The organism is Stappia sp. (assembly GCF_048261845.1).
Classification (GTDB): domain Bacteria; phylum Pseudomonadota; class Alphaproteobacteria; order Rhizobiales; family Stappiaceae; genus Stappia.
Genome location: NZ_JBLXFR010000034.1, coordinates 1 through 43,613 on the forward strand (window position 1 = coordinate 1; position 43,613 = coordinate 43,613).

General features: G+C 64.7%; 43 protein-coding genes. 13 read left to right on the forward strand and 30 right to left on the reverse strand.

Going from position 1 to position 43,613, the window contains the following annotated elements:
• From ACN0T5_RS14050 to guaB, 3 genes are all read left to right on the forward strand, one after another.
• On the forward strand, positions 1-958 hold a 958-nt coding region (locus ACN0T5_RS14050), incomplete at its 5' end, for a Ppx/GppA phosphatase family protein (protein WP_417769231.1).
• Positions 955-1,659 (forward strand): RlmE family RNA methyltransferase, encoded by a 705-nt coding sequence (locus ACN0T5_RS14055; RefSeq protein WP_417769232.1) that lies wholly within the window; start codon positions 955-957, stop codon positions 1,657-1,659. The genes ACN0T5_RS14050 and ACN0T5_RS14055, both read left to right, overlap by 4 nt.
• 172 nt (positions 1,660-1,831) lie before the next feature.
• On the forward strand, positions 1,832-3,334 hold the full coding sequence (guaB, locus tag ACN0T5_RS14060; RefSeq protein WP_417769233.1) for an IMP dehydrogenase: 1,503 nt from the start codon (positions 1,832-1,834) through the stop codon (positions 3,332-3,334).
• Here the strand turns inward: guaB and ACN0T5_RS14065 are convergent.
• Positions 3,316-4,296 carry a LysR substrate-binding domain-containing protein gene (locus tag ACN0T5_RS14065; RefSeq protein WP_417769234.1) on the reverse strand — a complete coding sequence of 327 codons (981 nt, stop codon included), beginning with the start codon at positions 4,294-4,296 and terminating at the stop codon, positions 3,316-3,318. The two genes, guaB and ACN0T5_RS14065, sit on opposite strands and share 19 nt — an antisense overlap.
• Before the next feature lie 54 nt (positions 4,297-4,350).
• On the opposite strand from ACN0T5_RS14065, the gene ACN0T5_RS14070 reads away from it, so the two are divergent.
• The gene (locus ACN0T5_RS14070) at positions 4,351-5,055 is read left to right on the forward strand and encodes an SDR family oxidoreductase (protein ID WP_417769235.1); all 705 of its coding nucleotides are present in this window, start codon (positions 4,351-4,353) and stop codon (positions 5,053-5,055) included.
• On the forward strand, positions 5,045-5,329 hold the full coding sequence (locus tag ACN0T5_RS14075; RefSeq protein ID WP_417769236.1) for a DUF6552 family protein: 285 nt from the start codon (positions 5,045-5,047) through the stop codon (positions 5,327-5,329). Before ACN0T5_RS14070 ends, ACN0T5_RS14075 begins: the two co-directional genes overlap by 11 nt.
• Before the next feature lie 49 nt (positions 5,330-5,378).
• On the opposite strand, the gene ACN0T5_RS14080 is transcribed toward ACN0T5_RS14075, so the two are convergent.
• The gene (locus tag ACN0T5_RS14080) at positions 5,379-5,663 is read right to left on the reverse strand and encodes a hypothetical protein (protein ID WP_417769237.1); all 285 of its coding nucleotides are present in this window, start codon (positions 5,661-5,663) and stop codon (positions 5,379-5,381) included.
• Between the two features lie 313 nt (positions 5,664-5,976).
• Here ACN0T5_RS14080 and ACN0T5_RS14085 point away from each other — a divergent pair, with 313 nt between their 5' ends.
• Positions 5,977-7,275, forward strand: a complete 1,299-nt coding sequence (locus tag ACN0T5_RS14085; protein ID WP_417769238.1) for an RsmB/NOP family class I SAM-dependent RNA methyltransferase — start codon at positions 5,977-5,979, stop codon at positions 7,273-7,275.
• A 4-nt stretch (positions 7,276-7,279) separates the two neighbouring features.
• On the opposite strand, the gene ACN0T5_RS14090 is transcribed toward ACN0T5_RS14085, so the two are convergent.
• Both ACN0T5_RS14090 and ACN0T5_RS14095 read right to left on the reverse strand, forming a co-directional pair.
• Positions 7,280-8,164 (reverse strand): NAD-dependent epimerase/dehydratase family protein, encoded by an 885-nt coding sequence (locus ACN0T5_RS14090; protein ID WP_417769239.1) that lies wholly within the window; start codon positions 8,162-8,164, stop codon positions 7,280-7,282.
• Between the two features lie 15 nt (positions 8,165-8,179).
• Positions 8,180-9,400 carry a tetratricopeptide repeat protein gene (locus tag ACN0T5_RS14095; RefSeq protein WP_417769240.1) on the reverse strand — a complete coding sequence of 407 codons (1,221 nt, stop codon included), beginning with the start codon at positions 9,398-9,400 and terminating at the stop codon, positions 8,180-8,182.
• 249 nt (positions 9,401-9,649) lie between these two features.
• On the opposite strand from ACN0T5_RS14095, the gene guaA reads away from it, so the two are divergent.
• On the forward strand, positions 9,650-11,215 hold the full coding sequence (guaA, locus tag ACN0T5_RS14100) for a glutamine-hydrolyzing GMP synthase (RefSeq protein WP_417769241.1): 1,566 nt from the start codon (positions 9,650-9,652) through the stop codon (positions 11,213-11,215).
• A gap of 419 nt (positions 11,216-11,634) precedes the next feature.
• Here guaA and ACN0T5_RS14105 read toward each other — a convergent pair whose 3' ends face one another.
• From ACN0T5_RS14105 to ACN0T5_RS14120, 4 genes are read right to left on the reverse strand one after another with little or no spacing between them, the layout of a single operon-like run.
• The gene (locus tag ACN0T5_RS14105; RefSeq protein ID WP_417769242.1) at positions 11,635-12,120 is read right to left on the reverse strand and encodes a nucleoside deaminase; all 486 of its coding nucleotides are present in this window, start codon (positions 12,118-12,120) and stop codon (positions 11,635-11,637) included.
• Positions 12,120-12,494, reverse strand: a complete 375-nt coding sequence (locus ACN0T5_RS14110) for a DMT family transporter (RefSeq protein WP_417769243.1) — start codon at positions 12,492-12,494, stop codon at positions 12,120-12,122. The genes ACN0T5_RS14105 and ACN0T5_RS14110 overlap by 1 nt, the downstream gene beginning before the upstream one ends.
• Before the next feature lie 54 nt (positions 12,495-12,548).
• Positions 12,549-12,869 carry a DMT family transporter gene (locus tag ACN0T5_RS14115; RefSeq protein ID WP_417769244.1) on the reverse strand — a complete coding sequence of 107 codons (321 nt, stop codon included), beginning with the start codon at positions 12,867-12,869 and terminating at the stop codon, positions 12,549-12,551.
• Between the two features lie 29 nt (positions 12,870-12,898).
• A complete protein-coding gene (locus ACN0T5_RS14120; RefSeq protein WP_417769245.1) occupies positions 12,899-13,567 on the reverse strand; it encodes a DsbA family oxidoreductase in 669 nt (222 codons plus the stop codon).
• A gap of 134 nt (positions 13,568-13,701) precedes the next feature.
• Here ACN0T5_RS14120 and ACN0T5_RS14125 point away from each other — a divergent pair, with 134 nt between their 5' ends.
• Positions 13,702-14,616, forward strand: coding sequence for a LysR substrate-binding domain-containing protein (locus ACN0T5_RS14125; RefSeq protein ID WP_417769246.1), 915 nt, complete (start codon positions 13,702-13,704; stop codon positions 14,614-14,616).
• On the opposite strand, the gene ACN0T5_RS14130 is transcribed toward ACN0T5_RS14125, so the two are convergent.
• The gene (locus ACN0T5_RS14130; RefSeq protein WP_417769247.1) at positions 14,609-15,235 is read right to left on the reverse strand and encodes a helix-turn-helix transcriptional regulator; all 627 of its coding nucleotides are present in this window, start codon (positions 15,233-15,235) and stop codon (positions 14,609-14,611) included. The two genes, ACN0T5_RS14125 and ACN0T5_RS14130, sit on opposite strands and share 8 nt — an antisense overlap.
• 123 nt (positions 15,236-15,358) lie before the next feature.
• On the opposite strand from ACN0T5_RS14130, the gene ACN0T5_RS14135 reads away from it, so the two are divergent.
• The 3 genes from ACN0T5_RS14135 to ACN0T5_RS14145 all read left to right on the forward strand — a co-directional run bounded on the left by ACN0T5_RS14135 (position 15,359) and on the right by ACN0T5_RS14145 (position 18,340).
• Entirely contained in the window at positions 15,359-15,745 is a 387-nt protein-coding gene (locus ACN0T5_RS14135) for a RidA family protein (protein ID WP_417769248.1), read from the forward strand.
• Positions 15,746-15,749: 4 nt separating this feature from the next.
• Complete coding sequence (locus tag ACN0T5_RS14140; protein WP_417769249.1) at positions 15,750-16,886, forward strand: threonine synthase; 1,137 nt, start codon at positions 15,750-15,752, stop codon at positions 16,884-16,886.
• A 155-nt stretch (positions 16,887-17,041) separates the two neighbouring features.
• A complete protein-coding gene (locus ACN0T5_RS14145) occupies positions 17,042-18,340 on the forward strand; it encodes a dicarboxylate/amino acid:cation symporter (protein ID WP_417769250.1) in 1,299 nt (432 codons plus the stop codon).
• Positions 18,341-18,574: 234 nt separating this feature from the next.
• On the opposite strand, the gene ACN0T5_RS14150 is transcribed toward ACN0T5_RS14145, so the two are convergent.
• From ACN0T5_RS14150 to ACN0T5_RS14170, 5 genes are all read right to left on the reverse strand, one after another.
• On the reverse strand, positions 18,575-20,215 hold the full coding sequence (locus tag ACN0T5_RS14150) for an AMP-binding protein (protein WP_417769251.1): 1,641 nt from the start codon (positions 20,213-20,215) through the stop codon (positions 18,575-18,577).
• Entirely contained in the window at positions 20,212-21,024 is an 813-nt protein-coding gene (locus tag ACN0T5_RS14155) for an enoyl-CoA hydratase/isomerase family protein (RefSeq protein WP_417769252.1), read from the reverse strand. The genes ACN0T5_RS14150 and ACN0T5_RS14155 overlap by 4 nt, the downstream gene beginning before the upstream one ends.
• A gap of 3 nt (positions 21,025-21,027) precedes the next feature.
• Entirely contained in the window at positions 21,028-22,749 is a 1,722-nt protein-coding gene (locus ACN0T5_RS14160; protein ID WP_417769253.1) for an ABC transporter permease subunit, read from the reverse strand.
• A complete protein-coding gene (locus ACN0T5_RS14165) occupies positions 22,746-23,810 on the reverse strand; it encodes an ABC transporter ATP-binding protein (protein WP_417769254.1) in 1,065 nt (354 codons plus the stop codon). Before ACN0T5_RS14165 ends, ACN0T5_RS14160 begins: the two co-directional genes overlap by 4 nt.
• A gap of 75 nt (positions 23,811-23,885) precedes the next feature.
• Positions 23,886-24,944 carry an ABC transporter substrate-binding protein gene (locus tag ACN0T5_RS14170; RefSeq protein ID WP_417769255.1) on the reverse strand — a complete coding sequence of 353 codons (1,059 nt, stop codon included), beginning with the start codon at positions 24,942-24,944 and terminating at the stop codon, positions 23,886-23,888.
• 127 nt (positions 24,945-25,071) lie between these two features.
• On the opposite strand from ACN0T5_RS14170, the gene ACN0T5_RS14175 reads away from it, so the two are divergent.
• Entirely contained in the window at positions 25,072-25,785 is a 714-nt protein-coding gene (locus ACN0T5_RS14175) for a TetR/AcrR family transcriptional regulator (protein WP_417769256.1), read from the forward strand.
• A gap of 311 nt (positions 25,786-26,096) precedes the next feature.
• Here the strand turns inward: ACN0T5_RS14175 and ACN0T5_RS14180 are convergent, their stop codons facing one another.
• From ACN0T5_RS14180 to ACN0T5_RS14215, 8 genes are all read right to left on the reverse strand, one after another.
• A complete protein-coding gene (locus ACN0T5_RS14180; protein ID WP_417769273.1) occupies positions 26,097-27,020 on the reverse strand; it encodes a branched-chain amino acid ABC transporter permease in 924 nt (307 codons plus the stop codon).
• 59 nt (positions 27,021-27,079) lie between these two features.
• Positions 27,080-27,967 (reverse strand): branched-chain amino acid ABC transporter permease, encoded by an 888-nt coding sequence (locus ACN0T5_RS14185; protein ID WP_417769257.1) that lies wholly within the window; start codon positions 27,965-27,967, stop codon positions 27,080-27,082.
• Positions 27,968-27,971: 4 nt separating this feature from the next.
• Entirely contained in the window at positions 27,972-28,715 is a 744-nt protein-coding gene (locus ACN0T5_RS14190; RefSeq protein ID WP_417769258.1) for an ABC transporter ATP-binding protein, read from the reverse strand.
• Complete coding sequence (locus ACN0T5_RS14195; RefSeq protein WP_417769259.1) at positions 28,708-29,466, reverse strand: ABC transporter ATP-binding protein; 759 nt, start codon at positions 29,464-29,466, stop codon at positions 28,708-28,710. Before ACN0T5_RS14195 ends, ACN0T5_RS14190 begins: the two co-directional genes overlap by 8 nt.
• 1 nt (position 29,467) lies before the next feature.
• On the reverse strand, positions 29,468-30,847 hold the full coding sequence (locus ACN0T5_RS14200) for an aspartate aminotransferase family protein (RefSeq protein ID WP_417769260.1): 1,380 nt from the start codon (positions 30,845-30,847) through the stop codon (positions 29,468-29,470).
• A 13-nt stretch (positions 30,848-30,860) separates the two neighbouring features.
• Positions 30,861-31,907: a phosphotriesterase family protein gene (locus tag ACN0T5_RS14205; RefSeq protein WP_417769261.1), complete on the reverse strand. Its 1,047-nt coding sequence runs from the start codon at positions 31,905-31,907 to the stop codon at positions 30,861-30,863.
• On the reverse strand, positions 31,904-32,545 hold the full coding sequence (locus tag ACN0T5_RS14210) for a DJ-1/PfpI family protein (RefSeq protein ID WP_417769262.1): 642 nt from the start codon (positions 32,543-32,545) through the stop codon (positions 31,904-31,906). Before ACN0T5_RS14210 ends, ACN0T5_RS14205 begins: the two co-directional genes overlap by 4 nt.
• 84 nt (positions 32,546-32,629) lie before the next feature.
• Positions 32,630-33,865 (reverse strand): ABC transporter substrate-binding protein, encoded by a 1,236-nt coding sequence (locus ACN0T5_RS14215; protein ID WP_417769263.1) that lies wholly within the window; start codon positions 33,863-33,865, stop codon positions 32,630-32,632.
• Between the two features lie 89 nt (positions 33,866-33,954).
• On the opposite strand from ACN0T5_RS14215, the gene ACN0T5_RS14220 reads away from it, so the two are divergent.
• Positions 33,955-34,692, forward strand: coding sequence for a TetR/AcrR family transcriptional regulator (locus ACN0T5_RS14220; protein WP_417769264.1), 738 nt, complete (start codon positions 33,955-33,957; stop codon positions 34,690-34,692).
• 226 nt (positions 34,693-34,918) lie between these two features.
• Here the strand turns inward: ACN0T5_RS14220 and ACN0T5_RS14225 are convergent, their stop codons facing one another.
• The 8 genes from ACN0T5_RS14225 to ACN0T5_RS14260 all read right to left on the reverse strand — a co-directional run.
• Complete coding sequence (locus ACN0T5_RS14225) at positions 34,919-35,857, reverse strand: NAD(P)H-dependent flavin oxidoreductase (protein ID WP_417769265.1); 939 nt, start codon at positions 35,855-35,857, stop codon at positions 34,919-34,921.
• 49 nt (positions 35,858-35,906) lie between these two features.
• Complete coding sequence (locus ACN0T5_RS14230; protein ID WP_417769266.1) at positions 35,907-36,701, reverse strand: enoyl-CoA hydratase/isomerase family protein; 795 nt, start codon at positions 36,699-36,701, stop codon at positions 35,907-35,909.
• The gene (locus ACN0T5_RS14235; RefSeq protein WP_417769267.1) at positions 36,698-38,080 is read right to left on the reverse strand and encodes an enoyl-CoA hydratase-related protein; all 1,383 of its coding nucleotides are present in this window, start codon (positions 38,078-38,080) and stop codon (positions 36,698-36,700) included. Before ACN0T5_RS14235 ends, ACN0T5_RS14230 begins: the two co-directional genes overlap by 4 nt.
• Positions 38,081-38,089: 9 nt before the next feature.
• Entirely contained in the window at positions 38,090-39,298 is a 1,209-nt protein-coding gene (locus ACN0T5_RS14240; RefSeq protein WP_417769268.1) for an acetyl-CoA C-acetyltransferase, read from the reverse strand.
• Between the two features lie 45 nt (positions 39,299-39,343).
• Entirely contained in the window at positions 39,344-41,149 is a 1,806-nt protein-coding gene (locus ACN0T5_RS14245; RefSeq protein WP_417769269.1) for an AMP-dependent synthetase/ligase, read from the reverse strand.
• A gap of 12 nt (positions 41,150-41,161) precedes the next feature.
• Positions 41,162-41,971 (reverse strand): ABC transporter ATP-binding protein, encoded by an 810-nt coding sequence (locus tag ACN0T5_RS14250; protein WP_417769270.1) that lies wholly within the window; start codon positions 41,969-41,971, stop codon positions 41,162-41,164.
• Between the two features lie 5 nt (positions 41,972-41,976).
• On the reverse strand, positions 41,977-43,146 hold the full coding sequence (locus ACN0T5_RS14255) for an ABC transporter substrate-binding protein (protein WP_417769271.1): 1,170 nt from the start codon (positions 43,144-43,146) through the stop codon (positions 41,977-41,979).
• A gap of 35 nt (positions 43,147-43,181) precedes the next feature.
• The coding region (locus tag ACN0T5_RS14260) for a branched-chain amino acid ABC transporter permease (RefSeq protein ID WP_417769272.1) at positions 43,182-43,613 on the reverse strand (432 nt) is incomplete at its 5' end.

Genomic DNA, 43,613 nt, shown 5'->3' on the forward strand with positions numbered 1-43,613 from the left:
CGGCTTGCGCGTCGTTGCCGACAATCCGCGGATCGTGCGGCTCGGCGAGGGGCTTGGCCCTGCCCACCGGCTGGGCGAGGCGGCGATGGACCGGGCGCTGGAGGCGCTCGTCTGCTGCCGCGACAAGATGCGCGACCGCGGCGTCGAGCGTGCCCGGCTGATCGCAACGGAAGCCTGCCGCGCGGCGGAAAACGGCCCGCAATTCATCGAGCGGGTACGGCAGGAGACCGGCATGTCGCTGGAGATCGCCTCGCGCGAGACCGAGGCGCGCCTGGCGGTTGCCGGATGCGCCTCACTGGTTGATCCGGACGCCAACGGCGTCGTGCTGTTCGATATCGGCGGCGGCTCGTCGGAGATCGTCTGGCTGGATCTGCGCAACCGTTGCGGGGCGCGCGGCGTCGCACTGACCCGGTTCATCCGGGCCTGGATCTCGCTGCCCGTCGGCGTGGTCAACCTTGCCGAGCGCCATGGCGGACGGCATGTCACCTCAGACACGTTCGAGGCGATGGTCGATGATGCCCGCGGGCATCTGGAGGCGTTTTCGCTCGGGCGCGAGCTCAGCGCCGCCATCTGCGACGGAAAGGTCCACATGCTCGGCACCTCCGGCACGGTGACAACCCTGGCCGGGGTGCATTTCGGCCTGAAGCGCTATGACCGTCGCCGCATCGACGGCGTCTGGATGGACGACGAAGACGTCACGGCAATGATTGAGCGGCTGCGCGCGATGCCCTATGAGGAGCGCGTCGGCAATCCGTGCATCGGCGCGGACCGGGCCGACCTGGTGCTTGCCGGCTGCGCGATCCTGGAATCGATCCGCCGTCGCTGGCCCTGCCAGCGGTTGCGCGTCGCCGACAGGGGGTTGCGCGAAGGCATTCTCATGGAACTGATGGCCGCCGACAATGTCTGGCGCCGCAACGCACCGCACCGCCATCGGTCGCGGTCAAGGAAACAGCAATGAGCACATCGGGCCGCGGCCGCGGCGATCGTGGCATGTTCGAACGGGTCAAGACAGCCCGGCGGCGGAGCAATTCCTCCACCCGCTGGCTGCAGCGCCAGCTGAACGACCCTTATGTCCGCCGCGCAAAGATCGACGGCTACCGTTCGCGCGCCGCCTACAAGATCCTCGAGATCGACGACAAGCACAACCTGCTGAAGCCGGGCTTGCGGATCGTCGACCTTGGCGCGGCGCCCGGTGGCTGGTGCCAGGTGGCGGCGGCGAGGACCGGCTCGACGGACGCGGATCCGCGCATCGTCGGCATCGATTATCTCGAGGTGGAGCCGTTGCCCGGCGTGACGCTGCTGCTCAAGGATTTCCTCGACGACGATGCGCCCGATGCGCTGCGCGCCGCGCTTGGCGGACACATGCCCGACCTGGTGCTTTCCGACATGGCGGCCCCGACCACCGGACATCGCCAGACCGATCATCTGCGGACCACCCATCTGTTCGAGGTGGCGGCACTGTTCGCCAGCGAGAATCTGGCGCCTGGCGGGGCCTTTCTGTCCAAGGTGTTCCGGGGCGGCACCGAGAACGAACTGCTTGCCGGCTTGAAGCGCGACTACCAGTCGGTGCAACACATCAAACCGCCGGCCAGCCGCAAGGAAAGCCCGGAACTCTATGTGCTTGCCAAGGGTTTTCGCGGCAGGCGGGGCGGTGATTAGACCGGTCAGGGCACTGCCGGACGCGGAATAGCTGCGGAGCGCGGTGCGAAGCCGCTTCCCTTCCTGTCATGCCCGTGTTAATGACCCGCGCCAACTTCTCCCATTCGCGACCGTCCGCCGGCCCCTCCTGGCCGGGTGAGGGAGCATCCTTTCCTGAAAGGGGAATTGGCCAATGCCCGCATTCTACGAGTCCATCCACGGTGCGGAAGCGCTGACCTTCGACGACGTCCTGCTGATGCCGGGTCATTCGGAGGTGCTGCCGGCCGAAACGGACCTGCGCACCCGTGTCACGCGCGGCCTGGAACTGAATTTTCCGATTCTCTCCAGCGCCATGGACACCGTCACCGAAGGCAAGCTGGCGATCGCCATGGCACAGGCCGGCGGTATCGGTGTCATCCACCGCAACCTGACCATGGATCAGCAGGCGGAGCAGGTTCGCCAGGTGAAGAAGTTCGAATCCGGCATGGTCGTCAACCCGCTGGTCATCGGCCCGGATGCGACGCTGCAGGATGCGCTCGACCTGATGCAGCGGTTCGGCATTTCCGGCGTGCCGGTGGTCGAGAACGGCGGTTCGGGCGGCCAGCTTGTCGGCCGTCTTGTCGGCATCCTCACCAACCGGGACGTGCGGTTTGCGTCCGACCCGAGCCAGAGGGTCGCCGAGCTGATGACCCGCGAGGGGCTGATCACCGTGCGCGACACGGTCAATCAGGCCGAAGCCAAGAAGCTGCTGCATGCCCATCGCATCGAGAAGCTGGTGGTTGTCGACGACCAGCAGAACTGCATCGGCCTTGTCACCGTGAAGGACATGGAAAAGGCGCAGCTCAACCCGAACGCCTCCAAGGACGATCAGGGCCGCTTGCGCGTTGCGGCGGCGACGACCGTCGGACCGGAAGGGTTCGAGCGGGCCGAGCGCCTCATTGACGCCGGTGTCGACCTGCTTGTCGTCGATACCGCGCATGGTCATTCCGAGCGTGTGCTGGAGATGGTGCGCCGGGTGAAGACCCAGTCGAATTCGGTGCAGGTGCTGGCCGGCAATGTTGCCACCGCCGACGGGACGCGGGCGCTGATCGATGCCGGCGCCGATGCGGTCAAGGTCGGTATCGGACCGGGATCGATCTGCACGACGCGGATTGTCGCCGGCGTCGGCGTGCCGCAGCTCACGGCGATCATGGAAGCCTGTTCGGTCGCCGACAAGGACGGGGTGCCGATCGTCGCCGATGGCGGCATCAAGTATTCGGGCGATCTTGCCAAGGCGCTTGCCGGCGGTGCATCGGCGGCGATGATCGGCTCGCTCCTGGCCGGCACGGACGAAAGCCCGGGCGAGGTCTATCTGCACCAGGGCCGGTCCTACAAGTCCTACCGGGGCATGGGTTCGGTCGGGGCGATGGCGCGCGGCTCGGCCGACCGCTATTTCCAGGCCGAGGTGCGTGATGCGCTGAAGCTGGTGCCGGAGGGCATCGAGGGGCAGGTGCCCTACAAGGGACCGCTTGCCAGCGTGCTGCACCAGCTCGGCGGCGGCCTGCGGGCGGCGATGGGCTATGTCGGAGCCCGCTCGATCACCGATTTCCAGGACAAGGCACGGTTCGTGAGGATCTCGGGAGCGGCACTGCGCGAGAGCCATGCCCATGACGTCACGATCACCCGCGAGAGCCCGAACTACCCCTCCAACATCTGATCTTCACAAGCGCCGCCGGCCTGATCGCCGGCGGCGCTCGTCGTCAGCAGCCAATCCATGACGGCTGTGACGGCCGGCCGACGCTGCCGTGCTCGCACTGCCAGCAGGTGAAAGTCGCGGTCACCGCGCAACGATCCCTCCAGCACCCGTACCAGCCGTCCCGCGGCCAGATCGCCTTCCACCAGAAAACGGCTGGCCAGTGCGACGCCTTGCCCGGCAAGGGCGGCATCGATGCTGAGAGATGTCTGGCTGAGGCTCGTTCGCCGGCCTGTTCGGGGAAAATCAGCGTCCAGGACCGCCCGCCAGAACACGGGCCACAGGTTGTGTGTGTCCTGAAGGAGCGGCAGGAGCGCCAGTCTGTCGCTTGTCAGGGGGAGATCGTCTCTGCCAACCAGGGCAGGAGCGGCGACGGCAATGATTTCCTGGGCGAACAGGAGACGGGCGTCGATGTTGGCCCCGAAGGGGGCGCGGGCCTGACGAATGGCCAGGTCGATGCCGTCGGCATGGAAGCTCAGCAGGCTCTCGGTTGCCAGCACGCGCAGGTCGATGTCCGGGTGGGCCTGTGCAAGGTGCGGCAGGTTCGGTATCAGCCATTTGGCGGCGAAAGTCGGCGTGACGCTGATCGTCACCCGCGACGGCTCGGGTTTCACGCGTGCCGTTGCCTCAAGCAGCAGGGCGAAGGCCCGTCCGACCTGCTCGTGATAGGCCCGGCCAATCGCGGTAAAGGACACTCCTCGCGGACCGCGCTCGAAAAGCCGAAGGCCAAGATGCGCCTCCAGCCCGCGCACCTGTTGTGCAATCGCTCCCTGGGTAACGCCAAGCTCGGCCGCGGCGGCCGCGAAATTCAGGTGGCGTCCGGCGACATCGAAGGCCCGCAGACCGTTGAGCGGTGGCAGTCCGGTTGTGCGAGGCAATAGAAAACCTATCTTCTCAAGGCAGGGGAACTGGTTCGATTCCGCCAAGTGTCGCCCGTAAGTTGACGCCTGACATCACTCCTTGTGAAGAAGGGTATCAACATGACTGCAGAAAAAGTAGCCCTGATAACGGCTGGCGGAAGCGGTATGGGGGCGGACGCGGCGCGGCGCCTCGCCCGTGACGGGTTTCGGGTCGCTGTCCTGTCCTCTTCCGGCAAGGGCGAGGCTCTCGGCGCGGAACTTGGCGGTTTCGGGGTAACGGGATCGAATCTCGACGATGCGGCTATCCAGCAGCTGGTGGATGGCGCGGTCGAGCGTTGGGGGCGCGTAGATGTGCTGGTGAACTCCGCAGGTCACGGCCCGAAGGGCGACGTTCTCGAGCTCTCCGACGAGCAATGGCACGCGGGCATGGAGGTTTATCTGCTCAACGTCGTGCGGCCGGCCCGGATCGTGACGCCTTTGATGCAGGCGCAAGGGAGCGGCTCGATCATCAACATTTCGACCTTCGCCGCATTCGAACCGGACCCGTTGTTCCCGACATCGGGTGTTTTCAGGGCGGGGCTTGCGGCCTTCTCGAAGCTCTATGCCGATAGATATGCGCGCGACAACATTCGCATCAACAACATCCTGCCGGGTTTCATCGACAGCCTGCCGGAGGCGGAGGAGCGCCGCGCACGTATCCCGATGGGGCGCTACGGACGGGCCGAAGAGGTTTCGTCCCTGGTCTCGTGGTTGGCCTCGGACGAGGCGGGCTACATGACCGGTCAGAATCTCGTGATCGACGGGGGATTGACCCGTGGCATCTGATGCAATCCGCGCGATTGCGGGTGACAGCGCCGTCTCCGCGCTCAAGTGGTCGGCATCAATCATCCAGATCGCCGGCTACGCGGCGACGGCTTTCGGCTGGGCTCCGTGGAACCTGTTTTTCTTTCTGGCCGGGGTCACGGGGTGGTTTGTGGTCGGTGTGCTTTGGAACGACAGGGCACTCATGCTGATCCATGTTGTCGCGTTTGCGGTCCTCATCGCGGGCATGCAGGACGGCCAGGACGTTGGACCGGCCGGGGTCTCGGGAGGGCCATGAGCGACTGTTCCTCGCCGCCCATGGCTCTACGGAGGGTCCGTATCCGAATTCAGCCTGCGGCGATGGTCGGCACGCGCCGGCGTCCGCGCCTGCGGTTGCCCTTTTGCTCTTGCGTCATCTCGAGCAGGCGGTGCGCGCAGGCGACCAGTATTTCCGGCGATTCCCCTCCCAGGTCTTGCGCGGCATAGGCGAAATAGGCTTTCCAAGCCTCTATTTCCTTTGCCGGGTCCATGGTCGTAGCTGTTTGCGTGTGGTTTCCGTTTTTCTGCATGACCTCCACCTCCGATTCTAAAGATGAGACGCTGGTGAACGTTATAGAAGCGTTATTCTTCATCTAGGGAAAGACACGTGTCGGTTGAATATAAGTTGTGTATTGTAAATAATACTTACATACACCTACTTTGGGTTGACTTTTCGTGCAATCACTACGCGAGAATACCTGATGTAATTGACATGGGTCATTTTCGGGCGGGCGTTGGCAAGCGACGACGGATCGGATAAAGCAGCCGGAGACAGGCTCTTCCGCAGGCGCGGTATGCGCCCGCCTGCCACCAGTGCGCGAACCCCGTGAGCAGTCCGGCTGCCTCGTCGAGTGCTGGCCGGTCGGGCCGGGTGACCCCAGCGGGCATGAACATTCGAGGACAAATATGAAGGACGGAGGCCGACTGGCCGCTGCAATCGAGATTCTGGGCGAGGTGGAAAGCGCCCGCCGTCCGGTGCAGGACGCGCTTCGTGACTGGGGGCGGGGGCACCGTTTCGCCGGGTCCGGCGATCGCCTTGTCATCGCCAATCTGGTGTTCGACGCGCTGCGCCGGCGGTTGTCGCTTGCCGCGCTGATGGGCGAGGACAGTCCACGCTCGTTGGTGCTGGCCACTTATGTGCGGATCTGGGGGCTCGGTCTTGACGGGCTTGCCGCGGCGCTGGACGGGGACCGCTTCGCTCCGCCGCCGCCCAGCGAGGAAGAGGCCGCCAAGCTCACCGCGGCGGAGCCGGCCGACATGGCCCCGCAGGTCGCCGCCGACATTCCCGACTGGCTCTGGCCGCAGTTCGAGGCGGCGTTCGGCGAGGACAGCGTTGTCGAGGGGCGGGCGCTCGCCGCGCGTGCGCCGATCGACCTGCGTGTCAACTTGTTGAAGGGAGACCGGGAGCGGATGCTGCGCAAGCTGTCCCACCTGACGCTGCACGAAACGGCAGTGTCGCCGGTGGGGCTGCGCATAGAGCCGCCGCAGGGCAAGGACCGGGCGCCGCATGTGCAGGCGGAAGAGGGGTTCCGCAAGGGCTGGTTCGAGCTACAGGACGAAGCGAGCCAGGTCGCGGCTCTCGTTGCCGCCTCTGTGGAACCGGCGCAGGTGCTCGACTATTGCGCCGGCGGCGGGGGCAAGACGCTGGCGCTGGCCGGCGCCATGGGCAACCGAGGCCAGATCTACGCCCATGACGCCAGCAAGTTGCGGCTTGCGCCGATCTTCGAGCGGCTGCAGCGCGCCGGTGCCCGCAATATCCAGGTGCGCGATCCCGAGACCACGGGGCTGGACGATCTCGAAGGGCGCATGGACCTCGTTTTCGTCGACGTGCCCTGTTCAGGCACCGGTGTCTGGCGAAGACGCCCGGATTCCAAGTGGCGGATCACGCCCAATGCGCTTGCCGCCCGCACCCGCGAGCAACGCGAGGTGTTCGACGCCGCAAGCCGCTTCGTGCGCCCTGGCGGCCACCTCCTCTATGCGACCTGTTCGCTGCTGCCTTGCGAGAATGCGGATCAGGTCAGTGCCTTCCTCGAAACGCATGAGGCGTTCGAGGTGGTGCCGCTGGAGCCGCGCTGGAGCGCACTGTTCGGCGAGAACGCCCCGCGTCCGCGTTTCGATGCGGCCGGTCTTGCCACGCTCAGTCCGGCACGGACCGCCACGGACGGGTTCTTCATCGCGCTGCTGCGGCGACGCGAGGACGGCTGAGGCCCTACTCGGCCCGATTACTGGCGGGACCGAAGGGGGGAAGAACCTCTAGGCTGCGCCGGTCGAGTTGCGCGAGCACTTCGGCGGGACCGAAACGGGGCTGCCAGCCGAGCCCGGAAGTGGCGGTGGTATAGATCCGGTCCACGGTCTTCGGCAGCGGCCATCCGCGAAGCTGGAACGCGCGCACGAGTTCCGGTGCGCGTTCGCGCAGGACGGGTTCCGGCGCGGATGCCAGCATTTCGCAATCGGATGGAAGAAACGGCGTCGATGCCGTGACGATGTGGCGCTGGAAGTACGGTCCCCCGTTTGTCAGTGCCGCCACATGCGCGTCGGCGACGTCACGGATGTCGATGCCCCGATGCAGGCGATAGGCGGCCATCACGTTGGCCGCCTCGGGAAAGCTGCGCGACATTCGCAACACGCGCAAGGCAAGGTCCGGCCCCGCCATCGTCTCAAGCATTTCCTCCGCCGCCAGCTTGGTGTGGTGGTAGACGGTTTTCGGCTGCGGCATGGTCGTCTCGTCGATCCAGGTGCAGCATCCCGGAGCGACCGCGTGACCATAAAGGGCCGTCGTGCTGGTGAAGACCAGCCGCCGGACCCCGAGCTCCCGGGCGATTTCCGCGACCAGCCGCGTCGCCTCGACGTTGACGCGGAAGAATTCCTCCTCCGGGACGGTGCCGACATGGGGCGCGTGCAACGCGGCGGTGTGAATCACGGCATCGGCGCCCCGCATGGCTGACCGCAGCAACGCCGCGTTGCCAATGTCGCCCGCGATTGCGGTGGTGGAAAAGGGCGAGCGGTCGATGCCGATGACGTCCTGCGTACCTGCGAGAGCCGCGAAGATGGCGCGGCCCACCCGTCCGGAACTGCCTGTCAGAGCGACGCGCAAGGCCGTTCGTCTGCTTCAGATGCCGGGGAAAAGCGGCAGGTTCTCCGCTTCCTCCCGGCGGCCGTCGTCCGGGCCATCATGCGCGGCCTCCCGCGGCTCCTGCCCTGCGTCCAGATCTGCATTGCCGGCCGGTTCGGCGGAGATATCCCGGGCGGCAAGGCCTCCGTTGGCCGCCGCCTGCTGTCGTTCGGTGAGCAGTCTTTCCGTTCGCTCGGCCGCGTCCTGTGCCCGTTGCATCGCCTGCTGCTCCAACTGCGGGACCAGCATGTCGAGGTCGCGCCAGACGCTTGCTGCCACCTTGTCGCGACTGCCGGCGGCCATCAGCACGCTTCGGGCCTGCAGGCCTGCGCCGGCGGCTGCCAGCGCGGTTCCAAGCGCATTGCCCGCCGCCCTGTTTTCCCCGTCCAGTTCCCATGCGGCGCGCGCATGGGAGAGGGCCCCGGCAAGATCGCCCGACTTGCGGCAGGCGTGGCTCAGCTGAATGCTGTGAACGGCGTTGCCCGGTTCGCTCTCCTGCGCGGCGGCGAAGGCCTCGATCGCCTCGGCCCAGTGCTCGGCGGCAAGGTGGATCGTTCCGGCAAGCGCCAGGATGGATGCATCGGCGGGCGCGCGGGCTGCGGCGCGTTCGACGGCCTCGCGGGCTTCGTCCAGCCGGCCCTGGCGATAGAGAATGTCAGCCAGTCCCTTCAGCGCGGGCACATAGCCGGCGTCCAGCCGCAGCGCGTGGCGGTATTGGGCGATGGCGCCGGCGACATTGCCGAGGGGGCCTTGCGCATCGGCGTCGAGGGTCAGGGCGGCGGCGCTTTCGGGCATGGCCTTGAGCAGCCGACGGGCATGCGGGGCGGCCTCGGCATGGCGCGTCAGGCGGTTGAGGATCGTCGCCAGGCCGAAGAGCGCGTTGCGGTTGTCCGGATCTTCCTCCAGCACCTGCTGGAACGTTTCGCTCGCCTGTTCGTCACGTCCCATCAGCAGGAAGGCATTGCCGAGATTGGCGCGCGCGGCGCGGTGTTCGGGCTGCGAGAAGGCCACCTGGCGCAACAGCGTCACGGCCTCTTCCAGGTCGCCCTTGCGCATCAGGGCGGTGCCGGCCCGGTAGCGCGCCTCGAGATCCTCGGGATCGCGGGCGATCAGGGTACGGTAGATGTCGAGCGCGCCGGCGAAATCGCCGGCAGCCTCGCGTGTCGCCGCTGCGAGCAGGGCGTCGGAGGCTTCGGGCGGCGAGAGAAATGACGCCATGGATCTGCTGGCTCCTGGGCCGCTCTGGCGCCTGTGTCAGGGATGCGCGGGCGATTCTTCGTCCGCGGCGACTCAGGCTGCCTCTTGAGAAAAAGCGTAGGGTGCTTCGTCCTTGCGGTCAAAGTCCCGGTGCGGTCCGGGAAGCTTATCCGCAGCCGTCCGGCGAGATTGCGGCACGCAGGCGGATATCCCGCACGGATTACGCAGATTCCTGTTCAAAACACGGGCCGCTTTGGGTATTAGCTGCCCATGACCGACCAGCTCCTCATCATCGATTTCGGCTCGCAGGTAACCCAGCTCATCGCGCGGCGTCTGCGCGAGCTGAATGTCTACTGCGAGATTCACCCCTTCCAGAACGTCACCGACGCGTTTCTCGCCGAGTTCCGGCCGAAGGCGGTGATCTTCTCCGGCGGACCCGACAGCGTCACCCGGGCGGGCTCCCCGCGCCCGCCGGCTTCCGTCTACGAACTCGGCGTGCCGATCCTGGGCATCTGCTACGGCCAGCAGGTGATGATGCAGGACCTGGGCGGCAAGGTCGACGGCGGCAAGATTTCCGGCGGCGGCGGCACGGCGGAATTCGGCCGGGCCTTCGTGACCCCGTCGGAGAGCCGCATTCCGATCCTTGACGGCTGGTTCGAAGGCGGCCGCGAGCAGGTCTGGATGAGCCACGGAGACCATGTCAGCCGGCTGGCTCCGGGGTTCGAGGTGCTCGGCACATCGCCCAATGCTCCCTTTGCAATCACCGCCGACCTGTCGCGCAATTTCTACGCGGTGCAGTTCCATCCCGAAGTGCACCACACGCCGAACGGCCGCAAGCTTTACGAGAATTTCGTCAGGCTTGCCGGGTTCACCGGCGACTGGACGATGGGGGCCTATCGCGAGGAGGCGATCCGCAAGATCCGCGAGCAGGTCGGCGACAAGAAGGTCATCTGTGGCCTGTCCGGCGGCGTCGACAGCTCGGTTGCCGCCGTTCTCATCCACGAGGCGATCGGCGACCAGCTCACCTGCGTCTTTGTCGATCACGGTCTCCTGCGCCTCAACGAGGCGGACGAGGTCGTCACCATGTTCCGCGACCACTACAACATCCGCCTGATCCATGCCGACGAACAGGATCTGTTCCTTGGCGCGCTGGAAGGGATCTCCGACCCGGAGGTCAAGCGCAAGACCATCGGCCGGCTGTTCATCGACGTCTTCCAGAAGCATGCCAACACGATCGAGGGAGCCGAGTTCCTCGCGCAAGGCACGCTCTATCCCGACGTGATCGAGAGCGTCAGCTTCTCCGGCGGCCCGTCGGTGACGATCAAGAGCCACCACAATGTCGGCGGCCTGCCGGAAAAGATGGGACTGAAGCTGGTCGAGCCCTTGCGCGAGCTGTTCAAGGACGAGGTGAGGGCGCTCGGACGCGAGCTCGGCCTGCCGGCGAGCTTCATCGGCCGCCATCCGTTTCCCGGGCCGGGCCTTGCCATCCGCTGCCCGGGCGAGATCACCCGCGCCAAGCTCGACATCCTGCGCAAGGCGGATGCGGTCTATATCGACCAGATCCGCCGGCACGGGCTCTATGACGAGATCTGGCAGGCCTTCGTCGCCATCCTTCCCGTGCGCACCGTCGGCGTGATGGGCGACGGGCGCACCTATGACTATGCCTGTGCGCTCAGGGCGGTGACCTCGGTCGACGGCATGACGGCGGACTACTATCCGTTCAGTCACGAGTTCCTCGGCGAGACCGCGACGCGGATCATCAACGAGGTCGAGGGCATCAACCGGGTGACCTACGACATCACCTCCAAGCCTCCCGGCACCATCGAGTGGGAATGATTGAAGGCCATTCAGACGTCGCCGACAGTCGTTCCTGAACACCGTTGGCCCGTGTTGCCGGGGCTTTGTACGGCATCGCTGCCGTGGCGGGGCATCGCGATCCGGTCCTGAGTGCCTCGCTTTCCGGGAAGGCCCGTTTCCGGAGGCCGCTCGCCCGCATCATGGCACTGGCACGGGTGTCGCGGGCGGCAACGTGACTGAGGGCGGACACGAGTGCAGGAAAGCCCCGCTCGGCGAGCGGGGCTCCTGGAAGGTGCGGTCGCCCTTGACGGGCGTTGCGGCGGTATCGGGTGGGCACTGCCTGCCGACGTCCCCGGACTTGGCAAGCCATTGAAAGGCGTCATCCTTCCTTCGGTCTTGCTTCCCGCCTTCGTCCAAATTCGCTCCGGCCACGTCCGCCAGTTCAACAAGTCCTGCCCTTAGAGCATGCGCAATCTTGAAAGGAAGGACTGGAACGGTTCCAGGCGCTTCCGGACCGGGAGCCTTTCGGCGGCCGGAGCCTCCCAGTGCAGCGGATCGTCGGCGAAAAGCCGGTACGTGCCGCGATAGTCGAAGCCGTGTTCGGCGGCCTCATTGCGGTCGGCGGCGAAGAACACCTGCGCAATGCCTGCAAGACGCGCACTCATGTAGCACATTGCGCAAGGCTCTCCGGAGGCCAGGAGCGTCGCTCCCGCAAGGTTGAATGTGCCATGCGTGCGGCAGGCGTCACGGATCGCCTCGACTTCGGCATGCGCGGTCGGGTCGTGCCGCTCCCGGACGCGGTTGACACCGCGTCCGAGAATGTTGCCGTTGCGGTCGGTCACCAGGGCGGTGAACGGAATGCCGCCCTCGTGAACATGGTCCATGGAGAAGGCCACGGTCTCTTCCATGAGTTCCTGGTAGCGGGTCGCGGTTCCGGCGCACATCAGTGCTGCTCCTGAAGCTTCGCGCTGTCGGCAAGCTTGAGCCAGACGACGCCGCCGATGATCACCGCAAGCCAGAATGCCTGCGCGATGGTGAGCGTCTCGCCGAGAAGCAGGCTGCCGAACGCGGCGGCGCCGACGGACCCGATGCCTGCCCAGACCGCGTAGCCGATGCCCACATCGATGGTGCGCAAGGCAACGCTGAGGAAGTAGAGCGTCAGCAGGAAGAAGACGATGGCCGCGACCGACCAGCCAAGGACGGTGAATGCTTCGCTGCCGCCAACGCTGAGCGCGTATCCGATCTCGAAGGCTCCGGCGAGAAGCAGGCTTATCCATGCACGGGTGCTGCCGGCATTGTCCTGATGTGTGTTCGTCATGTCGAGTTTCCTTGAATGCGATGGAATGCGGAAAGGTGCCGGGCGGCGGTCTGGTTACGCCGCGCCGCTGAGGCGCAGGCCGACGACGCCGCCGACAACGAGGAGAATGCCGAGGGTCTTCTTCCAGTTGAGCGTCTGGCCGAAGAACACGACGCCCAGGACGACGATCCCGACGCCGGCCGCCGAGGTCCAGATGGCGTAGCCCACGCCGACATCGAAGGTGAGAAGGGCAAGGCTCAGGAAGAACGTCGCGACAGCTCCGCTGACGAGGGTTGCGGCGGTCCATCCGACATGGGTGAAGCCCTTCGCCTTGCCGGCGCTGATTGCAACCGCGATCTCCAGGATCACGGCAATTCCGAGATAAAGCCAGCTCATCGTATTTTCCTTTCGTGGGTATGGTGTCGTCAGGCGTTTGCCTGTTGTGGTGATGGGGTTGTCTCGAGGTCTTCGATGGCCCGCCGCAATTCATCCAGCGGCGGCGTTCCGCGGAAAATCCGCTCGCCGACCACGATCGTGGGGACCGAGGTGATGGCCATGTCCTCGCGGGCGTGGCGCAGGGCTTCGCGGTGGCGCGCCGCATAGGCGCCGCTGTCCAGCGCCGCACGGGCTTCTTGCGCATCGAGGCCGGCTTCGGCCGCGAGCTTGACCAGAACGTCCGGGTCACCGATGTCGCTGCCGTCCTGGAAGAAGGCACGCAGCACCCGCATGGAGTAGGGGTGGTCGAGGCCCTTGTCCTGCGCCATGGCCAGAAGCTCGAAGGCCGTCGCCGTGCGCGGCTGGGGCGAGATCGCCGGCAGCCGGATGGGCACACCCAGCTGTTCGGCGCGCGGGTAGACGGCGTTCTTCCAGATCGCCGGCAGGTAGCCGTCTTCCACGCGCAAGGTCGGAACCGGTTCGGGGCGCAGTTCAAAAGCGCGCCATTCGATCGGAATGTCCCGGTCGCCGATCGCCTCGGACAGGACGCTTTCCGCCAACAGGCAGAACGGGCAGACATAGTCGGAGTAGACGGTTACGTGGGGCTTCCGCGCGCTGTCCGCTTGCGCGCTTGCAGCAGTTTCCGGCAACGTCGTCATGTGTTTCCTCGTTGGTGGATGACCGTTGCCATTGGAGATATCAGGCGTGGAAAACCCTGGCCAAAGCGGATATTTCAGGCGCAAGATGAATCAGATTCATCATGCCGGCGTCCTTGATCCAGGAGATCGCGACCTTGCGAAAGCTTCCGCCACTTCATGGCCTGCGGGCCTTTGAAGCCGCCGCCCGTCATCTGCATTTCACGCGAGCGGCCGAGGAGCTGCACCTGACGCCGACCGCGATCAGCCATCAGGTGAGGCAGTTGGAGGAAATCCTGGGCGTGGAGCTGTTCCGGCGCTACCCGCGCCCGGTGAGGCTTTCGCCCGCGGGCGAGAAGCTGTTTCCGGTGCTCCGGGAATCCCTTGATCGCATTGCCGCGGCCATCGGGCAGTTGTCCGACGGTCAGGACGGGCCGCTGCGCCTGTCCGTGACCATGGCCTTTGCCAGCAGATGGCTGATGCCCCGGCTTCCGCACCTGCGCGAGCAGGCGGGGTTCGGTCTGGAAATCGAGGCGAATGACGACGTGGCGGACCTGCATGCCTCGGGCATCGACATGGCGATCCGCTATGCGGAGCGGCCCGGCGGGCACGCCGAATGGCACCGGCTGTTTCCCGACCGCATCATACCGGTCTGTTCGCCCGGCCTGTTGTCAGGCCAGGCACGGCTTTCGCCGGATGAGATCCTTGCCTTGCCGTTGCTGCATTATCGCTGGCGGTCGGGGTCGGCCAATGCGCCGAGCTGGGAACGATGGCAGGCCCACGCACAGGCGGATCGCGGTCGGCCGCACATCACCCAGACGTTTTCCGAAGAAGTTCACGCGCTTGACGCGGCCGTGGCCGGCCAGGGAGCGGTCCTTGCCTCCGAGCTGCTCGTCAGCGATCAATTGAACGCCGGCACGCTCGTCCAGCTTTCGGATATCCCGCTGCCCGGCCCGACCTATTGGGCGGTGTTCCTGGCCAGCCACCCGGCGAAGGAGCGCTTGCACCTGTTGCTCGGCTGGTTCCGGGAACAGGCCGTCCTGTTCGAGTACAGCCGCAATCCCGCTACTTGATATAGTAGTAGATGCTGCTGCGCGATGCGCCGAGCGCCTTCGCGACGTCGTCGATCGACCCTTTCAGCGACATCATTCCCAGCTCCTGCAGGTGGGCCATCAGGTCGCGTTTCTCGGACGTGCTGAGCGACCTGGGGTCCTTGTTTCGCGCAAGCGCAAAATCGCGCACACATTTGACGATGTCATCGGAGCGCGGTGTCTGGATGCGCTCGGAGACACCTTCAATGTCCCGCGTTTCCGTCAATCTTCCAAGGTAGTCGGCCATGCCGTTCAGGTATGACACGTCGACATTCAGGCAAAGTGCCGCGACATAGGCGCCGTCGCTGTCCTTCAGTCCGATCGACGTGCTCTTGACCACCCGGCCGTCGGACAGCGTGTTTGCGTAGTTGACCAGCTTGTCCGGAAAACTCGAGTCGGAGATGCGGGCAAGTCCCAGCTCTGTCGCCGGGTCACCGACCGACCTGCCGGAAATGTTGTTCTCGATCTTGACGATCGCATGCGAGGGGTTGGTCAGGTCGTGCAGCACCACTTCACAGATCGGGGCGAAGGTTTCCGCCAGGGCGTCGGCGATCTTGGATGCCTCGCGAAGAATGAGGTCGTGCTCGGATTGTTTTGACATTTCGTCAGCTTTCAACATTTTGTCATTGACATGAAGTCAGTTTTTGACATTTTGTCTAAAGGGTCAATAGGGACACGGCCGCAAGGAGCGGATATTCCCGAGCGGCGCAAGGAAAGCGAGCGAATGACGATCAATCTGATTGAAACTTCCGAGGCGGCGCTTCCGCTCGGGCATTACTCCCAGGCCGCCGCATATCAGGGCACGCTCTACCTGTCGGGTATCCTGCCGGTGGCGATCGACGGCGACCCCTTCGCCGTTCGGCCGTTTGACGAACAGGCGGACCTTGTCCTTGCCCATGCCGGGGCGATCCTCGCGAAGGCCGGCGCGACGGTCGCCGACATCGTCAAGGTCTCGATTTATGTGACGGACATTTCCAACTGGGCAGGTTTCGATGCCCGCTATGCCCGGTTCGTCGGCGACCACAAGCCGGCACGCGCCGTGATCCCCGTTCCCGCGCTTCATCATGGCTTCGACATCGAACTCGAACTGATTGCTGCCGTCAAAGGATAGAACCATGCTCCGTTCAACAGCCCCCGCCTTCGTGGATCCGCGCACCGGCGCCCGTCTGCCTGTCGATACGCTCGCCTGGCGTTCCGAGGACGGAAATCCGTTGATGACGACTGATCTAGGCGGGATCGGTCGCGCGGACATTCGCGCCGACACCCGCACAATCTGGCGCTATGCCGCCGCGCTTCCGACCCGGATCGCGGAGCCGGTCTCGCTGGGCGAGGGAATGACGCCACTCGTCACCGCGGATATCGACGGCATCTCGTGCCGGCTCAAGCTCGAATGGTTCGCGCCGACAGGCTCCTTCAAGGATCGCGGTGCTTCGGTTCTCATCTCCCATCTGCACTCCCTCGGCATCACTTCGGTGGTGGAGGACAGTTCCGGCAATGGCGGCGCGGCGATTGCCGCCTATGGCGCGGCTGCCGGCATGGCGGTGGGCATCTTCGTGCCGGATTACACGCAGCCGGCAAAGATCGCCCAGCTTCGCGCATACGGGGCCCGGGTGACGCTCGTGCCCGGCACGCGCCAGGACACGGAAACGGCCGCGATCGAGGCGGCGGAGCACAGCTACTATGCCAGTCACAACTGGCACCCGATGTTCCTGCAGGGCACGAAGACACTCGGCTACGAGATCTGGGAAGACCTCGGCTTCCGCGCCCCCGACAACATCGTCATTCCGGCGGCGGCCGGCAGCAATGTGCTTGGCTGCCACATTGCCTTCCGCGAGCTTCTCGCTGCCGGCGAGATCGCGACGATGCCGCGCATCTTCGTCACCCAGCCCGAGAATTGCTGCCCGGTCCATCACGCGCTCCATCCGGAGATGCTGGGAGGGCGCGCGGCTGAATATTCGTCGACCGTGGCCGAGGGGACGGCAATTCGCAATCCGATCCGGCTTGACGAGATGGTCGCCGCAATTCGCGGGACCGGAGGCGACACCACGGCGGTGGCGGAGGCCGATATCATCGCCACGGCCAAACGCCTCGCGGCAAAGGGGTTTTACACGGAGCCGACGTCGGCCCACGCGGTGGCGGGGCTGCGGCAACTCGTTGAAGCGGGCCGGATTGGGCGCGACGAGGAGACGGTCGTGATCCTGACCGGCTCCGGGTTGAAGGCGACCCAGTTCTACGCCGACCAGTTCGGCTGATCGCAGCCCCTTATCTTCATCCGGTACTCCGGCAGGTTCCCTTGAACGCTCCGTCAGGCTTGGCGAGGCGCGGGCCTGCTCGTGCCGAAAACCGCCGGCTGCAGGGGAGTGCGGCCGGCATTGCTTGCAGTGAATGCCATCAAGGGAGGAACCAAATGGCAACGCAATCAAGACGCGCGGGCCCGTTCTCGGCCTGGACACGCATGCTTTTGTGGAAGCAGATCGCCGTCGCGCTCGTTCTCGGACTGGCGCTCGGCGTGGCGCTCAACATGACCGGAAATGCCGCCGTCGCCGGCACGATCAAGCTCGTGGGCGACGCGTTCATCGCGGCGATCAAGATGCTTGTCGTACCGCTGGTCTTTGTGTCGCTCGTGTGCGGGATGACCTCGGTCGCCGAGATCGGGCGCATGGGCCGCATCGGCATCAAGACGCTCGCCTTCTATCTCGGCACAACGGCTTTCGCCGTCACGATCGGGCTGCTGCTCGGGATATTGCTTGAACCCGGCGCCGGTGTTGCCCTGGTTGCTGACGGTGCGGTGGACGCCAAAGAGGCCCCGCCGTTCGGCAAGCTTCTTGTCGGCATCATCCCCGCCAACCCCATCTCTGCGGCGGCGGACGGCAACGTTCTGCAGATCATCTTCTTTGCGATCATCTTCGGCCTTGCGATCAACCTCGCCGGCGCGGTGGCGCAGCCGATCCGTGGCTTCTTCGAGGCCCTCAACGCGGTCATCATGAAGCTTGCCGAAATCGTCATCGCCTTTGCGCCCTATGGCGTCTTCGCGCTGATGACCTGGGTGGCGGGCACCTACGGGCTCGAGATGCTGCTGCCGCTCGGGCTGATCATCCTGGCTGTCTATCTTGGCTGTCTCATCCACGCCGTGGTCGTCTACGGATCGATCGTGGCATTCATGGCCAGGCTCAATCCCGTGCGCTTCTTCCAAGGGGTCATCGAGCCCGCGATCGTCTCGTTCACGAGTACGTCCAGCGCCGGCACTCTGCCGGTGACGATGGCGGCGGCGACGCGAAACCTTGGCGTGAAGAATTCGGTGGCGAGCTTTACCCTGCCGCTCGGCGCCACCATCAACATGGATGGCACGGCCCTGTATCAGGGCGTCACCGCCGTGTTCGTCGCGCAGGCCTTCGGCGTGACGTTGTCGGGCGCCGACTACGCAACGATCGTCGCCGCGGCAACACTTGCGTCGATCGGCACGGCGGGCGTTCCCGGTGGCGGCCTCATCATGCTGTCAATGGTGCTCACATCGGTGGGACTGCCGTTGGAAGGCGTGGCGATCATCGCAGGCATAGACCGCATCCTCGACATGGCCCGCACCACGCTCAATGTGGTGGGAGACTGCGCCTGTACCGTGCTTGTCGCCAGGTCCGAGGGAGAGATTGACCTCGATGCCTTCAACACTCCGCATGTGATGGCGGCGCCGAAACTCGGAACCGGCTGAGACGGGCCGAGGCGGGCTCGCGCCAGTCGAGCGAGTGCAACACTCTCGCCCTGGAAAACAGGCCGCCCCGCGTCGCCGGGGCGGCCGACGGTTTCCGCGTCGCAATCGGTGTCGGACCTTCCTGCCGTCTGGGCGCTCCGGCAGGGGGGGGCGTTCAGGCCCGTTCCCGGAGGCGCGCGGACCGCGATGTGCGGGATGCGCCTCCGGGGTCGCTTGCCGTCCTGTCCGACTTCGTCAGTGCTCGGCGTCCCAGCTGTCTGCACGAAGGTCGGTTACGCCGGCCACCAGATTGCGTTTCTCCACCTTGTTGGAAATCGTCCGCGGAAACTCGTCCACATACGCGTAGAAGCGCGGCACCTTGAAGGGGGCGAGATTGGCACGTGCATGTTGCAGCACGGTTTCCGGCGGCAAGTCCGCGCGCGCAAGTCCGGGTTTGAGCTGAATATAGATCTTCACTTCCTCGCCGCGCGTCGCGTCGGGCACCGGCACGGCAGCACAGTCCTCCACCTGGGACAGTTCGCGGATCACCGCCTCGACCTCGCGTGCGGCGATGTTTTCCGAAGACCGCCGGATCATGTCCTTTATTCGCCCGACGAGCCAACGGAACCCGTTCGCGTCCGCCACGAAAATATCGCCGGTGCGGAACCATCGCTGCCCGCCGTCGTCTGCCTCCCGGAATACTTCGGCGTCCGCATCCGCCCGGTTCCAGTAGCCTTGCAGGATCGAGCGGCCGCGTACCCAGAGTTCGCCGCGCTCGCCCGGCGCGACCGGGCGTCCGTCCTCGTCGCGTATCGTTGTCTCACGGAAGGGGCCGTCAATGCCGACCGAGGCGGAATCGTACATCGCCTCGAAGGAATACGGCATCAGGGTGCCCAGGCCGATTTCCGTCATGCCGAAGCCCTCGCGGGCACGCACGCCGAAACGGCGCCGGAAATCGCGCGCTGTCTCGACATCCCAGCCGAACGTTGCGACCTGTTTCAGCCGTGTCGAGCGATCGTCTGGCGCTGCCGGTTGACGTGTCATCAGGACCGGAAACTGGCACCACTCGATGTCATGCTGCTTGACCCAGCCTATGAAACGCGATGACGAAAGCTGCGGGGCGACATAGAGCGTGCCGCCGTGGATCATTGTCTTGATCAGGTGCCATTGCGGATCCATGTAGAAAAACGGTTGGGCCGTCATCAGGCGAGCGGGCTTATCTTCGCCGTCCCAATAGGCGGCACCCGTGGCCAGCACCATCCAGTAATCGTGGCTGAGCATGCAGCCCTTCGGGAAGCCGGTCGTGCCCGATGTGTACTGGATGTTCATCAGGTCGTCGGCGTCGATGCCGGGATCGGACGGTGTCGTCTCGGGCCGGGAGGCGATCAGCGCATCGAAATCCAGTTGTCCCGGGCGTGCGGCACCATCGGGTACGAGCACCGTTGGGGGCAGGGACGCGCGTTCCTGCGCGCTGGCGAGCGCGTCGAGATACTCAGGCTCGATGACCATGGCGGACGCACCGGAATCCTGAAGGACATAGGCGATTTCGCGTGCCGTGTATCGTGTGTTCACCGGAACGTGCACCGCGCCGATCTTGGCCAGGGCCAGAAACGTGAGCGGGTAGAGAATGCGATTGGAAAGCATCACAGCCACCCGCTCGCCCTTCCTCACGCCGCTCGACAGAAGCGCATGAGCGATGCGGTTGGAGACGCGGTCGGCTTCGGCGTAGCTCGCCGTCTCTCCGCGAGCAAAGACGTTCAGGAACGGCGCGTCGCCAAGCTCGGATGCGCGGCGAAGCATGAAGTCGCGGATGGTGGTGGTGCGAAAGCCGGCTTCCAGCGCGCGCAGGCGCGCATGTTCGGCAGCCAGCTGTTCGGTGCTGATCGGACCGGTCATTTTCCGTCCTTGTTCTCGGAAGGTGTTCGGAAGAAGCCCGTGCCGGCCCCGGGGCCGTCCCAGGCAACACGCTGGAAGCGGAAGAGAATTCCGGCGTAGTCGGCGGCTTGTTCGCGGCTCATGTCCATGGCGCGCTCATAGCCTTCAAGTTCCACCTGGATGGCGACCGGCGGATGCGAAGCGATGCGCTGGGCCATCTCCCGGGCCGCTGCGGTCAGGGCGTCGGGAGCGACAACACGGTTCACAAGGTGGTGTCGCAGGGCGGTTTGCGCGTCGAGGCGCTCGCCGAGCAACAACATTTCCATCGCCAGCGCACGCGGCAAGTGACGTCCCAGCCGCGTCATCGCCCCGGCTCCGCCCATGCCGTAGGAGATTTCCGGAAAACCGAACTGGGCCCGGTCTGTGGCGATACGCAGGTCGGTGAGCAGCAGCAGGTAGATCAGCCCCTGACCGAGGCAATAGCCATCGACTGCCCCGATGATCGGCTTGACGCGCCGGAACCGCATCACGTCCTGTTCCCAGCCCGGACGCGTGAGCCCGACACGGGCCTCATGCGTATGAGGCGAAAGGAACGCCTCGAACGCCTCCAGGGGCGTCAGCTCGGGCAACGCGCTCTTGATGTCGTCGCCGGCGCAGAAGCTCTTTCCGTCCGTCCCGCTCAGGATTGCGACCCTGATTTCCGGGTCCCGGTTGAAATCTGTAAGTACTTCAAAAAGTTCCTTGTGCATGGACGGTGTAAAGACATTCACCTTGCCATTGTCGATGGTGATCGTCGCCAGATGACCGGATTTTTCATAATGGATCGGCATTTTCTAGTCTTTCAGGCTTTTTCCGCGTGCCCATGCGGCCAGAACCGCGAGCACGCTCATTACAATGAGAACCAGAGTTGAGACAGCAGCCAGCAGGGGCGAGAAGCGCAGGGTGGCTTCGTCCCACATGAGCTTGGGCAAGGTCGACTGCAGGCCGCCGGAGGCGAACAGGGCGATGTTGAGCTCGTCGAGAGAGGTGACGAAGGCGAACAGCGCCGCAGCGACGACGCCGCCCGATATCAGCGGCAACGTGACCTTGCGTGCGGTGACGAAAGGTGACGCGCCCAACGAGGCGGCTGCTGCATCGAGCCTGCGATCATAGGTCTTGAGCACGGCGATCAAGGCGATGAACACGTAGGGCAGGGCGATCACTGCGTGACCGATGGCAAGTCCGACGGTCGTGCCCACCATCCCCAGCCTTGCGTAGAGATAGAAGAGCGCGACCGCTATCACCATGCGCGGCACCAGCAAGGGAGCAATCATCGCGGCAAACGTGGCACTTGCCGCGCCGCCTTTCAGGCGTTCGAAGGCAAAGGCGGCAGGCACGGCGACAACAAGGCAGATTGCCGTGGTCAGAAGCGCCACGAAAAAGGAACGAAGTGCGGCGGTGGCCCAGATCCCGGAGGAGAGCACTTCGCCAAACCACTGCAGGCTTGGAGGGCCCGGTGGCCAGGACAGGTACTGCTTGCTTGAAAAGGAAACCGGTATCAGCAGAAGCAGGGGTATCACCAGAAACGCCACCGCCACGACGGCCATGAAGATCGTCGGCTTTCCGATGTATCCCGGTGCGCGCGGACGACGCGTGAAGGCGGAACCGAAGGCCGCTGCCACATCCCCCGCAAGCGCTGCAAGCCGCATCCCGACGCCGAACCGGCCGCTCCCCAGGGACTTGGTTTCACCCGAAAGAGAAGACAGCCCCACCAGCTTGTCGAATGCCGCGAAGAGAACCAGGGCGGAGCCGAGCAGCAACAGGCACAGGATCGCGGCGAAAGGCCAGTTTACCAGCTCCGTGACCTGCTGGATCACGAGCTGGGTGATCATGGTCTGCTGCGCGCCTCCCAGAAGCGCCGGGGCGATGAAGAAGCCAAGTGCCGAGATGAACACCAGCAAGGCTGCCGAGGTCACTCCGGGCATGGAGAGCGGCAGGTAGACCCTGAAGAACGCTTGCGCCGGCTTTGCACCCAGGGTGCTGGCCGCGACCATCAGCCCGCGGTCGATCCGCTCCATGACCCCGGCCATGGTCAGGACAGCGAAGGGGACAAGCACGTTTGTCATGCCCACCACAACGGCGCCCCAGCCATACATCAGTTCGACCGGGCGATCGACAATACCCAGTGCCATGAGCACCCCGTTGACCGGCCCCTGCCGGCCCAGGATCACAATCCAGGCGAATGTGCGAACGAGGAAGCTCGACCAGAAGGGAAGAAGCACCAGCAGTGCCAGGGTTGCCCGCCCACGGCCTTGGGCATTGGCAAGCAGATAGGCGACGGGATAGGCGATCAGCAACGAGAACAGGGTAATCCAGCCCGACAGCTTGATCGTTTCCAGCATCGTTCGGGTGTAGGTGCCCGCCGCCCATACGCGCTCGACATGCGTCAGCGTGAGGGTGCCCTCGGTGTCGAGGAAGCCCTGCATGAGGAAGGTGCCGATCGGGTAGAGAAAGAACAGTCCCAACAGCAGCGCCGCAGGAACGAGTAGCAACCACCTCAGGGGAACCGCCTTCATTTGCCTCTCCCTGCGGCCACGGGAGCAAGGGGCACCACATCCTCGGGGGAGACCGCAAGACAGACACGCGCACCCAGTCCGAGTTGCATGCCACCGCCCAGCGTCGTCACGGTGAGGGAGCGTCCCCCTTCCAGTTCGACGGTGAGCCGACGCATGGCGCCGAGGTCGATGAGATCGGTGACCGTGCCACGCAGCGCGCCGTCGGCCGAGGGCCTGATCCGTTCCGGGCGAAGCAACACCGTTACCTCTCCCGAGGCGGGAAGGAGGCCGGTGTTGCTCGTATCGAGCGTGACGTCGTCGAGACGCAGCTTGCCCTCGGGCGTGACGACGCAGTCGAGCAGGTTGCTTTCCCCGATGAAGGCGGCGGCGAAGGGCGTCGCAGGCCGCTCGTAGAGCTCCACCGGCGGTGCGATCTGTTCTATTCGTGCCTGGTTCATCAGCACCACCCTGTCGGAAAGCAGCATGGCCTCCTCCTGGTCGTGCGTGACGTAGATGATCGTCTTCTTCAGCTCGCCATGCAGTTTGCGGATTTCGAGTTTCAACTCGTCCCGCAGTTTCTTGTCCAGCGCCCCGAGGGGCTCGTCCATCAGGATCAGTTGCGGGTTGAAGACAATGGCACGTGCGAATGCCACGCGCTGCTGCTGGCCGCCCGACAACTCGCGCGGAAGCCGCTGGGACAGATGGTCAAGCCGCACCAGACCGAGCGCGCGATTGACGGCCGCGCGGATTTCCGCGTCGCTCTTCCTGCGCAATCGCAGTGGGAACGCCACGTTCTCAAACACGTTCATATGCGGGAAGAGCGCGTAATTCTGGAAAACCACGCCGATATCGCGCCGATGAGCCGGCTGAAGCGTTATGTCATGGCCGTCGAGCAGGATCCGGCCGCCTGAAGCCGGCGTCAGGCCGGCGATCATCATCAGCAGCGTCGTCTTTCCGGAGCCGGAGGGACCGAGCAGCGTCAGGAATTCACCCGTCGCCACTTCAAGCGAGGTCGGCAACAGGGCGGCTGAGTTGCCGTAGTTCTTCGTGATTTCGCGGATGTCGAGTTTCGGCTGTAGCATGTATCGACCTTCTGACCGAGCCGAGGCCGGCGGTCGCCGGACTCGTCAGTTTCGCAGCTGTTGTCGGAAGATGTTTCAGCCAAGCAGCCAGGCGGTGAAGCGCTCGGTGATCGCGTCGCGGTTCTCGGTCCAGAATGAACCGTTCATCGCAACGGCCTGGGCGCGGTTCTCGGGCCAGGTGGGCATGGTCGGAGCGATCGACGGATCGATGTGCCCGAAAGCTGCCGGGAGGGTCGGGCCATATCCCGTCATCGCCGAGAAGATTGCCTGTCTCTCCGGCGACAGAGCGAACTGGAGGAATTCACGGCAAAGATCCAGCTTCGGCCCGCCCTTCAGCACGACCCAGCCTTCAGAGATCCAGAAACTCTGATCCCACATGATCGCCGCGGGGCTGCCGGAATTGATCGCGGCCTGGATACGGCCGTTCCAGGAGGGACAGAAGTCTACTTCACCCGATTCAATGAGCTGGGTTGTCTGGGCGCCGGAGGTCCACCAGACCGCGACATGGTCCTTGATCGTATCCAGTTTCGCCAGGGCGCGCTCAACGTCGAGCGGGTAGAGGTCGGCAGGCGCGACCCCGTCAGCCAGAAGGGCGAACTCAAGGGTCTCGACCGGCGAGCGGCGCAGCGCGCGGCGGCCCGGGAAATTTTCGACATCGAAGAAGTCCGCCCAGCCCTTGGGAGCCGCATCGACCGTGTCGGTGCGATAGCCGAGCACCGAGGCCACCACGTCGTTGCCTGCGTAGTAGGGGCGGCGATACTCCTCGGGCAACGCCTTCCAGCCTGCCGATCCCTCGATACCGAGCGGCTCCAGATAGCCGTCTCCGTCGGCGGCGAGCTGATCTGCCACCTGCTCGGTCACGATCGACATGTCCCATGCATAGGTGCGGGTGTCGACCATTTGCTTGATCTGGCCGATGGGATCGTTGGCGCCGGTGATCGGCACGATTTCGATCCCGGTCTCGGCGGTGAATTCCGTCGCATAGGCATCGGCAAAGGACGATCCGATGCCGAGGTCGCGAATGGTCAGCGAGCGGGTCTGGGCCCGTATCACCGATGGGGCGGCAAGGAAGGCGGTGGCACTGGCGGAGATGGCCAGGAAGGCACGGCGGCTGGGGCACGCTTTTGTATTCATGTCGGTTTCTCCCTCATTGTCGCCCGATCGGCGACCATCCTCAGAACTGACACTATTGTTAGTTTTTTTATCTGACACAAGCGTTAGTTTTTGGCAAGATGTTTCTCAGACTCATTGCAGGAAGCTCATGTCCCAAAGCACCACCCCTTCGACCGAAGACAAAGCGCCGCTCCAGCCGGCGGCCGAGCCGGTCCCGCCATCCAGTGCTCCACGTTTGACGGAGATCCTGTTCGCAGCGGCGGAAGAGCCGGGACTGCGCAAGGGAGAGCGAACGCGACGGCGAGTGATCTGGGCTTCGGCGGTGGCGCTCGAGCAGGCCAGCTACGCGCAATTGTCGATGGACCGTATCGCCGAGATTGCGCAGGTCTCGCGCGGAGCGCTTTACCAATATGTGACGTCAAAGGAAGAAGCCGCGCGACTGGTGCTGAACCGGTTGCAGGATCTGACGCTGACCATGTCGGGCCGGGGAAACCTGTCGGACGATCCGCTTGAGACGATCATCCGGACGAACCTCTACTACATGGATTACTACGAGAGGAACGCCGTGCTCATGGAGCGCGTTCACGAGTTGCGCGAGCAGATGCCTGATCTGATCGCCGCGCGACAGCGAGTGAACCGCGAATGGGCAAAGCGTGTGATGGCCCACGCGTGCCGCCATCGCTCGGAGCCCATGTCTGAAACGAAGTTGCGCCTCCGTGTGTTCGCCCTGGAAGGCATGATCGACGATATAATGCGCGAGCTTTTCATAATAAAAAATCCGGACCTGGAGAAAATCGCTGCCGACAGAATGTTTTTCGTCAGAGAGTTGTCGATCATCTGGCACAAGACACTTTACGAGTGATCGTTTTATCCCGGGAGGTGCGGCCGCCCCGGGTCCCTGGTGAACGCAAAAGGCAAAGGCGGAAGGTGAGGGGCGCCTGTACAGACGACCCGCTCACCCCCTCCTCATGCAGCGCCTTGTCCGGCACCGGCGAGGTTTGGCCATTGGCCGCCCCGCCGGGGCGGTCCCCACCTGGACGGGCCATGGAACGGGGCCGAAGACGGTCTCCCGCGCACTGAACGAGGATGCACAAGCGACCAGAGCCTCAAGGGGCTCCGGAATGGCGATTGGCCGCCCCGCCGGTCGCCGCCGGACCCGCATGCCGCGAAGCGCTAAAGCTTCGTCCCGGTACGCCTCATGAGGACGCCGATGATGCCGTCGCGAAACACCAGCACCGCGACGACGAAGACAACGCCCTGCACAATGGTGACCCATGCGCCGAAGGTTGCGAGATAGTTCTGCATGGTGACGATGACAGCGGCCCCGACAAGGGGCCCGAAGACGGTGCCAACTCCCCCGATCAGCGTCATCAGGACGACTTCGCCCGACATGGACCAGTGTACATCGGTCAGGGATGCCAGCTGGAAAACGATGGCCTTGGTTGCCCCGGCAAGGCCGGCGACAGATGCCGACAGCACGAATGTCGCAAGCTTGTAGCGATTGACGTGATAGCCCAGCGAAATGGCGCGGCTCTCGTTTTCGCGGATTGCCTTGAGCACCTGTCCGAAGGGCGAATGGACAATCCGGTATATGGCGAACATTCCGGCGAACGTGATCGCGAGCACCACGAAGTAGAGCGTCAAGTCGGATTCCAGCGAGACAAGTCCGAAGAGGTTGCCTCTGGGGACGGCCTGGATGCCGTCCTCGCCGCCAGTGAACGGTGCCTGCAATGCCAGGAAGAACACCATCTGGGCAAACGCGAGCGTGATCATGGCGAAGTAGATGCCCTGGCGACGTATCGCGAGGGCACCGATCGCGAGGCCGAGGGCTGCGGCGACCAGAACGCCTGCGAGAATGGCAATTTCCGGCGGCAGACCCCAGACCTTCGCGGCATGTGCGGCAACGTAGCTCGCGCCGCCGAAATAGGCCGCGTGTCCGAAGGAGAGCAGGCCGGTGAAACCGAGCAACAGGTTGAAGGCGCATGCAAACAGCGCGAAGCACAGCACCTTCATCACGAAGATGGGGTACAGAAGGAAGGGCGCGACGAGCCCTGCCGCAAGAAGGACGATGAAGATCGCGGCATGGTAGTGCGGCATGCCGGCTCGTGCATGCGGGCAGGTGAGGCCCATGTTCTCGTTCTCGACTGTGACTGACATTACGCGGTCCTCCCGAACAGGCCGGCGGGCTTGACCAGAAGCACAATGGCCATGATGACGAAGACGACCACGGATGAGGCCTCCGGATAGAATACCTTGGTCAGGCCTTCGATCAGCCCGAGCCCGAAGCCTGTGACGATTGCCCCCAGGATCGAGCCCATGCCGCCGACGACAACCACGGCGAAGACGACGATGATCAGGTCCGCGCCCATGTTGGGGTTGACCGAGTAGATCGGCGCGGCAAGAACGCCGGCGAAAGCGGCCAGACCGATGCCGAAACCGTAGGTGAGCGTTATCATGCGCGGGACGTTGACGCCGAATGCGCCGACGAGCGTCGGGTTCTCTGTGGCGGCCCGCAGATAGGCGCCCAGCTGGGTCTTCTCGATGACGAACCAGGTCGCCAGGCAGACGGCCAGCGAGGCGACGATGACCCATCCGCGATAGTTGGGCAGGAACATGAAGCCGAGGTTCTGGCCACCTGAAAGCTGCGCCGGTATCGCGTAGGGCAGGCCCGATACGCCGTATTCGTTGCGCAGGAGGCCCTGAATGATGAGTGCGAGGCCAAAGGTGAGAAGCAGGCCGTAAAGGTGATCGAGGTGGTAAAGGCGCGAGATCAGCAGCCGCTCGATGATGACGCCCGTCACGCCCACGACAACGGGCGCGATCACGAGGGCGGCCCAATAATTGACACCGAATTTGTCCAGCAGCATCCACGCCACGAATGCACCGAGCATATACTGCGCGCCATGCGTGAAGTTGATGATGTTGAGCAGCCCGAAAATGATCGCCAGCCCCAGCGACAGGAGCGCGTAGAACGACCCGTTTATAAGCCCAAGCAACAACTGGCCGAAAAGAGCTTGCGGCGTGATACTGATCAGATCGATCATGCTCTCATACCCCCAGATAGGCGTGCAGCTTGCCGGCATTTGCTTCGATCTGATCATTGGGGATCATGTCGATGACCTTGCCTTGCTCGACGACATAGTGTCGGTCTGCCACGGTTGAAGCGAAACGGAAGTTCTGCTCGACCAGCACGATGGTGAAGCCCTCCTGTTTGAGGCGGGCGATGGTATGGCCGATCTGCTGAATGATGACCGGTGCGAGCCCTTCCGTCGGTTCGTCGAGCAACAGCATCTTGGCCCCGGTGCGCAGAATGCGGGCGATGGCCAGCATTTGCTGTTCGCCGCCAGAGAGCTTGGTCCCCTGGCTGGAAAGGCGCTCCTTGAGGTTTGGGAAAAGCAGGAAGATCCGGTCCAGGTCCATGCCGCCGGGCTTCACTTGCGGCGGCAGCATGAGGTTTTCCTCGACCGACAGTGACGAGAATATGCCGCGCTCTTCCGGACACCAGGCGATCCCCTCTCTCGCCACGAAGCGCGCCGGCGCGTGCATCAGTTCCTTGCCCTGGAACCGCACCGAGCCCGTGCGCTTCTGCATCGTTCCCATGATCGCCTTCAGCGTCGTCGTCTTGCCGGCGCCGTTGCGGCCCAGAAGCGTCACGACCTCTCCGGCCCGCACATCGAAGTCGATGCCGTGCAGCACGTGGCTCTCGCCGTACCAGGCTTCGAGCCCTTCGACCGCAAGCAGCGGGGGGGCCGCACCAGTCAGAGGGGGTGTCGCCAGCATTGCCTCAGTCATGACCTGCTCCGATGTAGGCTTCGATCACGCGCTCGTTCGTGGACACGGTCGCGTAGTCGCCTTCGGCCAGTACCTTGCCGCGCGCCAGCACGGTGATCGTGTCGGACAGGCTCGCCACGACCGACAGGTTGTGCTCGACCATCAGGATCGTGCGGTTGGCGGAGATGTGCTTGATGAGTGCCGATATGCGCTCGACGTCTTCCTGGGCCATGCCGGCCATCGGCTCGTCGAGCAAAAGCATCTCGGGATCGAGCGCCAGCGTCGTGGCGATCTCAAGCGCCCGTTTGCGTCCATAGGAAAGATCGGAGGCGTTGACGGTTTCGAATTCGCCAAGACCGACATCGGCGAGCAGCGCGCGCGCCTCGTTGTCGAACGCGGCCAGCACCTTCTGCGAGCGCCAGAAGTCGAAGCTGTTGCCACGCTTTCGCTGCAGCGCGATGCGGACGTTTTCAAGCGCTGTCAGTTGCGGAAACACCGCTGATATCTGGAAAGAGCGCACCAGGCCCAACCGGGCGATATCGGCCGGTGAATGCGACGTGATGTTTTCGCCCTTGTAGGTGATGGTTCCGCCCGTGGGCGACATGAACTTCGTGAGAAGGTTGAAGCAGGTTGTCTTGCCGGCGCCGTTGGGTCCGATAAGGGCATGGATATGCCCCTTGCGAACCTGCAAGCTGACCTGTTCGACGGCGAAGAAACCGTTGAACTCCTTGGTCAGGTTCCGCGCTTCCAGGATGTATGCGCTTTCCTGCATGTCAGGTTTTCCCTGTTGCCGCGCCGTCGTTGGCCTGGATGCCCGCGGACTGGCCGGCGCCCGATGCGCCCAACAGCGGGCGGCGGACGCGGAGGAAGTCCTCGACGGCTTCGGCGAACCGCTGGCACTCGGCCTCGGATACTTCCAGGCTGAGCGCGATCATGCAGCGGCGAGCCATGTAGAAGCCACGTTCGAGCATGTCGAAGAAGAACAGTTCCCGCAGTGCCTGGTTCGACGATTGCACGTCGCTTGCATTGCGGACCGGTCCCGACGTGAAATGCGCCGTCATCAGTGAGCCGAGCCCGGTGAACACAAGCGCGGCGTCGAGATCCGCGCAAAGCCGGTTGAGCTGGTTGCGCAGGCGGTCGCCGCGGTCGTTGAGCGCTCGAAGCGCTTCAGGCGTGGCGATTTCCGTCATGGCGGTGAGGCCCGCCGACATCGTCAGGATGTTGTTGTTGAATGTGCCGGCATGAGGCGTGGCCTCCGGTTTCCTGGGATCGAACCGGGACATCAGGGACGCCTTGCCGCCAAAGGCGCCGAAGGACATGCCGCCACCGACATATTTGCCGAGCGTCGTCAGGTCGGGGGCAATTCCATACTCTCCCTGCAGACCGGCAGGCCCCAGGCGCGAGGTCATGACTTCATCGAAAATCAGCACGATCCCGTAGCGCCCGGCTTCGCTTTCAAGGAGGCGCAGGAAGTCGACATCCGCGGGCACGCATCCGCCCGCGCCCAGCATCGGCTCGACAATGATCGCCGCGAACGTGTCGCCGGCCTCGGCCAGCAGCTTCTCGACCGCATTGCCGTCGTTGTAGTCACACAGGGTGACTTCAAAGGGGGCGTTGACCGGGTTCTGGCGCTCTCCGAAACTCAGCAGGCCGCCGTGATATCCGCCCCGGAACGCCAGAATGCGCTTCCGTCCGGTATGGGCGCAGGCCGTTGCAACCGAAAAGAGGTTTGCCTCTGTGCCGGAGTTGGTGAAGCGTATCAGGTCGAGGGAAGGAAAACGCCCGCAGACCTCCTTGGCGAAATCGGCCTCGAGACGATTGTGTCCGGAAAGATTGATACCGCCATCGAGTGCGCGAATGATGGCGGCGCGGATCCTGGCGTTCGAATGTCCGAACAGCCCCGCGGTGAACTCGCCCAGCAAATCCACATATTGCCGTCCGTCGACATCCTCCACATGGCTCCCTTTTCCATGGGCGATGGTCAGCGGAAACGGTGTGTGAAAGAGCACGCTGCGCGTATTGCCGCCGGGCATGACGTCACAGGCGATCCTGTGACGCTCGGAGCTTTCGGGATTGCGTTCGACATACAGCGCTCGGGCTTCACGGAGCGCCTCACGAACTGTGGCATTGGGGAAATTGTCTTGCGTGTTCATTGAAATTGCCTGCTCAGATGAATGTCAGAAGACGTTTGGGGGTATTGATCAGGATCGCGTCGATCTCCGACGCACTGAAGCCGCGTGACTGCATCAGCGGCACCACGTTCTCGTAGATGTGGCCGTAGCCGTGACCGCCGAAGCAGGACAGCCGGGTGCGGTAGCAAATGTCGTGACTGATGACGATGCGGTCGAGATGACCGTGATCTATGAGCGTGCGGATCGACTTCAGCCGGGCCGCGTCGTTGGGCATGTCGATATCGCCCCAGCTGTAGAAACTCTGTTCCTGCCCGAACAGGTCGAACTCTATGACGCATCCGGTGTCGGCCAGCTGCAGCAACCTGTACTCGTCGAATATGGTTCGATCGATGTGGCTCAGGATCGTGCGCCCGATGTCCCCGCCATGACTGGCGACGAACTCGGCGATCTCCTGCGGCTGGTCTTCGTGCCGGCCCGGATGGATGTTGACCGAGGCCCCGGTTTCCGCCTGGGCAATCAGTGCGCCTTGCAGAACCCGGCGCTCCAGTGGCGTCCAGGGCACCTGGCATCCGATTTCGCCGATGATGCCGGCGCGGATGCTGCTTCCCCAGGCGCCCTCGAATATCTGGGAGATTATCTCTGCCGCGAAACTGTCGACACTGCGCGTGTCGTTGGCGCGATCCTGATAGTCGTGAACATAATGCCCGCATCCCATGACGATCAGCGATCCGGACCGCCGCGCGACTTCGGCCAGGCCTTCAGGATCCGGCTTGAGGCCGCCGCAACTCAGCTCGACGATCGACCTGCCGCCGGCGGCGACCATCTTGCCGACCTCTTCGCATGCGATGTCGATGCTGCGCGATACAAGGTTGTTGGGAACCTTCAGCCGGCCGTAATTGATGCGGAAACAGTTGCAGAGCGCGATTTCGGGGCCCTGGTCCGCCATGACGGCCATTTGCGGTGTGCGAATGTCCCATATCAGATGCTCGTGCATCAGCGTCGGGCCAAGGGCTTCCGGATCGACCAGTCCCGTGACCGTCTGCGCCTTGCCGCGCAGCATCGTGCGGTCGACGCGGGTCATGGCCGCGGCTCCGCCGTCAGCTTGCGGAAATAGGCCGACGCCTGCGGCGTGTCATGCGCGGAGCCGTAGATCTTCCCGTCGGGATAGTATTCAGAATTGTACTGGACGAGGGATGCGGTCTCTGGTCCGGCCACCTCGGCGATAAAGGCAAGCGTGAGGTCGATGCCGGCCGATACGCCGGCGGACGTCCAGACGTTGCCGTCCCGCACGAACCTGTCCTCGACCACGGTGACGTGGTCCTTCTCGCGCAGTGCGGCAAGCAGCTTCCAATGCGTCGTCGCGCGGCGGTCGCGCAGGATGCCGGCGGCGTGCAGGATGAACGATCCCGTACAGACCGAAAGCATGTGGCTGCATTCCAGTCCGCGCCGCGAGACGAACCGGACGAGGTCGGGATTTTCAGCCTGCTCCAGCGCGGCGAAGCCGCCCGGGACCAGCAGGAAGTCGAGTTTGGGACATTCATCGAAGGAGACGTCGGGCGTCATCTTCAGCCCCTTCGCACAGACGATGCCGTCAGTGTTCGCGCCGACGGTCAGGCATTCCGGCCCGTCGGCATAGCTGCGCCACATCGTGGCCATTTCCCATGGCCCGACAAGGTCGAGCTCCTCCACACCCGGATAGACGAGGAATCCAAAACGCATGGCGATGTCCTTGAAAAAAAACGCTGCTACCGACGAGTTCGGGAAGCCGGCACCCGCGACTGCAGGTGCCGGGGGGGGGCGGGATCAGGTCCGGATTTCGCAGCCCGAAGCGTCGCGGCTGCGGAATGCGGTTTCCGGTGCCACCACGCCGAGAATCTCCTGAACGTCGAATTCCTCGGTGACCTGATCGGGCCTTTTCACCCGAAGCACGTACATGGGGTTCATGACCCGGCCATCGTCCCTGATCCGCACATCGGTGTTGTTGAAGTCGTTGACCGGCGTCTCGCGCATGTGGGTGTTGACGGCGATGGCGTCCGTGTTGCCGAGCGCCTCGACTGACTTCAGGTAATGCAGAACCGCGGAATAGACCCCTGCATGCAACATGTTCGGAATTCGTCGCGGGCGCCGTTCGAAGAAGCGCTTGCTCCAGGCCCGTGTCTGGTCGTTCCTGGCCCAGTAGAAGGACTCGCTGGCGATCAACCCGCGGGCCGTCTCCAGCCCCAGTCCGGGGAGGTCGCTCGAAAACAGCGAAAGCCCTGCGAGTTGCTGCCCGTTCGCGTCCGGACCAATCCCGAACTCGCCGGCCTGCTTGAGTGCATTGACGAGGTCCTGGCCGGCCACGGCGAAACCGATGACATCGGCGCCTGACGCCTGCGCCTGCAGGAGAAGCGAGGAAAAGTCGGCGGTTCCAAGCGGAACCCTCACGCTTCCCGCGACGTCTCCGCCGGAATTCATGACAACTTGCGTCGTATCGCGTTCGAGCGCGTGGCCGAAAGCGTAGTCGGTCGTGATGAAGAACCACTTCTTTGCGCTGGCGTCGCGGCTGAGATAGGCGCCGGTGGCGGTCGCCTGGGCAAATGTGTCGTAGGCCCATTGGGTGGAGATGGGAGAGGATTCCTTGCCGGCGAAGTCGGGGTTGCCCGCGCCTGCGACGAGAAAGGTCCGCTTGGCTTCGCGGGCAATGTTGAGAATTGCAAAGGCCGCTGCGGAGTTCCCTCCACCGACGATTGCCTCCACGCCGTCGACGTCGAACCATTTTCTGGCGTTTGCAGCGGCCACGTCGGTCTTGTTCTGATCGTCAATGCTGTAGATGACGACCGGGCGGCCCAGAACCTTTCCGCCGAAATCCTCGACGGCCATTTCCGCAGCGACGATCTGACCAGGTCCGGTCGTGTCGACGTAAGGCCCGCTCATGTCGGCGCTGACGCCGATGATGAAAGGCTCGGCGTTTGCTGCCGAGATCCGCGGGAGCAGCGTTGTTGCGCCCAGGGCGGCTGCAGTGGAAAGCAAAGTGCGTCGTGTGATCGATGTTTTCATCATGTTGGTTCCCCTCGTTTTTTAAAAATTGAGCATTGAACAATTTTATTGTCAACTGTACAATTATTAGATGGCGTAGAGGAGTAATCGAGTTGGCGAAAACGGATGGCGAGATCAAACGACGCGGGCGGCCGCCCCGGAGCTCCAATGCGAGCCTGGTTCCGCAGCAGATCGTTGAGATGTCACTGGAAGTGGTAAATGAGCGCGGGCTCGACGGCTTCAGCGTCAGAGATGTTGCCCGGCGTCTCGGGGTATACCCGACGGCGCTCTATCATCATTTCCCCGGCGGCCGGAATGAGCTGCTGGCAAACGTCGCCTCGCTGGCGTTCGTGGATGTCGCCCCCGAACTCCCGGCGGACGGGGAGTGGACGTCGTGGCTGCGCGAACTGTTCCGCCGCTACCGCGCGTCGCTCCACCGGTTTCCCAACCTGGCGCCGTTACTCGGCGCGCAGCTTGTATCGAATGCCGGCGTCAATCCGGCGCTGGTCGAGCGGATCCTCTGTGTCCTGGAACTGGCGGGGTTCGAGGACCAGAAACTGATCGATGCGTATAACGCCGTGGTTGCCGCATTGCTCGGCTATGTGACGCTGGAGTTGGCGCCGATGCCGGCCGACGATCCTCAGGGATGGGCATCCCAACTGGAAAAAAATGTGCGCAATCTGGAGCCGGAAGCCTATCCCACAATTCATAGGCATATGGAAATACTGGCGAACAGGGCCTTCATCGTTCGTTGGCAGAGCGGTCGGCAGCGCCCGTTGGAGAGCGGTTTCTCGTTCTACGTGGAAACGATGATCGCCGGCTTGCAGCGGCTGAGCATGACGCCGGACTGATCCATGCCGGTTCGCCGGTTGCCATCAGGGATGTGGCCCCGTCGCCAGTTCACCGGCGAGGCCCTGCCTGGCGAAAGTTCCGTGCCCGGGGACAGCGTGTGACCGGAAGGGCAGGGGGGACTGAAACTCCCTTCCCGCCACAGGGGGCGATGCCACCGTCCCCGGTTGGCGCCTGCCGTGCGGGTGAGTTCGGCTCAGGCCTTGATGAGGATTGCCGCCCGGTCCGTCAGGCGAAGGGGTCGGCGGCAAGTGTGGCACAGGCGGCGCGATATTCGGCCGTGAGCCGCGCGCAAAGCTCCGCCGCCGGCAGCAGCTCGGTGATTGTGCCGGTGCCCTGGCCGGCCGACCAGATGTTCTTCCACACCTTCGCCTCGCTGCCCATGTCGAGCGATCCCGCATGCTGCAGGTTGTCCGGGTCGAGGCCGGCACGCTCGATGCTCGGGCGCAGGAAGTTGGCGTTCACGCCGCTGATCGCGGGCGTGTAGAGGATGTCGGCGGCGCTCGCATCCAGGATCATCTGCTTGTAGTCGTCGACGATCGTCGCCTCGCTCGTTGCCAGGAAACGGGTGCCGAGATAGGCGAGATCCGCCCCCATGGCGCGGGCCGCGACGATCTGTGCGCCGGTGTTGATGGCACCTGCCAGGATGATCGCGCCCTCGTAGAAGGCGCGGATTTCGGAGACGAGGGCGAAGGGGCTCATGGTGCCGGCATGACCGCCCGCTCCGGCGCAGACCGCGATGATGCCATCGACGCCGGCTTCCGCTGCCTTGCGGGCATGGCGCAGGCTGATCACATCGTGGAAGACCAGCCCGCCATAGGAATGGACGGCGGAAATCACGTCCGGATTGGCGCCGAGCGAGGTGATGACGAGTGGCACCTTGCGCGCCACGGTCATTTCCAGATCGGCCTCGAGCCTTGCATTGCTGCGATGGACGATGAGGTTGACGCCAAAGGGCGCGGCGCCGGGATGGGGAGCGAGACGCTCCCCGATTTCGGCAAGCCAGTCGCCGTAGCCCTCGGTGGAGCGTTGATTGAGGGCCGGAAACGTGCCGATGACGCCGGAGCGGCAGGTTTCGACGACGAGATCGGGGCCCGAGGCGAGGAACATCGGCGAGGCGATCGCCGGCAGCTTCAACCGGCCCTCGAACGCGTTGGGGAGGCTCATGCAACGTCTCCTTTGCCCTTGCTCCTACCCGCATTCCGGCGGGTTCGGGTTATTCGCCGCGGAATTGCGGTTGGCGTTTTTCAAGGAAGGCCGAGACGCCTTCGCGGAAGTCGCCGGTCTCCGTCATGCGGATGAACGAGGCGCGTTCCGCCTCCAGATGGGCAGCAAACGGCCGCTCGAGGGCGGCGTCGATGAGCTTGCAAAAACCGCCATAGGCCTGTGTCGGGCCGCTCGAAACGCGGCGCGCCAGCGTGTCGGCACGGGCGTCCAGCTCGTCCGGCGCGACCACCGCGTTGACGATGCCGGCGGCTTTTGCCTCCTCTGCCGACAGCGTCTCGCCGAGCAGCATCAGTTCCATCGCCTTCGCGCGGCCGACCTTGCGCGGCAAGGCCCAGGTGCCGCCGCAGTCGGGCGTGGTGCCGATGCGGTCATAGGCGATGACGAAGCGGGCGTCGGTTTCGGCGACCACGAGGTCGGCGCCGAGCACCAGGCTGAAACCGGCGCCGGCGGCAACGCCCCGTACCACGGCGATCACCGGGGCAGGGGCCTCGCGCAGCGCCACCAGCGCAGGGTGCAGAGCATCGAGCAATTCGTGGACAACCTCGGCGGCGCGGTCGGGGTCGGAACCGAAGGCGGCGACATCGCCGCCGGCGACGAAGGCGCGCCCGGCGCCGCGCAGCACGATGCAGCGCACATCCTTGCGGGCCGTCACCTCGCGCACCGCCCGCAGGAATGCGCGCGACGTCGGCGCATCGAGCGCGTTCAGCACCTTCGGCCGGTTGATGGTGATGGTGGCGACACCGGTTTCGGCATCGACATCGGCAAGGACAAGGTCGTCGCTCATGCGGCCGCCTCCTCGTTCAGGTGGAACCGCCCGCCGTCGCGGGCCATGGCGGCAAGGCCGACGGGGATCTCCAGCCCGTCCGCCCGGCAGGCGTCGACAAAGGCGGCCGCCCCGGCGGTGTCGATCATTGTCAGTGGTCCGCCGGTCCAGACCGGGAAGCCGGCCGCGTCGATGGCATGAACATCCGCCTCGATGGCCGAGGCGACATCGCCGCGCTCCAGCGCCGCCGCCGCCGCAAGGGCGACAGCGCGCAGCAGCCGCATTCCGGCCGGGCGCAGGGCCGTGCGGTCTGTCTCGCCCGCCGCCTCGCCGTCACTCGGCAGTCGCGGCGGGGTGGAGAGGCCGATGACGCGTGCCGCGTTGCCGACAAAGGCGGGGCTCGTGCCCTCTGCCATCATCCGCAGGGCCTCCGCGTCGAGGGCATTCCTGCAGGCCGAGGCAAGGGGGCCGTCGGGATCGGGCCTGGCGCGGCCGTCGCGGGCGAGCGCCTGCCGGGCGAAGAACTGGGTGCGGATCATCGCCTGCGCGACGTCGCCATGGACCAGACGACCGAAATACTGTCGCTCGAGCTTGAGCGCCTTGTCGATCGGCAGGCGCGCCCCTTCATAGACGCAGGAGAGGATTGCCTCCGGTGCCGGATAGTTCCGGTGTCCGCGGGCGTGCACCTGCGCGTTGGCGAACAGGAAGATGTTGGAGGCCGCTTCCGAATTCGCCGCCGGGCCGGGCAGGGCGAAGCCCTTGCGGTCCCAGGGCGCCAAGGCTTCGACGCGCCCCTCCCGGATCGCCCGCTTTGCCGCATCGACAAGATCGCCGGCTTCGGCCAGTTCGTCGAGGATGCCGAGCGCCAGTGCCTCGTCGGCGGAAAGGCGACGCCCTTCCAGCAGCAGGGGAAGCGCTGCCTCGATGCCGATGATGCGCGGCAGGCGCTGGGTGCCGCCGGCACCGGGCAGGATGCCGAGCGTGACCTCGGGCAGGCCGAAGCGTGCCTTCTCGTCGCGGGCGGCAATGCGGTGATGGCAGGCGAGCATCAGTTCCAGCCCGCCGCCGAGCGCGGTGCCGCTTGCCGCGGCGACGACCGGCTTGCCGCAGGTCTCGATCGCGCGGAACGTGTCGGTCATCACGCGGATGCGTTCCGACGCGGTTGCCGGCGAGGTGCCGGGACCGCTCATGCCGTTCATGATGGCAAGGTCCGCGCCGGCGATGAAGCTCTCCTTGCCGGAGGCAATGACGATGCCGGTCACCTCAGGGTCAGCCGCAAGCCGGTCGATTTCGGCGCGCAAGGCGTCCGTGAAGGGCCAGTCGATGACATTCATCGAGCGGCCGGGCATGTCGATGGTCACAAGGGCGATGCCGTCCTTGTCGGTTGCGCATGTCAGCATGGGGCCTCCTCAGATCCGTTCGATGATGGTGGCAACGCCCATGCCGGCGCCAACGCACAGGGTGACGAGAGCGGTCTGCCTGTCCGTGCGTTCCAGTTCGTCCAGCGCGGTGCCCAGGATCATCGCGCCGGTGGCGCCGAGCGGGTGACCCATGGCGATCGCCCCGCCATTGACGTTGACCGTCTCCGGGTCGAGGTCGAGCGCCTCGATGAAGCGCATGGCGACCGCCGCGAAGGCCTCGTTGATCTCGAAAAGGTCGATGTCGGCCGCCGTCATGCCGGCGCGCTTCAGCGCCTTTTCGGCGGCAAAGGACGGCGCGGTCAGCATGATCGTCGGCTCCGAGCCGATTTCGGCGAAGGCGCGGATGCGGGCGCGCGGTGCAAGTCCGGCGCGCTTGCCGGCCTCGCGCGTGCCCATCAGCACGGCGGCTGCGCCGTCGACGATGCCGGAGGAATTGCCGGCATGGTGGACATGGCGGATTTCGGCGAAGTCCGGATAGCGTTCCAGGGCGATGGCATCGAAACCGGCCTTTTCGCCGAGCGCGGCAAAAGACGGCTTCAACCGCGCCAGGTCATCCGTCGTCGAGTTGCCGCGAATGGTCTCGTCGCGGGCGAGCAGCACCTCGCCGACCCGGTCGTCGACCGGGATGACGCTGCGGGCGAAGCGGCCCTCCGACCAGGCGCGGGCCGCGCGTCGGTGGCTTTCCACCGCATAGGCGTCCACATCCTCGCGCGAATAGCCCCATTTCGTCGCGATCAGGTCGGCGGAAATCCCTTGCGGGACGAAGGAGGTGGCGGCCGCCACTTGCGGATCGGCGCCCCAGGCACCGCCGTCGGACAGGATCGGAATGCGCGACATGGATTCGACCCCGCCGGCGACCATCATGTCCGCCTGACCGGCCATCACCTTTGCGGCGGCCATGTTGCAGGCCTCGAGGCCGGACGCGCAGAAGCGGTTGACCTGCACGCCGGCCGTTTCTTCCGCGTAGCCGGCTGCGATGGCGGCGACGCGGGGCAGGCACTGACCCTGTTCGCCGACGGGCATGACGATGCCCATCACCACGTCGTCGACAAGGGCCGTGTCGAGCGTGTTGCGCTCGCGCACCGCCTCCAGAACCGTGGTGGCAAGGCGGATCGGGGTCACCTCGTGCAGGGCGCCATCCGGCTTGCCCCGGCCGCGCGGCGTGCGCAGGTGGTCAAAGATCAGGGCGTCGGTCATGGCGGGTGCGAAGCTCCGTTCAAATGGCAGGACGTCTGCGGTGTGTCAGCCGGCCGCGTAGAGGCTGGCGATCTCGCCGGCATATTTCGTCTGGATGCTGGAGCGGCGCACCTTCATGGTTGCCGTCACCTCGTCGTCGTCGTGGTCCAGCTCCTTGGTGAGCAGGTGGAAGCGACGGATGTGGGAGACCTGGGCGAGCTGTCCGTTGGCGGCCCGAATCTCGGTGTCGACCAGTTCGCGCACCGCCGGGTTTTCCGCAAGGCTGCGGAAATTGGTGTAGGACAGTCCCGTTTCCTCCGCCCATTTGGCGACGGTCTCGAAGTCGATCTGGATCAGCGCCGAGACGTATTTGCGCCCCTCGCCGATGACGATGCATTCCTTGATATAGGGGCTGCCCTTGACCGTGTTCTCGATCTCCGAGGGGCTGAGATTCTTGCCGCCGGCGGTGATCATGATGTCCTTCAGCCGGTCGACGATGCGGTACTCGCCGCCCTCGATCTCGACAACGTCACCGGTATGCAGCCAGCCGTCCTTCAGGGCCGCTTCGGTGGCGCCGGGGTTCTTGTAGTAGCCGACGAAGACCGTATCGCCCCGTATCTGCAACTCTCCGTGCTCGCCCGCACGGGCCTCGACACCTTTTACCGGCGGGCCGACGGAACCGGCGGCGAGCCTGGCCCGCGTCTGTCCAAGCACCACACCGCTGGTCTCGGTCATGCCGTAGACCTCGACGAGCGGAACGCCGATGGTGCGGAAGAAATGCACGATCTTCGGCGAGATCGGCGCGGCCCCGGTCATCGCTATGCGGGCGCGGCGCAGGCCGATGTAATTCTGCAGGGCGCGGAAGACCAGAAGATAACAAAGGGCGAAGGTCGCTCGTTCCCGCAGGCTGCGTGCGGCTTTCGGCTTCGCCGCGAAGGGCTCGCAGGCGCGATAGGCCCGCTCATAGAGGGCGCGGCGATAGCCGCCTGCCTCGAGCATGCGGATGTGGATCGAGGAATGCAGCTTCTCCCAGATCCGCGGCACGCCGAGGAACGAGGAAGGAGCGACTTCTCGCAGGTCCTCCTGCACCGTGCGAAGGGACTCGCCGAAGCAGATCCGCGCGCCGAGATAGACCGGCGCCATCACCGTCACCATCTGTTCGGCGACATGGCAGAGCGGCAGGTAGGACAGATGCACGGTGTGGGCATCGAGGCCGATGCGGTCGGTCACCGCGATCGCCTGGGCACGCAGGTTGCGATAGGAGAGCATCGCGCCCTTCGGCTTTCCGGTCGAGCCCGAGGTGTAGACCATCAGCGCCACGTCATCGAGCGTGCGGGCGGCAAGGCTTTCCTCGGCCAGTGCGGGATGGGTCTTGCGATGCGCCCGCCCCATCTCCTCCATCGCGGCGAAGGAAATGACGAAGTCGCCGGAATAGCCGCGCAGGCCCTTGGTTTCGACGACGACGACCTTTCGCAGGCGGGGCAACTGGTCGCGCATCTCGACCACCTTGTCGAGCTGCTCCTGGTCCTCGCAGATGATGATCTCGCTGTCGGAATGTTCCAGCACGTAGCCGACCTCGTTGGCCGGGCTCGTCGGATAGACGCCGATGGTGACGCCGCCGACAATGCCGGTGCCGAGCTGGGCGAGCACCCATTCGACCCGGTTTTCCGAAAGCACCGCCACATGGCCCTTGTCGCCGAGGCCAAGGGCAAGAAGCCCGTGGCCGACGTCGCAGGCGCGTTCGTGATACTGGCGCCAGGTGAGCGGGTTCCAGATGCCGAAGTCCTTCTGCAGCACCGCGACCCGGTCCGGTGTCTTCTCGGCATGGGCACGCAGCATCTGCGGCAGGGTGAGTTCGGGGAAGTCGGCCATGGTCGTCTTGCCTCAGGACAGCCAGCGCTTGCGGCGCTTGTAATGCTTGATGTCGCGGTAGCTCTTGGTACCCTCGCCGCCGCTGGCGCCGAGATAGAACTCGCGCACGTCGTCGTCCTTCACCAGCCGCTCGCTCGGTCCGTCGAGCACGATCTTGCCGGTCTCCATGATGTAGCCGTAGTGGGAGACGGCGAAGGCGACGGCCGCGTTCTGTTCGACCAGCAGCATCGACACGCCGAGATCGCGGTTGATCGAGGCGATGATGGTGAAGATCTCCTCGACCAGCACCGGGGAGAGCCCCAGCGAGGGCTCGTCGAGCAGGATCAGCGAAGGCTGGGCGATCAGCGCCCGGCCGATCGCCAGCATCTGTTGCTCGCCGCCCGAGAGATAGCCGGCCCGTCCCTGGCGCCGTTCGAACAGGCGCGGGAAATACTGGTAGACGAGATCGAAGGAGGTCGGTTTGAGCCCGCGCCCGGACAGCGCGAAGGTCGCCGCCGTCAGGTTCTCCTCCACCGTCAGGTCCTCGAAGATGCGGCGCCCCTCCATCACGTGGAAGAGGCCGCGCCGGACCAGCGCGTGGGGCGTCAGCCGGGAAATGTCGTCGCCGTCGAAACGGATCGCGCCGGCGGTGACGGCGCCGTTCTCCAGCGTCAGCAGGTTCGACACCGCCTTCAGCGTCGTCGACTTGCCCGCGCCGTTGGAGCCGAGCAGGGTGACGATCTTGCCCCGCTCGACGCTCAGTGACAGGCCGCGGAGCACCTGCACCGTCTTGTTGTAGACGACCTCGATGTTGTTGATGTCGAGGAGGATGTCCGCGGCCATCTTGCTTACTCCTGCACGCTGATCCAGTCGGAAGCCGGCTGCATCTGCTTTGCGCTCGCGTCGTAGCGATAGATGCGGCCGACCGGGATGGAATTGCCCGGGATCGAGATCGGCACGCCGATGATGCCGCCGGTGTCGAAATTCTCGATCGAGTTGAGGGCGGCCTTCAGGTTGGTGCCGTTCAGCTCCTTGCCGGCGTCGAGCGTGCGCTTCGCCGCCTCGGAGAACAGCATGGCCGTGAGGAAGCCCTGCATGTACGGGGTCGACTGGTACTCGGGGCGCATCTCGCGGATGCGGTCGAGCATCGGCGCGTTGTCGGCCTCGTCATAGTAGTACCGGTACGGCATCACGCCCATGAAGCCGTCGGCATCCTCGCCGACCTTGGCCCAGATGCTGGAATCCATCGACCAGAAGGTGCCCATGAACTTGGTTTCAAGGCCGAGCTGCTTGGCCTGGCTCATGAATTCCGGCAGCGGCGCCAGCACGTAGCCGTGGAAGATCGTGTAGTCCGGCCGGGCGCGGCGCAGCTTCAGGACTTCCGTGGAAACGTCGACGGCGGTCGGCGGGGTGATGATCTCCTCGACGACCTCGAGGCCCAGTTCTCCGGCGCGCGCCTTGGTGGCGGCGATCGGGTCGCGGCCGAACTCGGTGTCCGAGTTGACCAGCACGATCTTCGCGCCCGGCTTCTCCTTGGCGATGTATTCCAGCAGGATGCCGGTCATCTCCGAATAGTCGGGACCTGCCATGAACTGTTGCGGGAAGGCCTTGGGATCGTTCAGCTCGGTGGCGAAGGACGCGCCCGCCATCATGATCGAGCCGAGGCGCTCAAGCTCGCCGTTGATCGTCTTGGCGAAGCCGGTCGAGTCGCCGTAGTAGAGATGGATCTCGTCCTGGCTCGTCAGCTTGTTGAAGACGGCAACGGAGGCATCGACCTTGTAGCCGGTGTCCTCGTAGGCGAGGCGCACCTTGCGGCCGTTTATGCCGCCGGCCTCGTTGAGGATCTTGATGTAGTCCTGCATGCCCGCCTCGATGCCGATGCCGGCGAAGGCGAAGACGCCGGTCAGCGGGATCGAGCCGCCGATGACGATGTCGTCCGCCGCGGCCGCGGGCAGCGAGGTGGCGATGGCTGCCGATGCCGAAAGGGCGATCAGCGTTCTCCTGGTTATGCCAAGCATGGTTTCCTCCGGTTTTGTCGTGACTTTTCTGTCATTCACTTCTTGAAGGGCCAGAGATGGAAGTAACGCCGTGTTCTCTGGACGATTTCGGCAAGTCCCTTCGGCTCGAAGATGAGAAAGCCGACGATCAGCAGGCCGAAAACGATGGTGCGCACCGGCGAGAGCATCGCCGCCGCGTTGGGAAGGACGGGGGTCAGCCAGTCGATGCCGAAGCGCAGCAGCTCCGGCACCAGCGTCATGAAGACGGCGCCGAGAATGGCTCCGAGGATCGTTCCCATGCCGCCGACGATGATCGCGGCAAGGAAGAAGATCGAATAGACGAAGGGAAAGCTCTCCGGCGTGACGACGCGGAAGAAATAGGCCCACATGCCGCCGGCGACCCCGGCATAGAAGGACGAGATGGCGAAGCTCATCAGCTTGTAGCGCAGCAGCGAGATGCCGAGCACTTCTGCCGAGATGTCGCGATC

Bases quoted from the DNA above. Each gene is read 5' to 3' on its own strand.
- ACN0T5_RS14055 (WP_417769232.1), top strand. From the start codon at position 955: ATGAGCACATCGGGCCGCGGCCGCGGCGATCGTGGCATGTTCGAACGG.
- guaB (WP_417769233.1), top strand. From the start codon at position 1,832: ATGCCCGCATTCTACGAGTCCATCCACGGTGCGGAAGCGCTGACCTTC.
- ACN0T5_RS14070 (WP_417769235.1), top strand. From the start codon at position 4,351: ATGACTGCAGAAAAAGTAGCCCTGATAACGGCTGGCGGAAGCGGTATG.
- ACN0T5_RS14080 (WP_417769237.1), bottom strand. From the start codon at position 5,663: ATGAAGAATAACGCTTCTATAACGTTCACCAGCGTCTCATCTTTAGAA.
- ACN0T5_RS14085 (WP_417769238.1), top strand. From the start codon at position 5,977: ATGAAGGACGGAGGCCGACTGGCCGCTGCAATCGAGATTCTGGGCGAG.
- ACN0T5_RS14095 (WP_417769240.1), bottom strand. From the start codon at position 9,400: ATGGCGTCATTTCTCTCGCCGCCCGAAGCCTCCGACGCCCTGCTCGCA.
- guaA (WP_417769241.1), top strand. From the start codon at position 9,650: ATGACCGACCAGCTCCTCATCATCGATTTCGGCTCGCAGGTAACCCAG.
- ACN0T5_RS14105 (WP_417769242.1), bottom strand. From the start codon at position 12,120: ATGTGCGCCGGAACCGCGACCCGCTACCAGGAACTCATGGAAGAGACC.
- ACN0T5_RS14110 (WP_417769243.1), bottom strand. From the start codon at position 12,494: ATGACGAACACACATCAGGACAATGCCGGCAGCACCCGTGCATGGATA.
- ACN0T5_RS14115 (WP_417769244.1), bottom strand. From the start codon at position 12,869: ATGAGCTGGCTTTATCTCGGAATTGCCGTGATCCTGGAGATCGCGGTT.
- ACN0T5_RS14120 (WP_417769245.1), bottom strand. From the start codon at position 13,567: ATGACGACGTTGCCGGAAACTGCTGCAAGCGCGCAAGCGGACAGCGCG.
- ACN0T5_RS14130 (WP_417769247.1), bottom strand. From the start codon at position 15,235: ATGTCAAAACAATCCGAGCACGACCTCATTCTTCGCGAGGCATCCAAG.
- ACN0T5_RS14135 (WP_417769248.1), top strand. From the start codon at position 15,359: ATGACGATCAATCTGATTGAAACTTCCGAGGCGGCGCTTCCGCTCGGG.
- ACN0T5_RS14140 (WP_417769249.1), top strand. From the start codon at position 15,750: ATGCTCCGTTCAACAGCCCCCGCCTTCGTGGATCCGCGCACCGGCGCC.
- ACN0T5_RS14145 (WP_417769250.1), top strand. From the start codon at position 17,042: ATGGCAACGCAATCAAGACGCGCGGGCCCGTTCTCGGCCTGGACACGC.
- ACN0T5_RS14150 (WP_417769251.1), bottom strand. From the start codon at position 20,215: ATGACCGGTCCGATCAGCACCGAACAGCTGGCTGCCGAACATGCGCGC.
- ACN0T5_RS14155 (WP_417769252.1), bottom strand. From the start codon at position 21,024: ATGCCGATCCATTATGAAAAATCCGGTCATCTGGCGACGATCACCATC.
- ACN0T5_RS14160 (WP_417769253.1), bottom strand. From the start codon at position 22,749: ATGAAGGCGGTTCCCCTGAGGTGGTTGCTACTCGTTCCTGCGGCGCTG.
- ACN0T5_RS14165 (WP_417769254.1), bottom strand. From the start codon at position 23,810: ATGCTACAGCCGAAACTCGACATCCGCGAAATCACGAAGAACTACGGC.
- ACN0T5_RS14170 (WP_417769255.1), bottom strand. From the start codon at position 24,944: ATGAATACAAAAGCGTGCCCCAGCCGCCGTGCCTTCCTGGCCATCTCC.
- ACN0T5_RS14175 (WP_417769256.1), top strand. From the start codon at position 25,072: ATGTCCCAAAGCACCACCCCTTCGACCGAAGACAAAGCGCCGCTCCAG.
- ACN0T5_RS14180 (WP_417769273.1), bottom strand. From the start codon at position 27,020: ATGCCGCACTACCATGCCGCGATCTTCATCGTCCTTCTTGCGGCAGGG.
- ACN0T5_RS14185 (WP_417769257.1), bottom strand. From the start codon at position 27,967: ATGATCGATCTGATCAGTATCACGCCGCAAGCTCTTTTCGGCCAGTTG.
- ACN0T5_RS14190 (WP_417769258.1), bottom strand. From the start codon at position 28,715: ATGACTGAGGCAATGCTGGCGACACCCCCTCTGACTGGTGCGGCCCCC.
- ACN0T5_RS14195 (WP_417769259.1), bottom strand. From the start codon at position 29,466: ATGCAGGAAAGCGCATACATCCTGGAAGCGCGGAACCTGACCAAGGAG.
- ACN0T5_RS14200 (WP_417769260.1), bottom strand. From the start codon at position 30,847: ATGAACACGCAAGACAATTTCCCCAATGCCACAGTTCGTGAGGCGCTC.
- ACN0T5_RS14205 (WP_417769261.1), bottom strand. From the start codon at position 31,907: ATGACCCGCGTCGACCGCACGATGCTGCGCGGCAAGGCGCAGACGGTC.
- ACN0T5_RS14210 (WP_417769262.1), bottom strand. From the start codon at position 32,545: ATGCGTTTTGGATTCCTCGTCTATCCGGGTGTGGAGGAGCTCGACCTT.
- ACN0T5_RS14215 (WP_417769263.1), bottom strand. From the start codon at position 33,865: ATGATGAAAACATCGATCACACGACGCACTTTGCTTTCCACTGCAGCC.
- ACN0T5_RS14225 (WP_417769265.1), bottom strand. From the start codon at position 35,857: ATGAGCCTCCCCAACGCGTTCGAGGGCCGGTTGAAGCTGCCGGCGATC.
- ACN0T5_RS14230 (WP_417769266.1), bottom strand. From the start codon at position 36,701: ATGAGCGACGACCTTGTCCTTGCCGATGTCGATGCCGAAACCGGTGTC.
- ACN0T5_RS14235 (WP_417769267.1), bottom strand. From the start codon at position 38,080: ATGCTGACATGCGCAACCGACAAGGACGGCATCGCCCTTGTGACCATC.
- ACN0T5_RS14240 (WP_417769268.1), bottom strand. From the start codon at position 39,298: ATGACCGACGCCCTGATCTTTGACCACCTGCGCACGCCGCGCGGCCGG.
- ACN0T5_RS14245 (WP_417769269.1), bottom strand. From the start codon at position 41,149: ATGGCCGACTTCCCCGAACTCACCCTGCCGCAGATGCTGCGTGCCCAT.
- ACN0T5_RS14250 (WP_417769270.1), bottom strand. From the start codon at position 41,971: ATGGCCGCGGACATCCTCCTCGACATCAACAACATCGAGGTCGTCTAC.
- ACN0T5_RS14255 (WP_417769271.1), bottom strand. From the start codon at position 43,146: ATGCTTGGCATAACCAGGAGAACGCTGATCGCCCTTTCGGCATCGGCA.